General features: G+C 63.4%; 53 protein-coding genes and 2 pseudogenes (1 of these 55 only partly in view). 15 read left to right on the plus strand and 40 right to left on the minus strand.

What is annotated here, in order from left to right:
- Positions 1-48: 48 nt before the first annotated feature.
- From HMPREF2559_RS06460 to HMPREF2559_RS06495, 8 genes and pseudogenes are all read right to left on the minus strand, one after another.
- On the minus strand, positions 49-387 hold the full coding sequence (locus tag HMPREF2559_RS06460; protein ID WP_066486982.1) for a P-II family nitrogen regulator: 339 nt from the start codon (positions 385-387) through the stop codon (positions 49-51).
- A gap of 3 nt (positions 388-390) precedes the next feature.
- The gene (locus HMPREF2559_RS06465) at positions 391-1,797 is read right to left on the minus strand and encodes an ammonium transporter (protein ID WP_070539951.1); all 1,407 of its coding nucleotides are present in this window, start codon (positions 1,795-1,797) and stop codon (positions 391-393) included.
- 579 nt (positions 1,798-2,376) lie between these two features.
- Positions 2,377-2,679: pseudogene (locus tag HMPREF2559_RS06470) on the minus strand (Na+/H+ antiporter subunit G); the annotation flags it as partial.
- A gap of 5 nt (positions 2,680-2,684) precedes the next feature.
- Positions 2,685-2,975, minus strand: coding sequence for a cation:proton antiporter (locus tag HMPREF2559_RS06475; RefSeq protein ID WP_066486988.1), 291 nt, complete (start codon positions 2,973-2,975; stop codon positions 2,685-2,687).
- The gene (locus HMPREF2559_RS06480; protein ID WP_181734554.1) at positions 2,975-3,517 is read right to left on the minus strand and encodes a monovalent cation/H+ antiporter subunit E; all 543 of its coding nucleotides are present in this window, start codon (positions 3,515-3,517) and stop codon (positions 2,975-2,977) included. The genes HMPREF2559_RS06475 and HMPREF2559_RS06480 overlap by 1 nt, the downstream gene beginning before the upstream one ends.
- Positions 3,518-5,056: a monovalent cation/H+ antiporter subunit D family protein gene (locus HMPREF2559_RS06485; protein WP_066486992.1), complete on the minus strand. Its 1,539-nt coding sequence runs from the start codon at positions 5,054-5,056 to the stop codon at positions 3,518-3,520.
- A complete protein-coding gene (locus HMPREF2559_RS06490; RefSeq protein WP_066486995.1) occupies positions 5,056-5,526 on the minus strand; it encodes a sodium:proton antiporter in 471 nt (156 codons plus the stop codon). Before HMPREF2559_RS06490 ends, HMPREF2559_RS06485 begins: the two co-directional genes overlap by 1 nt.
- Complete coding sequence (locus HMPREF2559_RS06495; RefSeq protein ID WP_070539954.1) at positions 5,527-8,502, minus strand: DUF4040 family protein; 2,976 nt, start codon at positions 8,500-8,502, stop codon at positions 5,527-5,529. It abuts the gene before it with no gap.
- Between the two features lie 224 nt (positions 8,503-8,726).
- On the opposite strand from HMPREF2559_RS06495, the gene HMPREF2559_RS06500 reads away from it, so the two are divergent.
- The gene (locus tag HMPREF2559_RS06500; protein ID WP_070539958.1) at positions 8,727-9,956 is read left to right on the plus strand and encodes a hypothetical protein; all 1,230 of its coding nucleotides are present in this window, start codon (positions 8,727-8,729) and stop codon (positions 9,954-9,956) included.
- Between the two features lie 65 nt (positions 9,957-10,021).
- On the opposite strand, the gene ftsY is transcribed toward HMPREF2559_RS06500, so the two are convergent.
- Together ftsY and smc are read right to left on the minus strand one after the other, a co-directional pair.
- A complete protein-coding gene (ftsY, locus tag HMPREF2559_RS06505; RefSeq protein WP_070539962.1) occupies positions 10,022-11,827 on the minus strand; it encodes a signal recognition particle-docking protein FtsY in 1,806 nt (601 codons plus the stop codon).
- A 50-nt stretch (positions 11,828-11,877) separates the two neighbouring features.
- Positions 11,878-15,390, minus strand: a complete 3,513-nt coding sequence (gene smc, locus HMPREF2559_RS06510) for a chromosome segregation protein SMC (RefSeq protein WP_070539965.1) — start codon at positions 15,388-15,390, stop codon at positions 11,878-11,880.
- A gap of 76 nt (positions 15,391-15,466) precedes the next feature.
- Here smc and HMPREF2559_RS12430 point away from each other — a divergent pair, with 76 nt between their 5' ends.
- The gene (locus HMPREF2559_RS12430) at positions 15,467-15,685 is read left to right on the plus strand and encodes a TetR family transcriptional regulator (protein ID WP_083297796.1); all 219 of its coding nucleotides are present in this window, start codon (positions 15,467-15,469) and stop codon (positions 15,683-15,685) included.
- Between the two features lie 139 nt (positions 15,686-15,824).
- Here HMPREF2559_RS12430 and HMPREF2559_RS06515 read toward each other — a convergent pair whose 3' ends face one another.
- The 5 genes from HMPREF2559_RS06515 to HMPREF2559_RS06535 all read right to left on the minus strand — a co-directional run bounded on the left by HMPREF2559_RS06515 (position 15,825) and on the right by HMPREF2559_RS06535 (position 19,880).
- A complete protein-coding gene (locus HMPREF2559_RS06515; RefSeq protein WP_066487024.1) occupies positions 15,825-16,103 on the minus strand; it encodes an acylphosphatase in 279 nt (92 codons plus the stop codon).
- A gap of 47 nt (positions 16,104-16,150) precedes the next feature.
- Positions 16,151-17,671, minus strand: coding sequence for an alanine/glycine:cation symporter family protein (locus HMPREF2559_RS06520; RefSeq protein WP_066487028.1), 1,521 nt, complete (start codon positions 17,669-17,671; stop codon positions 16,151-16,153).
- Positions 17,672-17,739: 68 nt separating this feature from the next.
- Positions 17,740-18,558, minus strand: a complete 819-nt coding sequence (gene mutM / locus HMPREF2559_RS06525; RefSeq protein WP_066487030.1) for a bifunctional DNA-formamidopyrimidine glycosylase/DNA-(apurinic or apyrimidinic site) lyase — start codon at positions 18,556-18,558, stop codon at positions 17,740-17,742.
- Between the two features lie 6 nt (positions 18,559-18,564).
- Positions 18,565-19,341 carry a ribonuclease III gene (rnc, locus tag HMPREF2559_RS06530; RefSeq protein ID WP_070539968.1) on the minus strand — a complete coding sequence of 259 codons (777 nt, stop codon included), beginning with the start codon at positions 19,339-19,341 and terminating at the stop codon, positions 18,565-18,567.
- Positions 19,338-19,880, minus strand: coding sequence for a YceD family protein (locus tag HMPREF2559_RS06535; protein ID WP_066487033.1), 543 nt, complete (start codon positions 19,878-19,880; stop codon positions 19,338-19,340). Before HMPREF2559_RS06535 ends, rnc begins: the two co-directional genes overlap by 4 nt.
- 166 nt (positions 19,881-20,046) lie before the next feature.
- Between HMPREF2559_RS06535 and HMPREF2559_RS06540 the strand changes: the two genes are divergently transcribed.
- Positions 20,047-20,625 (plus strand): hypothetical protein, encoded by a 579-nt coding sequence (locus tag HMPREF2559_RS06540; protein WP_066487036.1) that lies wholly within the window; start codon positions 20,047-20,049, stop codon positions 20,623-20,625.
- Between the two features lie 21 nt (positions 20,626-20,646).
- Here HMPREF2559_RS06540 and HMPREF2559_RS06545 read toward each other — a convergent pair whose 3' ends face one another.
- The 3 genes from HMPREF2559_RS06545 to gdhA form a co-directional block, all read right to left on the minus strand.
- Entirely contained in the window at positions 20,647-21,345 is a 699-nt protein-coding gene (locus HMPREF2559_RS06545; RefSeq protein ID WP_066487040.1) for a DivIVA domain-containing protein, read from the minus strand.
- Between the two features lie 87 nt (positions 21,346-21,432).
- Entirely contained in the window at positions 21,433-22,338 is a 906-nt protein-coding gene (locus HMPREF2559_RS06550; RefSeq protein WP_070539971.1) for a hypothetical protein, read from the minus strand.
- 184 nt (positions 22,339-22,522) lie between these two features.
- Entirely contained in the window at positions 22,523-23,875 is a 1,353-nt protein-coding gene (gene gdhA, locus HMPREF2559_RS06555) for an NADP-specific glutamate dehydrogenase (protein WP_066512792.1), read from the minus strand.
- A gap of 214 nt (positions 23,876-24,089) precedes the next feature.
- Here gdhA and HMPREF2559_RS06560 point away from each other — a divergent pair, with 214 nt between their 5' ends.
- Complete coding sequence (locus HMPREF2559_RS06560; RefSeq protein WP_066487056.1) at positions 24,090-25,205, plus strand: glycerate kinase; 1,116 nt, start codon at positions 24,090-24,092, stop codon at positions 25,203-25,205.
- Positions 25,206-25,476: 271 nt separating this feature from the next.
- Here HMPREF2559_RS06560 and HMPREF2559_RS06565 read toward each other — a convergent pair whose 3' ends face one another.
- Positions 25,477-25,875, minus strand: a complete 399-nt coding sequence (locus HMPREF2559_RS06565; protein WP_070540014.1) for a hypothetical protein — start codon at positions 25,873-25,875, stop codon at positions 25,477-25,479.
- A 36-nt stretch (positions 25,876-25,911) separates the two neighbouring features.
- On the opposite strand from HMPREF2559_RS06565, the gene HMPREF2559_RS06570 reads away from it, so the two are divergent.
- On the plus strand, positions 25,912-27,129 hold the full coding sequence (locus HMPREF2559_RS06570; protein WP_070539974.1) for an amidohydrolase: 1,218 nt from the start codon (positions 25,912-25,914) through the stop codon (positions 27,127-27,129).
- Between the two features lie 94 nt (positions 27,130-27,223).
- Positions 27,224-29,611, plus strand: coding sequence for a glycogen/starch/alpha-glucan phosphorylase (locus HMPREF2559_RS06575; protein WP_070539977.1), 2,388 nt, complete (start codon positions 27,224-27,226; stop codon positions 29,609-29,611).
- Between the two features lie 229 nt (positions 29,612-29,840).
- Here HMPREF2559_RS06575 and HMPREF2559_RS06580 read toward each other — a convergent pair whose 3' ends face one another.
- Positions 29,841-30,077 (minus strand): hypothetical protein, encoded by a 237-nt coding sequence (locus HMPREF2559_RS06580; protein WP_148138787.1) that lies wholly within the window; start codon positions 30,075-30,077, stop codon positions 29,841-29,843.
- Positions 30,078-30,234: 157 nt separating this feature from the next.
- On the opposite strand from HMPREF2559_RS06580, the gene HMPREF2559_RS06585 reads away from it, so the two are divergent.
- On the plus strand, positions 30,235-31,347 hold the full coding sequence (locus HMPREF2559_RS06585; RefSeq protein WP_066487064.1) for a PrpF domain-containing protein: 1,113 nt from the start codon (positions 30,235-30,237) through the stop codon (positions 31,345-31,347).
- A gap of 68 nt (positions 31,348-31,415) precedes the next feature.
- Here HMPREF2559_RS06585 and pyk read toward each other — a convergent pair whose 3' ends face one another.
- The 14 genes from pyk to hisD form a co-directional block, all read right to left on the minus strand.
- The gene (gene pyk, locus HMPREF2559_RS06590; RefSeq protein ID WP_070540018.1) at positions 31,416-32,837 is read right to left on the minus strand and encodes a pyruvate kinase; all 1,422 of its coding nucleotides are present in this window, start codon (positions 32,835-32,837) and stop codon (positions 31,416-31,418) included.
- Between the two features lie 160 nt (positions 32,838-32,997).
- Positions 32,998-33,945 carry a prolipoprotein diacylglyceryl transferase gene (gene lgt / locus HMPREF2559_RS06595; RefSeq protein ID WP_066510240.1) on the minus strand — a complete coding sequence of 316 codons (948 nt, stop codon included), beginning with the start codon at positions 33,943-33,945 and terminating at the stop codon, positions 32,998-33,000.
- Positions 33,946-33,982: 37 nt separating this feature from the next.
- Positions 33,983-34,828, minus strand: a complete 846-nt coding sequence (locus HMPREF2559_RS06600) for an indole-3-glycerol phosphate synthase TrpC (RefSeq protein WP_231725015.1) — start codon at positions 34,826-34,828, stop codon at positions 33,983-33,985.
- Positions 34,829-35,043: 215 nt separating this feature from the next.
- Entirely contained in the window at positions 35,044-35,679 is a 636-nt protein-coding gene (locus HMPREF2559_RS06605; protein ID WP_196131196.1) for a TIGR02234 family membrane protein, read from the minus strand.
- Between the two features lie 42 nt (positions 35,680-35,721).
- Positions 35,722-36,108 carry a phosphoribosyl-AMP cyclohydrolase gene (gene hisI, locus HMPREF2559_RS06610; RefSeq protein WP_066487079.1) on the minus strand — a complete coding sequence of 129 codons (387 nt, stop codon included), beginning with the start codon at positions 36,106-36,108 and terminating at the stop codon, positions 35,722-35,724.
- Entirely contained in the window at positions 36,105-36,893 is a 789-nt protein-coding gene (gene hisF, locus HMPREF2559_RS06615; protein WP_070539983.1) for an imidazole glycerol phosphate synthase subunit HisF, read from the minus strand. The genes hisI and hisF overlap by 4 nt, the downstream gene beginning before the upstream one ends.
- 5 nt (positions 36,894-36,898) lie before the next feature.
- The gene (locus HMPREF2559_RS06620; protein ID WP_068801899.1) at positions 36,899-37,801 is read right to left on the minus strand and encodes an inositol monophosphatase family protein; all 903 of its coding nucleotides are present in this window, start codon (positions 37,799-37,801) and stop codon (positions 36,899-36,901) included.
- 30 nt (positions 37,802-37,831) lie between these two features.
- Positions 37,832-38,596, minus strand: a complete 765-nt coding sequence (gene priA, locus HMPREF2559_RS06625) for a bifunctional 1-(5-phosphoribosyl)-5-((5-phosphoribosylamino)methylideneamino)imidazole-4-carboxamide isomerase/phosphoribosylanthranilate isomerase PriA (protein WP_066487087.1) — start codon at positions 38,594-38,596, stop codon at positions 37,832-37,834.
- A gap of 93 nt (positions 38,597-38,689) precedes the next feature.
- Entirely contained in the window at positions 38,690-39,328 is a 639-nt protein-coding gene (gene hisH, locus HMPREF2559_RS06630) for an imidazole glycerol phosphate synthase subunit HisH (RefSeq protein WP_066487089.1), read from the minus strand.
- Positions 39,329-39,331: 3 nt separating this feature from the next.
- Positions 39,332-40,540, minus strand: a complete 1,209-nt coding sequence (locus HMPREF2559_RS06635) for an MFS transporter (protein ID WP_066510249.1) — start codon at positions 40,538-40,540, stop codon at positions 39,332-39,334.
- Between the two features lie 318 nt (positions 40,541-40,858).
- Positions 40,859-41,017, minus strand: a complete 159-nt coding sequence (locus tag HMPREF2559_RS12980) for a hypothetical protein (RefSeq protein ID WP_168162236.1) — start codon at positions 41,015-41,017, stop codon at positions 40,859-40,861.
- A 13-nt stretch (positions 41,018-41,030) separates the two neighbouring features.
- Complete coding sequence (hisB, locus tag HMPREF2559_RS06640; protein ID WP_070540021.1) at positions 41,031-41,642, minus strand: imidazoleglycerol-phosphate dehydratase HisB; 612 nt, start codon at positions 41,640-41,642, stop codon at positions 41,031-41,033.
- A 144-nt stretch (positions 41,643-41,786) separates the two neighbouring features.
- Positions 41,787-42,926, minus strand: a complete 1,140-nt coding sequence (locus HMPREF2559_RS06645; RefSeq protein ID WP_070539986.1) for a histidinol-phosphate transaminase — start codon at positions 42,924-42,926, stop codon at positions 41,787-41,789.
- A gap of 105 nt (positions 42,927-43,031) precedes the next feature.
- Positions 43,032-44,351, minus strand: coding sequence for a histidinol dehydrogenase (hisD, locus tag HMPREF2559_RS06650; protein WP_066487093.1), 1,320 nt, complete (start codon positions 44,349-44,351; stop codon positions 43,032-43,034).
- Between the two features lie 249 nt (positions 44,352-44,600).
- Here hisD and HMPREF2559_RS06655 point away from each other — a divergent pair, with 249 nt between their 5' ends.
- The 3 genes and pseudogenes from HMPREF2559_RS06655 to HMPREF2559_RS13495 form a co-directional block, all read left to right on the plus strand.
- The gene (locus HMPREF2559_RS06655; RefSeq protein ID WP_066487102.1) at positions 44,601-45,545 is read left to right on the plus strand and encodes a YbjN domain-containing protein; all 945 of its coding nucleotides are present in this window, start codon (positions 44,601-44,603) and stop codon (positions 45,543-45,545) included.
- Positions 45,546-45,724: 179 nt separating this feature from the next.
- Positions 45,725-46,933: a YbjN domain-containing protein gene (locus HMPREF2559_RS06660; RefSeq protein WP_070539989.1), complete on the plus strand. Its 1,209-nt coding sequence runs from the start codon at positions 45,725-45,727 to the stop codon at positions 46,931-46,933.
- Positions 46,934-47,217: 284 nt separating this feature from the next.
- Positions 47,218-47,391, plus strand: a pseudogene (locus HMPREF2559_RS13495) (winged helix-turn-helix transcriptional regulator); the annotation flags it as partial.
- On the opposite strand, the gene HMPREF2559_RS06665 reads toward HMPREF2559_RS13495, so the two are convergent.
- Both HMPREF2559_RS06665 and HMPREF2559_RS06670 read right to left on the minus strand, forming a co-directional pair.
- Positions 47,315-47,788, minus strand: a complete 474-nt coding sequence (locus HMPREF2559_RS06665) for a hypothetical protein (RefSeq protein WP_068802199.1) — start codon at positions 47,786-47,788, stop codon at positions 47,315-47,317. The pseudogene HMPREF2559_RS13495 and the gene HMPREF2559_RS06665 sit on opposite strands and share 77 nt — an antisense overlap.
- Before the next feature lie 137 nt (positions 47,789-47,925).
- The gene (locus tag HMPREF2559_RS06670; protein WP_070539991.1) at positions 47,926-48,651 is read right to left on the minus strand and encodes a hypothetical protein; all 726 of its coding nucleotides are present in this window, start codon (positions 48,649-48,651) and stop codon (positions 47,926-47,928) included.
- A gap of 354 nt (positions 48,652-49,005) precedes the next feature.
- On the opposite strand from HMPREF2559_RS06670, the gene HMPREF2559_RS06675 reads away from it, so the two are divergent.
- The 5 genes from HMPREF2559_RS06675 to HMPREF2559_RS06695 all read left to right on the plus strand — a co-directional run bounded on the left by HMPREF2559_RS06675 (position 49,006) and on the right by HMPREF2559_RS06695 (position 55,140).
- Complete coding sequence (locus HMPREF2559_RS06675) at positions 49,006-49,587, plus strand: TetR family transcriptional regulator (RefSeq protein ID WP_066487118.1); 582 nt, start codon at positions 49,006-49,008, stop codon at positions 49,585-49,587.
- A gap of 19 nt (positions 49,588-49,606) precedes the next feature.
- Positions 49,607-51,769, plus strand: coding sequence for a glycogen debranching protein GlgX (glgX, locus tag HMPREF2559_RS06680; RefSeq protein ID WP_066510177.1), 2,163 nt, complete (start codon positions 49,607-49,609; stop codon positions 51,767-51,769).
- Positions 51,770-51,790: 21 nt separating this feature from the next.
- Complete coding sequence (locus HMPREF2559_RS06685) at positions 51,791-53,260, plus strand: exonuclease domain-containing protein (protein ID WP_233423580.1); 1,470 nt, start codon at positions 51,791-51,793, stop codon at positions 53,258-53,260.
- A gap of 135 nt (positions 53,261-53,395) precedes the next feature.
- Positions 53,396-54,121: a hypothetical protein gene (locus HMPREF2559_RS06690; RefSeq protein ID WP_066487124.1), complete on the plus strand. Its 726-nt coding sequence runs from the start codon at positions 53,396-53,398 to the stop codon at positions 54,119-54,121.
- 38 nt (positions 54,122-54,159) lie between these two features.
- Positions 54,160-55,140 carry a GTP pyrophosphokinase gene (locus HMPREF2559_RS06695; RefSeq protein WP_066487126.1) on the plus strand — a complete coding sequence of 327 codons (981 nt, stop codon included), beginning with the start codon at positions 54,160-54,162 and terminating at the stop codon, positions 55,138-55,140.
- An 8-nt stretch (positions 55,141-55,148) separates the two neighbouring features.
- Here HMPREF2559_RS06695 and HMPREF2559_RS06700 read toward each other — a convergent pair whose 3' ends face one another.
- From HMPREF2559_RS06700 to ilvA, 4 genes are all read right to left on the minus strand, one after another.
- The gene (locus HMPREF2559_RS06700; protein ID WP_066487127.1) at positions 55,149-55,532 is read right to left on the minus strand and encodes an RNA-binding S4 domain-containing protein; all 384 of its coding nucleotides are present in this window, start codon (positions 55,530-55,532) and stop codon (positions 55,149-55,151) included.
- Between the two features lie 14 nt (positions 55,533-55,546).
- Positions 55,547-55,783: a hypothetical protein gene (locus HMPREF2559_RS06705; protein ID WP_066487265.1), complete on the minus strand. Its 237-nt coding sequence runs from the start codon at positions 55,781-55,783 to the stop codon at positions 55,547-55,549.
- A 61-nt stretch (positions 55,784-55,844) separates the two neighbouring features.
- Positions 55,845-56,489 (minus strand): YigZ family protein, encoded by a 645-nt coding sequence (locus HMPREF2559_RS06710; protein WP_066510172.1) that lies wholly within the window; start codon positions 56,487-56,489, stop codon positions 55,845-55,847.
- Between the two features lie 25 nt (positions 56,490-56,514).
- Positions 56,515-57,671, minus strand: partial view of a threonine ammonia-lyase IlvA gene (gene ilvA / locus HMPREF2559_RS06715; RefSeq protein WP_066487129.1) — the 3' portion only. 130 nt of this gene lie beyond the right edge of the window; the window shows 1,157 of its 1,287 coding nt (coding positions 131-1,287); its start codon lies off the right edge, out of view; its stop codon occupies positions 56,515-56,517.

The raw sequence follows: 57,671 nt of genomic DNA on the forward strand, positions 1-57,671 counted from the left end.
AGCGCCGAGGCATAAGCCTCGGCGCGAATGTCGGATGGTGTCACGGGACTAAATGGCGGCTTCGCCGCGCTCGCCGGTGCGGACGCGGATGAGGTCCTCGACCGGGGTGACCCAGACCTTGCCGTCACCAATCTTGCCGGTGTACGCGGACTCGACGATGGCGTTGAGTACCTCGTCCACCTGCTCATCGGCGAGGACGATCTCCAGCTTGACCTTCGGCACGAAGTCCGTGGCGTACTCGGCGCCGCGGTAGACCTCGCTGTGGCCGCGTTGCTGACCGAAGCCCTGGGTTTCCGTCACGGTCAGGCCGTGGACATCGAGCTGCTCCAGCGCTGCACGCACGTCCGGAAGGGTAAAGGGCTTGACTACTGCGGTGATGAGCTTCATGGGTTACTCCTTGACGTCGGTGCGCGGCGGGATGGTAGGCGCCGTGGAATTATTCGTACTGCCAATCATAGTAGCGGGTGCTCGCATGCCAGATTGTGCGGCCAGATCGTAACCCGACTCACGGTGCTCGGAAACATCGACACCGGCCGCCTCGTCTTCGTCCTCAATCCTCCAGCCGAGGGTGTACTTGAGCGCCAGCGCAATGACTAGCGTGACGATTCCAGCGAAGACCATAGCGACCACCGCGATGACGGTCTGAATAATGAGGAGCTTAACGCCGTAGCCTGCATCGTCCGTAAGCAGGCCGCCCTCGCTGGCAAAAAGTGCCAAGCCGATGGTGCCCCACAGACCGGCGACGAGGTGCACGCCGACCGCGTCGAGCGAGTCATCGAAGCCTAATGTGTACTTCAGCCCCACGCCCAGGCACGCCACCGCGCCGCCGATGCCACCCAGAATCAACGAGGTCACCGGAGTCAGCGCGCCAGCGGCGGGAGTAATGGCGACAAGTCCAGCAACAAAACCGGAGGCCGCGCCGAGAGACGTGGCCGCCTTATCTCGAATGGCCTCCACAGCCATCCAGCCGAGCATGGCCGCTGCGGTCGCCGCCGCCGTGTTGAGCCACGCCAGGCCCGCCAGACCATCCGCGGCGAAGGCGGAGCCGCCGTTGAAGCCGAACCAGCCGAAGAAGAGCAGCGCCGCGCCTGTCATGACCATGGGCAGGTTATGCGGACGAGAGACCTTGGTGGGCCAGCCGGCACGCTTACCCACGACGATGGCGAGAACGAGTGCCGCGGTACCAGCAGAGATATGCACAACGGTGCCGCCTGCAAAGTCCACCGGCGAGACTGCCGCGGTGGTCTCACCGGCCTCAGTAACGGTGCCGAAGAGCCAGGAAGAAAGGGAACGCTCCGCGTGGGAGAGCAATCCCCCACCCCAGACCATGTGCGCCAGCGGGAAGTAAACAAAAGTCACCCACAGACCACTAAAAGCCAGCCACGTACCGAACTTCACGCGGCCCAGCAGCGCACCGGAAATAATTGCGGTAGAGATCACCGCAAAGGTGAGCTGGAATCCGATATCGATGACGTTCGCATACCCGGACGCCCCCGCGATGTAGTTGCCGTCCGCGTCCGTAATAGAGTCGCGCAGTCCGAAGAACTCGAACGGGTTCGCGACCACGCCGCCCCACGACTGCGTGCCGTAGGACATCGACCAGCCCCACAGGACGTAGGCGACGCAGACCATGCCGAGCGCGCCGAAGGACATCATCATCATGTTGAGGACACTTCGCTTATCCGAAAGTCCACCATAAAACAACGCCAGGGCCGGCGTCATGAGAAGCACTAATGCAGCAGAGATAAGCATCCACGCGGAGTTGCCGGACACCGCAGCCAGTTGATCGGGAGTCATCCGTCTCGCCCTTTTCTATATATTGATAGGTACGCGAAGGACATTACCTGTCACACTATAGAAACACAGCTTGGGTTCACCTTTCGCATGTCACCCCCAATCCGGTCAGCGCTATCACCTGCACCGTTACCCCCGATCGCCCGAACGCCCGGCCTGAATTTAAAGGCCCGACCCCACCTCGCCTCGCCCGCCCGCACAGCTTCCCACGTTAAGCATTCGAAAGTGTTGACCAACGCCAACGGGGATGGATATGCCGGGTTGCCGTAGCTCTCGAACATATAATCTAACGCCTTGATGGAGGGGTACCCTCTCATGACCACCGTTCCACCAGACAGCCCGAACCACCCGCCCGACGCTTACTTCGCACCACTGAACCTGAGAGCTCAGCTTCGACGACTAGAAAAACACAAAGACGCCAGCGAGCAGAAGCTCACCGGCGCCTCGTTCCTACTGTGCTGCCGCATCCCCCGGGGACTGCGGGGCGTTAGGATCCGGCACAATGCCGGCCGGCAGTGGATTGTCTGCCACCACCTTGTGGTCCTTAGACTCACGCGCGGCCTTGCGGCGTGCAAACTTCACGTCGGTGACCGTCACACCGTAGATGGAACGGCCCATGTAGAACGAGCCCACTGACCCGATAATCCACACACCAAACAGCGTGAGCAGCACCTTGACCAGGTTCCAAAAATCGAAGCCGGTCGTCGACCAATCGATGATGAGCTTGGCGCAAAGGAGCAAGGGCACGGCCACGCCTACGGTGGGACCGAGCAGGTTGACACGCGTGAGGGCATCGGGAGCGCGCCACAGCGCCACGGTCGTTGCAACGACCATGACGGTGGCAGCGATGACGAGCACCGCCGCGATAATCTCTGCAATCGTCATGGGGTTTACCTCCTGCCCTTCGAAATAATGCGGGACATCGACAGGGTGGGCAGCACGCCGGCGACAATGGCTGCCAGCAACACGATGTCGTACGCAATGGACATGTCGTTGAGCAGCGTCCACGAAATAAACATGGCGATCATGCCGTAGAACACGAGGTCCGAAATCACCGTGCGGGTGAGCTCATCACGCGAGCGCAAGGCAAGCAGGAGTCCCGCGCACACGGCACCTCCCATGATGAAGATGCAGATGACAACAATCCACCCGAAGAGGGAAAGATTCGCGAAGTCAATCATTACTTCTGCTCCTTTCGGTTGGCGCGGAGGAGATCAGCCGGTGTCGTCTTCGGCGTGTCATCTGCAGCCAGCGGTGTGTCATCCGCATGAGCCATATCCGGCGCGCGCATGTGCCGGCCAACGGTCTCCAAAGTATATTCGTAGAACGCTGGGTCGAGCTCTGTCGCGTCTCCTTGTCCGGGCACGCCATAGTCGATGCCCTTAACGTGGGGTGCCACGCGCTCTTCCATGTCTGCGAGGCTTGCCATCACGTCAGCAGGATCGTCGCCCTGCACCGCTTGAACGAGGACGATGCGCGGTAAACCTTCACGCGGAGGTTCACGCAAACCCAGCGACAGCGTTCCCGGCGTCGCCGTAATCGACGACGTGAACCAGAAGATATCCCAGGCATCGGTCACGCGCAGCGGATAACGCAACACGACCGGATGATAGCCATTATTCGGCTTCAAAGAATCGAGTGCGAGCGAGAAACCTGCGACAAAGATTTCTTTGACGAGCCACGGTGTATAGACGCAACCATGCAGAATCCGCTTAATATCCATTTATCGGCCCTCCTGAATTCCATCGAGCTGCGGCATGCCCACCGGGTCATCGCCCAAAATAGCGGCGGAGTAGGCATCCACATTAAGGAGATCGCCCGACGCCGTGAGCGTCACGTCGACAACGAAGCCGGCGAAGATGAACATACACAGCGAGCCCAGGATGAGCGCCAAAGACGGCGCCATGAGGTACTTGCGAATGACGAGTTCATCGGGCACCTTCTCCACCGGCAGCGGCTTGCCCCAGAAGACCTCACGCCACACGCGCAGCATGGACAAGAAGGCCGCGAAGGACGCGATGACAATAGCGGTGATGACGACCCAGGCCCACGCGGTACCGGTGCGCGCCACCTCGAAGACGATCATGACCTTGCCCCACATACCGGAGAAAGGCGGGAAGCCCACGATGGAGAAGGCACCGGCTGCGAAGATCCACGCGATGAGCGGGTCGCGGCGGGCCAAGCCAGACAGCTTGGACAAGTTTCCGGTGCCATACGTTTCCTCGATGGCGCCGGAGGCCAGGATGAGCGAACCCACCGTAATCATGTGGTGAATCGTGTAGAGAATGCCGGCGGCCAGCGCGCGCTGCGGGTCCTCGCCCGTAAAGGCGAGCATGACCAAGATGAACGGCATGCCATTGAGCATCTGATAACCCAGCACGCGGCGGATGGAGTTTTCCGCCAAGCCGCCAAAGGCGCCAATCGCCATGGAAATGATCATGATGACGATGATGAGTACGTTCCACCGCGCGTCCATGTCGAAGAGCACGACCCACAGGCGGAAGAGCATGTAGACGGCGACCTTGGTGTGGAGCGAGGAAAACAGGCCCATGACCGCTGCCGAGGTGCCCGGGTAGGTACGCGGCAGCCAGGACTGCACGGGGAAGACACCCGCCTTCGCTGCGATGGCGATGACGATGAGTCCGGCCGCGACGGTGACCTGGCCGTTGCCAGCGGCAGCGCCCTTAAGCGCCGCGAGGTTGACCGCCCCAGCGACCGAGTAGATGTAGCCCACGCCCACCATAAGCAACGTCGACGCAAAGAGGTTGACGAGGACGAAGGCACGGCCAGCCGCGAGACGCGACCACGTACCGGACATAGTGATGAGGCCGTAGGACGGCAGCAGCATGACCTCAATGAACACGAAGAAGTTAAAGAGATCCGCGGTGATGAGCGCGCCGTTAACGCCGGTGATGAGAATGAGCGTCAACGCAGGATAGTAGCGAGACTTGGTCTCGCCACCCACGATGGCGAACCAGTTCGCGCCGAACGAGACGATCATCGTCGTGATAATGAGCAATGCTGAGAAAGAGTCGGCCGCAAAGGCGATACCGGCATTGCCCACGTACAGACCCACGGTATGCGCGACGACGCCGTTCTGCGACGTAAACGCCAGCAGACCAAGGCCGGCGAAGATGCCGATACCCGGGATGATGAGCATGATGGCGTCACGCACGCGGCGCCACGGCGCCAGCAGAGCCAACGCAGCAGAAACGAGCGGGACCGCGGGGAACAGCGGGAGGAGCTGACTTGCAAGTTGCATTACTTCTCGCCCCCTTCAGCATTCGCGGCGTTGGGAGAAAGCGCGCCCTCATCCGGGTTCTTAATGCGCTGCACCGCATTTGCGGAGCGTTCCAGAATGTCGCGGTTTTTTGCGTCGCGACCCAAGGTGCTAAACGCGTGGTCGACAGTGTTGTCATCCACCGGCTCGACGACATCCGTGTCGTCGTTGGCGCCCATGGCCGCCATGGTAAGCAAAATCGTCGTTGTCGCCATGGAGATAACAACCGCCGTAAGCACGAAAGCCTGCGGCAGCGGGTCTGCCATCTCGGCGGCATCGACGCGGGAAGGGAAGGATTCGCCGCGGTAGGAGTAGACGCCCGTGGCCAGCAACGTGAGGTTCGCAGCGTGACTAAAGGCCATCATGCCCAACACGATGTGGACAAGGCCACGCTGTTGGATGAGATAGACCGCAGCGGCCATCAAAATACCAATGGTAAGTGCGAGATACATTTACTTCTCCCCCTTCATCCGTGCTGCGCGAACAGACGGCTTCTTGGTGCGAGCCTCGCGTTCATTGAGCAAGGCCAACGGGTCGGTCGAGGGGTTAATCGGGGCCGGGTACGGATCGTCCGCGTTATCCATGGTGATGCGCGGCGTCGTGGGCAGCGAGGAGTCGTCCCCGTGGACCCACGGCAGGTAGTCACGCTCTGTACCGGGGCGCAAGTAACCACCCAGGGCGTTGATGGCCATGGTGAGCATGCCCAACACCGCAAGGTAAATACCCAAGTCGAAGATCATGGACGTTGTCCAGTGCTGGCCGAAGGCCTCGGCGTGAATAGCAGCAAGGAAGCCGCCGTTGCCCCAGCCGTGATGGAAGTAGCCCACAAAACCGGCGGACAGCGCAACAAGGATGCCGATACCGGTGAGGTGGATAGGCGTCATGCGGCCGAAGACGATCTCATCCGAGCCACGGGACAGGTACGCCAAGCCGATCGCGGCACCCATGATGAGCGCGGCCGGGAAGCCGCCGCCCGAGACCTGGTGTCCGCGGTAGAAGACGATGAGCGACAAGATAACCAGCATCGGCGCCACAAGGATGAGGGCCTTGCGCAGCGGCACGGAGTTGAGCTGCGACTGGCCGAAGGGCGCCGGGCGCGTGCCCGAGGTAAACGGGAAACGCGGCAGCGTCGAGGTAATCGCAGCGATAACGACGGCAGCCATGCCCAGCACGGACAGCTCGCCCAAGGTATCGAGTCCACGGAACTCGACGATGATGGTCGCCACGACATTGTCGCCGCCAGTAATTCCGGGTGCCTCGTTGAGGTACCACTCCGCGAGGCTCGAGCGCTCGTGGCGGCCCATGAGAGCCCACACACCAAGGAAGGCGGCGATACCAGCAAGGATGGCGATGACAATCGAGCCCGTGCGACGCGAGGTGTTCTGCACGTTGTGGAAACGCTCCGGCAGGTAACGCAGGACCATCATCATGACGATGACCGACAACGCCTCAACGAGGAATTGCGTAAGCGCCACGTCCGGCGCGCCCATGATGAGCATCTGCAGCGTCACGCCCGCACCAGCGATACCAATCATGACAGCACCGGTGAGTCGGTTGTGCGTGCGCACCAGGCCAATCATGGACAGCGCCACGATGAGCAGCGGAATGATATCCCACGGGTTGTCCAAGCCAGGAACGCGCGGTGCCAACGCGACGCCGTCGACGCCCTCGCCAATGAGAGCGGCACCTGCAAGAACGATAATGAGCAGCACAATAGGCAGCATGAGACGCGAGGGATTATGCGTATCGGACATGCGGCCGAGCTGGCGACCAATCCACGTCGCGCCCTTTTGCATGGAGTGCAGGAGCTCGTTGCCGCTGCGCGGCAGGAATGGGCGGGACTCGAACGCGGCCCAGAAGCGCTTGCGGAACACAACGCCCACAACACCGAGCACGAGCACCGTCACTGAAATGAGAAGCGGGATGGTAAGACCATGCCACAGTGCCAAGTGGGTGTGGGACTCTAAGCCGACCGCATCCACGACGGCATCGACAGGCTCGTCCGCACGCCCCATGATGAACACGAGCGGGAAGGACATGAATCCGGGCAACGCGGCCGGGAGCCACAGGCGCACCGGCGCCTCGTGGACGCCACTCACATCACGCGGGCCGTCGAAGAAGGCGCCGAAGACGATCTTCGCGGAATACGTAAAGGTAAAGAACGCGCCGATGCCCGCGGCAAGCAACAGGATCACCTGGCCGGCTGAGCCAATCGGGGCATCCTCAAACGCGGTGAGCATGCCTTCCTTGGACACAAAACCCAGCAGCGGCGGGACCGCCGCCATGGAGGCTGCGCCGATGACCACGGAACCAAACGTCCACGGCATCTTGTTCCACAGCACGCCCAAGCGACGAATGTCGCGGGAACCCGCCTCGTGGTCGATGACGCCGATGAGCATGAACAGCGAAGACTTGAACAGCGCGTGCGCCGCCGTGTGCACGATGGCGGCCGCGATGGCGAAGGGGGTGCCGACGCCGATGGTCGCCACAATCCAGCCCAGGTGCGAGACGGTCGAGTATGCCGTGAGCTTCTTCAGATCGGTCTTCTGCACCGCGAAGACGGCGGACATGATCGCCGTGCCCATGCCCACCACGATGAGTAGCCAGTTCCATACGGCCACGTCGTGGAAGATGGTGGAGAAACGCACGAGCAGGTAGATGCCCGCCTTGACGACGGCCGCGGCGTGCAGGAAGGCCGAGACCGGGGTCGCCGCCGCCATGGCTTCTGGGAGCCAGAAGTGGAATGGGAACTGCGCGGACTTCGTAAACGCGGAAATCGCCACGAGCACCGCGACGCCCGCGGTCAGGCCCGGGCGCTGTGCCCACACGTCAGAGGCCAGAATGAGTTCAATGTGCGTCGTCCCTGCTGCCGTCGCCGCAATCGCCAGCGCGGTGAGCAAGGTGAGTCCACCAATGAAGGTGAGGATCAACGTGCGCTGGGAGCCTGCCTCGCCGCCGGAGCCGGAACGCGCGATGAGCATGAACGACGCGAGGGAGACAAGCTCCCACGCGACGAAGAGCAACACCACGTCATTAGCCAACACCAGCAGGAGGATGGACAGCATGAATGCCGTCATCAGGACGTAGAAACTGGTATTCCCCTGTTTCTTCGGCAGATACGCCGCGGAATAGGTAAACACCACAGCGCCGATGATAAGAGCAAGCAAGGCAAAGAAAGCACTCAGCGCGTCCGCGCGCAGGGACACGCTCACGTCCATGCCTGGTTCCACGAAATCGCGAACCCAGGTATACGTGACGGTGAGAGGCGTGCCGTCCAGCACGTCCCCCAGACGAGAGATGATGAGCCCCGCGGCCACAACAAAAAGGACCGCAAGCGGGTAACCCGCCTGCCGGTCCATGAGCTTGACGAGCCCGGGTGCAAGGATCAATGCCAAGGCTGCGAGGAGGACAACAAAGCTAAGAGTCACGAAAGAACTCGCCTCACAAACATTGGTTGAAATAGGACAGATGCGCATTAAATACAGCGTTTTCAACCCTACCATCGGGGCTCGTCCCAGGTCACATTACCTTTCGTTCGTTCGACAAGGCACAGAGCTTTCCGATGCCCCCATACCCCGCCCGCATGTGTGATGCAGGTAACGAGATGGTTAGGTAAGGTGAAATAACGTCACTATCCCCTAAGGGCACCGCTATGCACCCTCGCTTTCTCACACTGCCTGCCGTTGCCCTCCTCGCACTCAGCGGGTGTTCGGCGCTGCCCGAGCTCAAGTCAAAAGAAGATCTGCCCAACCAACAGTCGGAGACAGAATTCCCCCTCGCAGACGGCGATGTGGAACGTCTCTTTGTGGACGGCCGCCTCGCCGACTGCGAGCTCCCCATGCCTTTCCTCGTGCAGGCGGGCTTCGACGAGTCAGCGGGACTCGACGCCGGAGCCGATTCGACCGCAAGCGACGTCCTCCTCGACGGAAAATCCTGCGCCGGCATGACTGCCGTCGACAGCGAGGATAAGCCGGGACTCTTCATCTCCATGATCAATTTTGTCGACGCCACGGAATTCCGCGAGGGCATGAAAACCGAAGAAGTCGCAGAACCCACGTCATTTAAGGATCCAGCGCTCGCGGACTGGACGGTCTACCGCCTCGAAGACACCGAGATGCAGTCCACTCCCCTCTTCTCCGTCTTCGGCCCAAAGGGAACTCCGCTCGAGCAGTTCCAGATGACCGCCTCAGACAATGTGGAACGAGTCGCGCCCCTGGCCAACGACCTCATGGCGCTCACCAACCGCGCGGTCGAGCTCGGCGTGCTCACGAACTTTGACGGTTTCGACAACGTCCAGGCTCCCGGCGAAGGCTTCAAGGATGCCCGCACCGGCGCCATCCCCCTCGATCAGGAACGCTTCGCACGCACCACGGAGGGCCTCGACACGGTCGAGTCACCCGATACCGCCATCGAATTCGCAGGCGAGAGCACGAATATTCGGACGTGGCTCAGCGACGTTAACCAGCTCACCATGGACGACGTCGTGGGATCGAGCTGGGGGCGCCTGTGCTTTAATCTCAATCTCGAATTCGACGGTGGCATCAAAGCACTCCCCACGCTCGTGGACGTTGCGAGCAGCGCAGATGAACGTGTCGGGCTGCGCTTCGGCAACGGCGGCTACTCCACCGCCGTGACGGTCCAGGAACCCACCCTCAATCCGGAACACACCGCAGTTCCCATGTGCTCACAAACGACGTCTATCGCGCGTGGCGATATCGTCGTGACGATGAACGACGACTTCAGCACGATCGCCCCCGCCGATCTTCCTGACGCACTCCCCGCCTGGACGTTCAGCGTCGACATGCGCGACGGCGACTTCATCATCGACGCGGACGGCGCCGAGGATCCGGACTTCGTCGCGACGAAGACCGTCGGCGATTAAGCAGATATAAAAACAGATATAAAAAGAGCTCCGCAGTTCACTGCGGAGCTCATCACGTGTTCGATTTACTTCTTGTCGCCAAGTAGGGCGTCAACGAAGCCCTCAATCTCGAACGGCGCGAGGTCATCCGCGCCCTCGCCCAGGCCCACGAGCTTGACCGGCACGCCGAGCTCCTCCTGAACTTGGAAGACGATGCCGCCCTTGGCGGTGCCATCGAGCTTCGTGAGCACGACGCCCGTGATATCCACGATCTCGCGGAACACGCGCGCCTGTACGAGGCCGTTCTGGCCCACGGTTGAGTCGATGACCATGAGGACCTCGTCGACCTCGGCTTTCTTCTGGACCACGCGCTTGACCTTGCCCAGCTGGTCCATCAAGTCAGTCGACGTGTGCAGACGGCCGGCCGTGTCAATGAGCACCACGTCGACCCCCTGCTCCACCCCCTTCGCGACGGCATCGAATGCGACGGACGCAGGATCCGCGCCCTCCTTGCCGCGCACAGTATCGGCGCCGACGCGGCGACCCCAGGTCTCGAGCTGGTCAGCGGCCGCGGCACGGAACGTATCCGCCGCACCGAGCAGGACGCGGTGGCCCATGGCGACGAGCACGCGGGCGAGCTTGCCCGTGGTCGTCGTCTTGCCGGTGCCGTTGACGCCCACGACCATGATGACCGCCGGCTTGCCTTGGTTCGGCATGGCCTTGATGGAGCGATCCATCTCCGGGTGGCCGACCTCGATGAGCGACTCGCGGAGCATCTCACGGGCCTCCGCCTCGGAGTTCACGCCGCGCTCGGCGATCTTCTCGCGCAGAGACTCGGTGACCTTCATCGTGGCCTTGGTACCTAGGTCCGCCATGATGAGGGTATCTTCGATTTCCTCCCACGCGTCATCGTCCAGGTCGCCCGCGGACAGAATGCCCATGAGGCCCTGTCCGATGGCGTTCTGCGAACGCGACAGGCGTCCACGCAGCTTGCCCAGACGACCAGCCGCTGGCGCAATGTCCTCCGTCGGCTGTGCCGGCGTCTCCACCAGCTCGGTGTCCTCGGACGCGGTCTCGGACGTCGGCTCCTCCGGAACCTCGGTGACCTCGCGGGCTTCAGCGGCCGATGCCGTCTGTGCCTCGGCCGCAGCCGCAGCCTCCTGGGTGCGCTCGAGATCCGCGTCGTCTTCGATGTCGTCCACCGCATCTGCGATGTCGGCGTCATCCGGATCCTCGGCGACCTCGTCAAAGACCGGCGAGTCTTCCGTCGCGGATTCTTCCTCGACCTCGTCGCGTGTGGTCTCCGCTGCGGCATCTGCCTGTGCAGCGGCCTCCTCGGCCTCCACGTTCTCGGCCTCCACGTTCTCGGTCGCCGCCGCACCAACAGCTGCTGCAGCAGCAGCGCCTGCGGCACCGGCAGCTGCAGCACCCGCAGCAGGCTTCTCCGCTTCCGGCTCCTGAACCGGGGCGGTCGGCTCAGACTTCACCGGCTCCGGCTTAGTTTCCTCGACGACCTTCGAGTCCTGGACCGGCGCAGCGGGTTCGGACTTCACGGGCTCCGGCGTCTTAGACTCAGTCTTCGGAGTCTCGCCGCGCAGCTGCTCGTTGGCCATCGCCGTTGCGCTCGGCTCAGCGGAACCCGGCTGTGCGCTCGGGTTCGACGGCGGAGTCACCGGCTCCTTTGCTGGGCCAGCCTGCGTGAAGTTAAAGCCGCCCTGGGCCTGGTAGTTGCCGGACTTCTGCTCCTGCGTGAGCTGCTTTTCCTCAATCTCAGCCGGTTTCTCGAAAGAGACCTTCTTCGCTTCGCCGCGCTTCTTGCCTCCAATAATCACTCCAAGAATGATGAGAAGCAGGAGAGCAACGACGATAACGACGGTAAGAGTTGTGTTCATGCTCTCTATAGTGCCAAAGACACACGAGTCGGGCACAGCAAAGCCGCGACTCACCCCCGGCTAGCGGGGGCGTCCACGCCGAGGCGCGCGGCATCGGCAGCCGCGGCCTCCGAGCCCGGGGCGTCGCCGGCGCGCGTCATGCGCTGCGAGATGACGCGCGTAACGCCGTCGCCGCGCATGGTCACGCCGTAGAGCACGTTCGCGATGTCCATCGTCGGCTTCTGGTGCGTGATGACGATGAGCTGCGAGTCCTTGCGCAGCTCCTCGAAGAGCGCAATGAGTCGGCGCAGGTTGACGTCGTCGAGGGCGGCCTCGACCTCGTCCATGACGTAGAACGGGCTGGGGCGCGCGCGGAAGATGGCCACGAGCATGGCCAGCGCGGTGAGCGACTTCTCGCCACCGGAAAGCAAGGACAGACGCTTGACCTTCTTTCCCGGCGGGCGAGCCTCAACCTCAATACCCGTGGTGAGCATGTCGTCTGGGTCGGTGAGGACGAGTCGGCCCTCGCCGCCTGGGAAGAGGGTCTGAAAGACCTTGGGGAACTCGGCCTCGACATCGTTCCACGCGTCCGTGAAGAGCTGGAGAATCTGTTCGTCGACGTCTTCGATGACGCCGGTGAGGTCCTTGCGCGCCTGGATGACGTCATCGAGCTGCGTGGAAAGGAAGGTGTAGCGCTCCTCCAGCGCTTTGTATTCTTCGAGGGCCAGCGGGTTGACCTTGCCCAGGGAGTTCAAGTCTTTTTCGGCTTGCTTGAGGCGCTTCGTCTCCGCGGCGCGGTCGAAGTCCTCGCCCGGCGTGTAATCGCGGAGCAGATCCGTCATCGACAGGCCGAGCTGCTCGACAAGCTTAGCTTCGGCCTCGTCGCGGCGGACCTGGGCCTGGGAGCGTGCGATATCCGAGTTATGCGCGTTCGAGGTGAGTCGGTCGAGCTGCGAGCGCGCGGCGGAGACCTGGGCCGCGGCCTGCTGGACGTGGGATTGGAGGCGGGTGCGCTCGGCCAGCGCGGCGTCGCGTTCTTCGGTGGCGCGATCCAGGGCGAGGCTCGCGCGCGCGGCGAGGTCACGGGCGTGGCGGGCGACGGTGCTGGCGAGTTCGGCCTGCGCGCGGCGGCGGGCCATGGATTGTTCGTGGCGGGCCTTCGCTTGGCGTTCGTGCTCAGCCTGGCGGCGCAGGGCATCGCCGCGGCCGGCCACTTGGGCGACCTTGTCCTGGGCGGAGCGCGCGGCGAGCTGGGCCTCGACCTCCATGGCCTTGACCTGTTCGAGGGCGGCGTTCGCCTCGTCGCGGACCTGGGAACTGGGCTCGTCTGGGGTGTCGTCCGCGTCGACGCGGGCGAGGCGGTCGCGGGCCTCGGCGAGTTGCTCGCGCAGCTGCGTGAGCTGGACCTCGATGTCCGTGGCGCGAGCGGCGGCCTTCTCGTGCTCCGCCTTATTCGCCGCATGTTGGGACAGGAGACGCTGGTGGTCGCGCTTCCACGCCTCAATCTGCGTGTCGTGCTCGCGCAGCGCGGCCTTCGCGGAGGCGGCGGTGACGCGGGCGTCTTCCGCGGCGAGCTTGGCGCCCTCGAACGTGCCGGAAAGTTCCTCGAGCTCCGCTTGGGCGGTTACGAGTTCGGCTTCGGCGGCGGCGATGCGGGCGGCGACCTCGACGGTGGTCTGCGCGCCAGTGCCGACTTGAACCCAGCCCTCACCGACGAGAAGGCCGTCAGGCGTCACGGCGCGCAGGCGCGGATCCTCCGCGACGAGGGCGCGGGCTGCAGACGCGTCGGGGGCAAGCACGACGTCGGCGAGGAGCCGCGTGACGGCGGCGCGGACTTCCGGAACTGCGGTGACGTGGTCGAGTAGCCACGAGCAGCCACCTGGGAGCGTCGCGTCGAGGCGCCAGTCCCCCGGGTCGTGGTACGTGGAGGTGTCGAAGAGCGTGGCGCGGGCGGCATCGGAAAGCTGCGTGAGCAGCTCAGGGGTGAGGCTGCCGGCCTGGGCGTCGGCGAAGGCGCCCAGCGCCGCGGCGACGGCCGTTTCCTGCGAGGTCGTGAGGAAGTCCGCGAGCGGATGGAAGTCGGGACCGAGATCAGCGGTCTCCGGCGCGGTGGTTGCCAGCGTCTCGATGCGCGAGCGCAGCGTATAGACGGCGCGTTCGCGTTCGCGCTGGCCGTCACGCAGCTGCTCGAGGCGCTTATCGGCGGCATCGGATTCCGTAGCGGCGCGCACGTGGGCTTCTTCGAGGGGCTGGCGTTCCGCATCGAGGGCCGCCAGCTTATCCGCGACGCTGTCGGCCTCGCGCTGGGCGGCCTGCGTGCGCTCACGGGTGGAACCGAGGGTCTCCTCGTGGCGGGAGAGCTCGGATTCGACGGACTCGACCTGAGCAGTAAGCGACTCCTCCGCGGCAATAAGACGGACAACGCCCTCCCGGCGGTCCGCAATGGCGCGCAGTTGGGCCATGTGTTCGCGGTCGGCGGCCTCGAAGGCCTCCCGTTTCTCCAGCAAGGTTTCGCGCAGGGACTCCAGGCGCATGGCGGCTTCCTCTGCCGCTTCGAGGAGCATCTCGTGTTCCTCGTCGGCACGCGCAGCGCGGGCCTCAAGATCCTCGGGATCCTGGCCGGAGTAGGCGACCTGGGCGCCGACGTTCTGGGCGCGCTCGGTGGCGATGCGCTGGGTCGCAGAGACGCGCTCGGCGAGCGAGGACAGATCGAACCACAGCTTTTGGGCGGCATCGGCAGCCGGTGCCGCGACGGCGAGCTGGGCCTCGACGTCGGCGTGGGCTTCTTCTGCAGCTTCGAGCTGAGCTTGGAGCGTGGCGACCTGTTCAGCGAGGAGCTCGGCTTGTTTCTCCGCGTTGTCGTATTCGGCGCGCAGGCGCACGACCTGATCGCCGGCGAGACGCAGGCGGGCGTCGCGCAGATCCGCTTGGACCGTGGCAGCGCGCTTCGCGGCTTCCGCCTGTCGCGCGAGGGGCTTGAGCTGCTTACCCAGCTCATCCGTGAGGTCCTGGAGGCGATCCAGGTTCGCCTGCATGCCGGTGAGCTTGCGCTGCGCCTTTTCTTTGCGGCGGCGGTGCTTGAGGACGCCGGCCGCCTCTTCTATATAGGAACGGCGGTCCTCCGGACGCGACTCAAGGATCTCCGCGAGCTTGCCCTGCCCGACGATAACGTGCATCTCGCGGCCGATACCGGAGTCGCTGAGCAGCTCCTGAATATCCATGAGGCGGGCTTTGGCACCATTAATTTCATATTCACTCGCGCCGTCGCGGTACATGCGGCGGGTGACGGAGACCTCGGAGTACTCGATGGGCAGCGCACCATCCGCGTTGTCGATGGTGAGCGTCACCTCGGCGCGACCCAAGGCCTTGCGGTCACCCGCACCCGCAAAGATGACGTCCTGCATCTTGCCGCCACGCAACGTTTTGGCGGAGCCCTCCCCCATGACCCACGCGAGGGCATCGACGACATTGGATTTGCCGGAGCCGTTGGGACCAACCACGGCGCAAATGCCGCGCTCAAATTTCATAGACGTCGCCGACGCGAAGGACTTGAATCCTTTGAGCGTGAGCGATTTGAGGTGCATTCGTGCAATTCTAGCAAGCCCTGCGCCAGACCCAGATATAAGTACTTTTTAATTTTAAATTAAAACAAACTTACCCATGATTTTCCATTCCGATTCACAACTGCGCGCCGTGCGCGAAGCCAATGACGCCTCCGCACACAGCGCTTTCGATCGTGTCGTTGGCGCACTCAATCATCTCGCTGGTGAGCAGGAAGGGGAGACAATCACCGTCACGGATATCGTGCGGGAATCAGGTATTGCGCGCTCGGCCTTATACCGGCACTTCCGTACGGGTGGCCGTGCTCGCCGCGGATAACGACGCGGGCGCCGAGGGCTGGCAGCACGTCTTTGAGCTTGCCGATGCCCTCCGTCCCTACGCTGTGCTCCTCCGCGCCGCCAGCGCGCGAAGTTGCGGTGCTCACCACGCGATGGATGAGCCACCTTCCCCGTAATGTCTAGCGTTCGATAAAACCCGATTCGCCCTTGGGCTCTGCCCACTGCGGAACGACCGTGTCGACCGTGCCAGGGCGGCGCGTCGTGGACGGCTGCTCACGGGTGAGCTCAAGGAGGCGCTCACAGACCTCGCGCGGCCCTTCCGCGACGATTTGGACGCGGCCGTCGCTCAAGTTTGTGGCGTGCCCGACCAAGCCAAGTTCTAGGGCGCGGGAGCGCACCCACCAACGAAACCCCACTCCTTGGACGTAGCCGTGAACAAATGCGGTCATGCGAACCATGGGGTGAGGTCTCCTTAAATTTCGGTATCTGGGTTTCTCGTGGCGAGTTAGAACTCGCGGAAGTTGGTGTGGTCTCCCAGACTATCGTTCAAGTGCTGGCGGTCTTCCACGCTACGACGCGTCACAGGATCGGAACCGTCCCAGACCTCGATGTTGGACACGCCCGGCAGCATATCGCGGTGGAAGACGGGGTCGACGCCCTGACGACGCTGTTCGTTGTAGTTCTTGAGCAGCTTGATGGCCACACCCGACAGCGGCACGATGGCTGCGACGTTGAGCAGCACCATGATGGCAGCACCGGTATCGGCCAGGTCGAAGACAGTGCCCAGCGGGGCCACGGCGCCGTAGAAGACGAAAGCCACAGAGATAACGCGGAAGCCCCACAGCGCCCACTTCTGCTTGAAGAGGTAGGTGATATTGGATTCCGCAAGGTAGTAGTTTCCTAGCACCGAAGAGAAGGCCAGGAAGAACAAAATGAAGGTGATGAAGTGCGTACCCCATGCACCCACGACGTTGCTCAGCGAGGACTGCGTGAGGGCCACGCCAGCGATCTCGTCGCTGCCGAAGGACTCGAAGTCCGTGCCCAGCAGGATGATGAACGCGGTGATGGAACAGACGACGAGGGTATCGAAGTAGACGCCGAGCGTCTGCACGAGTCCCTGCTTGACCGGGTGCGAGACCGTCGCGGTGGCCGCAGCGTTCGGGGCAGATCCCTCACCGGCCTCATTGGAGAACAGGCCGCGCTGAATACCCTTCATCAGTGCCATGCCGAGTGTCGCGCCCGCGACCTCGCTGAAGCCGAAGGCCGACTCCACAATGTGGAGGAACATTGCAGGCACTTCACCGATGTTGATGACGATGACCACGAGACCAACGGCGAGGTATGCCAGCGCCATGAAGGGCACGACGACCTGCGTGATGTTGGCAATGCGCTTCACGCCACCGATGATGATGAGACCCGAGACAAATGCAACGGCCAGACCGATGATGGCCTTAAATGTCGTGGAGTCCTGGTTGAAGGAGGTCGCGAAGGACTCAGAAATAGCGTTGGTCTGGAATGCTTCGTAGAGCCAGCCGAAGGTAATGGCGATGGCCACGGAGAAGACCGCCGCCAGCTTCTTCCAGCCCAGGCCGCGGCTCATGTAGTACGCCGGGCCACCGCGGTAGGTATCCCCGTCGCGGATCTTCCACAGCTGAGCGAGCGTCGACTCGATGAAGGCCGTCGCGCCACCGAGGATGGCAATCACCCACATCCAGAACACCGCGCCCGGTCCACCGACGGAAATCGCGACGGCCACGCCGGCGACGTTGCCGGTGCCCACGCGCGACGCCGCGGAAATGGTGAACGCCTTAAACGCGGAGATGCCGCCGTATTCCTCGTCCTCGTCGGCGCCCACGCCCTTGGGGCGCTCGACGATGGCCTTGAACATATCGGGAACCATACGGATCTGCACGACGGCAGTCCGGAAACCAAAGAAGAGACCCGCGGCGATGAGCAGCCACGGAAGGACCCATGTCCACAGAGTGTTGTTAATCGCACCGAGCACGGTGCTGAAAATTTCCTGCATGCAGAAAACAATAGGGTATGTGAGCCGGATCTACCTATCTCATGCGGCAGGAGACATCTCACTCTCCCCTATTTTTGACAATTCGGACAGTAGTGCGTGCCGCGCCCGCCCACCACGATCTTGGTCAGCGGCGTGCCGCACCGATCGCAGGGTTCGCCGTCTCGCCCATACGCGTGCAAGGAGCGGTCAAAGTATCCGGATTCGCCATTGACGTTGACGTACAAGGCGTCGAAGCTCGTGCCGCCCACCGCGAGCGCGCGCCCCATGACGTCCGACGCCGCTCCGAGGAGCGCCACCGCCTCACGTTGCAACAGGCTCGAGGCGCGCCGCGTCGGTCGGATCCCCGCCGCCCAGAACGCCTCGTCCGCGTAGATATTGCCAATTCCGCTCACCACGGTCTGGTCCATGAGCGCGACTTTCACGGCGCTCTTCTTTCGCCGCAGCCGTCGCGCGGTCGCCACGACATCGAAGGCTGGTTCCAAGGGATCAGGCGCGATATGTGCAATCTTCGACCAGGGACCATAGAGCCAATAGCCGAACGTGCGCTGGTCGATAAAGGACAGTTCGAGTCCCTCCGATAACTTCGCGCGCACCCGCACGTGTTTCGACGAAACCTCGCCCACCCGCATTTGTCCCGACATGCCCAGGTGCACATGGAGAACGTCGCGGTGCGAATCACTGCGGTCCTCCCCCTCGAATTCGAGCCACATGAACTTGCCCCGGCGCGCGACATCCGCGACGGTGCGCCCCACGAGCAGGCCCGCCAGCGGCGCCAGTTGTCCCCTGTTCGACCGCGGGTGAAGGACCTCCACGCGTTCAAACGTGCGGCCCGGCAGATAGCCCACCAACCCCCGGCGGACAGACTCGACCTCAGGAAGTTCCGGCATGCAGACCTAGCTCTGGGTCCACGTATCAACGGTGCCAGCAACGAGCTCCGGGTGCTCCGTCAGCGCGCCGTGGGCCTTTTCTGCTGCCTGTTGTTCGGCCAGCTTCTTGTTCTGGCCGGTACCCACTCCTAGCTCTTTACCCGCGACATGCGCGTATGCGGTGAAAGTCTGCGCATGCTCGGGGCCGGTGGACGTCGCCGAATACACCGGCATGGGCGCGCGCAGCTCCGCGCACAACTCCTGCAGGTTCGTCTTCCAGTCCAAATGACGGCCCGAGGCAGTGGCGTTGTCGATCTTCTTCTTAAACAGAGTGAGAATCACGGCTCGCGCTGGCTCAAAACCATGCGTGCGGTAGATGGCGCCCAAAAGGGCCTCCATCGTGTCTGCCAGGATGGAGTCTTTATCTGCGCCGCCCGTGGTCGTCTCGCCCTTGCCCAGCAGGATGTACTGACCCAGGCCAATTTCGCGTGCGATGTCAGACAAGCCGTAGCGCGAGACGATGGACGCGCGCATCTTCGAGATATCAGACTCAGGACGCGACGGGTACTGCGTATAGAGCTGCGAGGCCACGGACAGGCCCAACACCGCGTCACCAAGAAACTCCAGTCGTTCGTTGTTCGGCAAGTGGCCGTGCTCGTTCGCGAAGGAACGGTGCGACAGCGCAAGACGGAGCAAGTCATGCGGAATGTCGATGCCGAGCGACGCCAGCAGCGGCGCATGGTCGACCGAGTTGAACGCAGCCTCCAGCGCTTCTTCACCCGTCATCTTGGTTTTCTTGCTCACAGGAACTTCTCCAGTCCGGCCCAACGCAGGTCAGTCGTATTATCCTCTTCGCCTGAGGTGCCCAGCGTCACGCCCTCGACCTCCGGCACGTCGCAGCCGCCCTCACACGTGGGGTTAAACGGCAGCGTCAAGCCAGCCTCATCGATGACGGCCTGAAGAATATCGATCTCGTCACCCTCGATGATCGGAGTCTCGTCACCCGAGCCCTCATCCGCCTCATCCGCCGCATCACCAGAAATGAAATCCGGGTCCGTGGCATAGACCTGCGTGATGTGAAGGTCCACCGGCGGAGTGAGCGGGCGCAAGCACCGCGCGCACTCGCCTTCCAACTGTCCATGGATATCGGCGTCGACCATAATCGCGCCGCCCAGCGGGGTGAGCGTCGCGTCGACGCCCAGCTCGCTACCTTTGGGGATAGCAATCATTTCGACACCAATGCGCTCCGGCGCCGGCCCCGTCTGCGTGCGCTGCTGCGGCATGCCATCAGCATCCGGTCCGCGCAGCAAGTCCGCAACATTAAACTTAAGTGGAGAAGTCATAGCAATGACATATCCTACCCCGAACGCCCCTATACATGGCGGTTCGCCTACCGGGCACACAGATTTGCTCCGCTCTCTGGCAATCACCTGTCGAGGTGCGCACAAAGGCCTTTAAGTACACCCAAAGTGCTTTCTTCCGCGTAGCGCACGTCCTTATTCTTTTCTTATGACCAACGAATCCCTCGCGAGCGCGTCGAGCGCCGTAGCCACCCTGGCGCCACAAGCCCTTCATGCTTTTGTGTTCGCTGCCGTGGTGCCCTGCGCTCTCCTCGTGGGAATCGGCTTCCTTGCGCGCCACTTCACACGTCCCCGCACCGCTGGTACCACGCGGTGCTTGGGCTTCCGTCAGCTTCTCGTCCGCGGGTTCGCCTGCGGACTCAGCTTCGGAATCTTTACGCTGCTGCCAATCCCCTTCACGGTAACGGTCATTATCGCCTCGGGTTTATGCATCTTCGCCGCCTCGGTCTTAGCGTGGCGCGGCACGTTCCCCGTCGCCTCCGTCTTCGTTGCCGTGGCTGGCATGATGCTCGGCACGGTCACCGTGGAGATCCTCACGAATATCGTCTACGAACTCGAGTTTGGCACCAACGCCACGGCCAATTGGTCCACGTCGCTCACCATAATGTGGATCCTCTACGCCATTCCCAGCAGCATCATCGCGCTGCTCTTCGCGGGTCTGGCAGCACAGACCCGGCGCCCCCAGCCTGCCGATGCCCCCACGCGCGTCCACGCGCACACCCGCTAGGGCCGCCGGGCTATTCCCCGCTTAGCGCTGCGCGCGGTACGCGTTGTAGTCTTCTTCGCCGCGCCCGGAGGCACCGGCGCCGCGGCGCAGAGCCTGACGGTCGGAGCCCACGGTACGCAGGATGCCCGTGAGCGATTCCTCGAACTGAGACAGCTTCTCGTCGACGAAATCATCACACTCGCGGCGCAGGCGCGAGGATTCCGCATGGGCGGTCTCCACGATGCGGTGTGCCTCGTCATCCGCGCGGCGCACGACCTCAGACTCGGAGACCAAACGCTCCTGCTCCGCCTGACCTTCCGCCACCGCACGGTCATAGGACTGATTGCCCTGTGCGACAAGACGCTCGGCCTCAGCACGCGCATCCTCGACGGTACGGGCGGCACGATCTTCCGCCTGTGCCACCATCGAAGTGGAACGCTGCTGGGCCTCAGCGAGCATGCCATCCGAATCTTCTTGTGCACGCGCGACCATGTCCTGGGCATCGCGATCCGCGTCCGCGATGGTCTGGTCAGCACGCTCCTGCGCACCGGCCAGGATGGCGTCCTGGCGGTCCAGCACGTCTTGTGCATCATCGAGCTCGACGGGCAGCGCATTGCGCAACTCATCGAGAAGTGCCAGCATATCGTTGCGCGGGACGACGCAGTTCGACGTCATGGGCACGCCATAGGCCTGCTCCAGGATTTGTACAAGCTCGTCAAGGGACTCGAATACGCGATACATGCCCACCAGAATACGTGGGACTCCGCCCCACAACGGGGATCCCACGCACGAGTGTCCGCAAGATTATCGCTCAATGCGGCTTTCCCGTTAGCGCGACGAGAGCGCGGCAAAGATATCGCTCGACAGCTTCACCATCTGCGCACGCTCCGCACGCGATCGTCCCTGCTCATCACGCACGGGCTCAACGCGCACCGTTACCTGCGACATGGTGACCTCTCCGGTGGCGACATCCTGGATAGAAATCGGGATAACGAACGTCGCGTTCGGCTGTTCCTTGGGCGGATTCGCAGTGAACTTACCCGTGCCTTTATCGACGGACACCCAGGCAGGCACGGTCCAACCCTTCGCAGGATCCGGACTCACGATGTCGTAGCGGTAACCACTGCGGCCATCTTTGAGCTGCGAGGTCGTCTCGCGCGACCAGATCTCCGGTGGCTGGGTCGTACTAAAGCCCTGCTCCGCCATGACGGCACGGTAGTGGACAACGTCCATCTTCTCGTTAGTCGCATCCGCGAGCGTGGGCGGTACCACGTGAATGCGCAGGATGGTGTACTCACTGGGGCCAATCTTCGGATTATGGATGGCCACAGCAACTTCATTGATGCCGGGATATTCAGCATCGCTCGCCGTGATAGTCAGGGTGCCATCGGGCGCGGCCTGGACGATGTCGTCACGAAATGGCAGTTCGTAGTTGTCATCGACAAAATTCGTGGAGAACGTGTACCCCTCCGCGGCCGGATCCGCCACCACGGAGCCGTCCGGGCGTGTCATCGAGGTCGGCCGGATGGTCATCGTTTGACCCTGGACAACCGTGGGAAGGTGCGGGTAGTGAATAGTGGCGTAGTCGCTCTCCGCCTCCGGGTTACCAATGGGACCCTGACCAATCTGGCCGTAGCCACCGGAGCCGTCCCGCACGATGGCCGCGTGGGCAGGGGCCACAGACAAAGAAACAGCGAGGACGGTACTCGCAAAGACAGAAGTGATACGTGACATGAGAAATTCCTTTCAGATGGCGTCTTACTTTTACTTCTGAAATACCTTAAAGTTCCCTTTGTGACCCAGGTTACCCAACCGAGCGGCCTACGTGAAGAGTTTCCGCTAAAGACAACTGCGGCCCCACCAAACCCTGAGGAAAGTGGAGCCGCGGAATGCTTAGGCAGCCGGAAGAATCGGAGCCCTAGATGACACCCTGCGCCAACATAGCGTCGGCAACCTTCTTGAAGCCCGCGATATTCGCGCCGGCAACGTAATCGCCCTCGCGGTCGTAGTCCTTCGCGGTCTTGTCGATGTCCTTGAAGATGTTGGACATAATCTCGTGGAGGCGCTGGTCGGTGTATTCGAAGGACCAGGAGTCGCGGGAGGCGTTCTGCTGCATCTCAAGCGCAGACGTTGCAACGCCACCGGCATTGGCAGCCTTGCCCGGCGCGTAGTGGATGTCGTTCTGCAGGAAGAAGTGAACAGCCTCCGGGGTGGACGGCATGTTGGCGCCCTCCGCCACGTAACGGGTGCCGTTGGCAGCGAGCAGCTTGGCGGACTCGCCGTCGAGCTCGTTCTGGGTGGCACACGGCAGAGCCACGTCGGCCTTGACCTCCCAGATGTTGCCGCCCTTGTGATACTCAGCGCCGTTGCCGGCCTCGGCAGCGTACGCGGAGATACGAGCGCGGCGAACTTCCTTGATGTCCTTGAGCAGCTCGAGGTCCACGCCGTTCGGGGTGGAGACGTAACCGGAGGAGTCAGACATAGCGACAACGGTGCCGCCCAGTTGCTGAACCTTCTCAGCGGCGTAGATGGCAACGTTACCGGAACCGGAGACGATAACCTTGGCGCCCTCGAAGGATTCATTGTGGGCCTTCATCATCTCGCTAGTGAGATAGACCAGACCGTAGCCAGTGGCCTCGGTGCGAACGAGGGAGCCACCCCAGGTGAGGCCCTTGCCGGTGAGGACGCCGGACTCGTGCTGGTTGGACAGGCGGCGGTACTGACCGAAGAGATAGCCGATCTCACGGCCGCCAACTCCGATGTCACCCGCTGGGACGTCGCGGTACTCGCCAATGTGGCGGTAGAGCTCCGTCATGAAGGACTGGCAGAAGCGCATGATTTCACGGTCCGACTTCCCCTTGGGGTCGAAGTCCGAGCCGCCCTTGCCGCCGCCGATGGGCAGGCCGGTGAGCGAGTTCTTAAAGATCTGCTCGAAGCCCAGAAACTTGATGATGCCCAGGTTGACGGACGGGTGGAAACGCAGACCACCCTTGTAGGGGCCGAGCGCGGAGTTGAACTGCACGCGGAAGCCACGGTTGACCTGAATGTCGCCATTGTCATCGGTCCACGGCACACGGAAGATGAGCTGGCGCTCCGGCTCGCAGAGACGCTCAATGAGGCCATAGTCGGCGTAGTGCGGGTCCTTGCCCAGCACGATCTTCAGAGAATCGAGAACCTCGGACACAGCCTGGTGAAACTCCGGTTCGCCAGCGTTGCGCTTGAGAAGCTTGTCGTAATACTCGGAAATTTGAGTGTCAACCGATGCAGTCATGTGCGACCCCTTTATATGTAGCATCCCATGTGACGGGACTTAATTCCTAACGATTGATAGTTTCCACCGCCACACCCAAAAATGCAACTCGCGCGCCCGTTAGCTTCCCCACATCAATGCCACTACCAGCAATAATGGTTCCAAAAAATTTCTATAGCTATTTCTATACAACTACAGAATTGGAGAGATTTCGCCACCCTTTATACTCGTCTCTATGAATTCGCCCCTCATCATCGTCGCCCCTGATTCTTTCAAAGGCTCGGCTACCGCCGCCGAGGCCGCCGCAGGCATCGCCTCTGGCATCCGCGCCGAGCTTGCCGATGCCACCGTGGTCACCCTCCCTATGGCCGACGGCGGCGAGGGCACCGCCCAGGTCCTCGCCGAGGCAGCAGCCGCCCGCGGCGAACACATGGTCACCGTTCAGCTCCCAGCGACCGACGCCGTGGGCCGGCTCACCGAGGCAACCTACTTCCTCAACCAGTCCACGCAGACGGCCTACATTGACGTCGCCGCGGCCACGGGTCTGCCCGCCGTGAAGGACGCGCTTGAGCCGCGCACCGCAGATTCATATGGCACCGGCGTGTTGATCGCGGATGCCGAGTCGCGCGGCGCAAAGCACATCGTGCTGGGACTCGGCGGCTCCGCCACGATTGACGGCGGCACGGGCATTCTCACCGCGCTCGGTGCCGCCGCACATGACGCACGCGGCTATGCGCTATCCAAGGGCGGCGCCGCACTCGTGCAACTCGACACCATCGATACCGCGCAGCTCAATATGAAGGCGGCGATGCTTGACTACACGTTGCTCGCGGACACGCGCACGGTGCCGGCCCACGCCCCCGCCGTCTTTGGCCCACAAAAGGGCGCGACCCGCGAGGACGTCGCGCTCCTTACTGGCGCCATGCTGCGTCTGTGCGAGGTCACCGGCATCGACGCCGATCGCGAGAGCTTCGGCGCGGCTGGCTGCATTCCGGTCGGGCTCACGTGGGTCTCTGCCCTTCTGTGGGGCTCCGAGGACCACACCACGCTCGAGCCCGGCGGACGCTTCGTCGCCGAGGCCCTAGGAATTCCGGAACGTCTCCGCGAGGCCGCCCTCCTCGTGACCGGCGAAGGCCGCTTTGACGAGCAGTCCACGACCGGCAAGGTCGTAGGCACGCTCCTCGACCTCGCGGAAGACTCCGCCACCCCCGCCGCCGTTGTCGCGGGCGAACTTGCCTCCAACGTCCCCGAAGGCGTGCTGTCTGCCGAGCTCAGCCAAAAAGGCGAGCTCCAGGAGCAACTGCGCGAGGCCGGCCGTGCTATAGCCCGCAGCTTCAGCTCACGAGGCTAGGTCACAACGACTGCCGGGAATTCCTCCGCCTCCGCGGTAGATTCCTGCCTCGCAAAACGCGATTACGCAGCCCCAGGATGATAGCGCCGATCACTGCAGCAATCACCGAGCCGGTGAGAATCGCAATCTTGGATACGTCGTTAGAGGCCGATCCCACACCACAGGACAGCTCGGCGATGAGCGGCGATACATATCACCTCGCTCCACGCGATGGACGGACCGAGGTAGAAAATACCGCCAATACACATGCAATATCCGTCGCCTGAGATGTCTAGCGGAGGATCTCCAGCGTCCACGGGAAGATCGCGGGCAGCTCATAATCCTTCTCGTTCTCGAGTAGCACGTAATCCTGCGGCAACTCCGCATGCGGGGTCAGCAGGCGTGAGAGCACCATCGCGAGCTGGTTGATAGAACCGTTGAGGCCCTCGACGGCAATCGGGTAACGGTAGACGGAGGCGAACTCCAAGTCCTGGCCGTCGTGCTCGTCGCGGTAGACCTGGCGCAGCTGGTCGGCAAGCCCCTCCGGCAGCTTCGGGTTCGTCACAAGCTCCACGTTGGCCGAGATCATACGGCCGGCCTGCACGAGCTTATCGACGGCAGTCTGGAAAACCCCGCGGACCTTCTCGCTCTGCTCATCCGGGGCGAGGACATCAAATTGAATAATAGGCATGAGGGCAACCTTACCCATGGGAGTAAGGTGAAATCCATGTCTTCTGCAACAACATCCCATGCCTCTACTATCGCCCAGCTTCTCCACGACACCACCGCTGACCTGTCGTGGCAGCGCGAGTTCTACGAAGACCTCCACCGCAACCCCGAGCTCTCCCACGAAGAGGAGCGCACGGCGAGCCGGATTCGGGAGCGCCTGGAGGCGTTGGACTGCGAGATTATTGGGGGCATCGGCGGGCATGGCATGGTGGCCGTCTTCCGCAACGGTGAAGGTCCCACCGTCCTGGTGCGCGCGGACTTCGACGCGCTGCCGATCGCGGAGGCTTCCGGCGCGGCGTATGCCTCGACGAATGGAAACATGCATGCGTGCGGCCACGACATGCACGCCACCGGTTTGTTGGGCGCCTGCTCCATCCTCGACGCGGAACGCGACGCGTGGTCTGGCACCTTCCTCGCACTCTTCCAACCTGCGGAGGAAACCTCGGATGGCGCGAAGCTCATGATTGCCGATGACCTAGTGGGGCGCGTGCCGAAGCCCGATATCTGCTTGGGCCAACACATCATGCCGGGGCCGGCAGGACAGGTGCAGTCCGCCGCGGGTCCGGTGCTCGCCGGCTGCGACTCCATCCGCATCACCATCAACGGCCGTTCCGCGCACGCGTCCATGCCGCATAAATCAATCGACGCGACCTATATCGCGGCGATGATCGTCGTGCGTCTCCAGGGAATCGTCGGCCGTGAGGTCGCACCGAGCGACTTCTTTGTCATTTCCGTGGGCGAACTGCACTCGGGCGATAAGAACAACATCATCCCCGATTCCGCGACGCTCGTGCTCAATACTCGGTACTACGATCCCGCGATTGCTGAGCGCGTCTATGCATCGCTCAAGCGCGTCGTTGAGGCCGAATGCACCGCCTCGGGGTCACCGCTTCCGCCGACTTTCGAGTTTTATGCGCACGGTGAGGTCACTGATAACGACCTTGCCGCGCACGAGGCTGTCCGCGAGGTATTCGACGCCACCTTTGGCGAGGACTCTGTCACCGGGGAACCCAATACCGCTTCCGAGGACTTTAGCTACCTGCCGCAGGCCTGGGGCGTGCCCTACTACTACTGGTTTGTGGGCTCTACCTCGGCGGATCAGCTGGATAATCCGCCAGTCAACCACCAAGCGGACTTCCTGCCGGAGTATGAGCCGACCGCCCACGCGGCAACCCGCGCCGCGGCCGCTGCGGCGCTCACGTATCTCGCGCATTAAGCTTGCGCGACGCGTCATTAGCCGCGCTGCACGCGTCACCTCGCGCGGCTAAAATAGAGTGCATTCGTTTCCGTCCGCAACAGTAGAGGAAGAAATGTCGCACTCCGCATTTGAAAGGGCCATCCCGGGCCACGTCCGCGCCGCCGCTGGCGTCACCCCGCTCACGGCCACTGACCGCAAATTCTGGTCCGGACTGTCGTCCGCCGTCATGGAACAGATTGCGGACAATTGGGAGGCCACGCGCCGCGCATACCGCAAGACCCGCCGTCAGCATTACTTCTCCGCGGAATTCCTCCAGGGCCGCGCGCTGCTCAACAACTTAACCAACCTGGACCTCGTCGATGACGCTGTTGCCGCCTCCCGCGCCGCAGGCCGCGAGCTCACCGATGTCCTCGAAGCTGAGCACGACGCCGCGCTGGGCAACGGTGGCCTGGGCCGCCTTGCTGCTTGCTTCCTCGATTCCGCCGTCACGCAGGATTACCCAGTGACCGGCTACGGTCTGCTCTATCGCTACGGCCTGTTCCGCCAATCTTTCGACCATGGCCACCAGAAGGAACAGCCGGACTCCTGGATGGAAAACGGCTACGACTTCGTCGTGCGCCGCGCCACGAGCCAGCGCCGCGTCCACTTCGACGACATGGATGTCCGCGCCATCCCCTACGACATGCCGATTACCGGTTACGGCACGGACAACGTGGGTACGCTGCGTCTGTGGAAGTCCGAGCCCATCGACGAATTCGATTACGACGCCTTCAACTCCCAGCGCTTTACTGACGCCATCGTCGAGCGCGAACGCGTCATGGACATCTGTCGCGTGCTCTACCCCAACGACACGACGTACGAGGGCAAGGTCCTGCGCGTGCGCCAGCAGTACTTCTTCGTCTCTGCCTCGCTGCAGCAGATGATCGACGACTACCTCGAGGACCACGGCGACGACCTCACAGGCTTCGCGGACTACAACTCCATTCAGCTCAACGACACCCACCCGGTGCTCGCTATCCCGGAGCTCATGCGCCTGCTGATGGATGAGCACGAGCTGGGCTGGGATGACGCTTGGGCCGTCGTCCAGAAGACCTTCGCCTACACCAACCCCACCGTCCTGGCTGAGGCCCTGGAGAGCTGGGAAGTCTCCATCTTCCAGAAGCTGTTCTGGCGCATCTGGGAAATCGTCGAGGAAATCGACCGCCGCTTCCGTTCCGAGATGGCCGAGCGTGGCCTCGGCCAAGGCCGCATCGATTACATGGCTCCAGTCTCCAACGGCCAGGTCCACATGGCGTGGATTGCCTGCTACGCGGCCTTCTCTATCAACGGCGTGGCCGCCCTGCACACCGAGATCATCAAGGCGGACACTCTGTCTGAGTGGTACGACCTCTGGCCGGAGAAGTTCAACAATAAGACGAATGGCGTCACCCCGCGCCGCTGGCTGAAGATGTGTAACCCGCGTCTGGCCAAGCTGCTCACCAAGCAGTCCGGCTCGGACGAGTGGGTCACCAACCTCACCGCGCTCAAGGAACTCGCGCCCCTGGCCGATAACCCCAAAGTGCTCGCCAAGCTCCAGGACATCAAGCGCAAGAACAAGGCCGACTTTGCTGCCTGGGTCAAGGACCACCAAGGCGCTGAGGTCGACCCGGATTCCATCTTCGACGTCCAAATCAAGCGTCTGCACGAGTACAAGCGTCAGCTCATGAACGCGCTCTACATCTTGGACCTCTACTTCCGCATCAAGGACGACGGCGAGACCGTCCCGAAGCGCACGTTCATCTTCGGCGCCAAGGCAGCCCCGGGCTACATGCGTGCGAAGGCCATTATCAAGCTCATCAATACCATCGCCGAGCTGGTCAACAACGACCCGGCGACCAAGGACATCATCCATGTCGTCTTCGTGGAGAACTACAACGTCTCCCCTGCCGAGAAGATCATCCCGGCCGCCGATGTGTCCGAGCAGATCTCCGTCGCCGGTAAGGAAGCCTCCGGTACCTCCAACATGAAGTTCATGATGAACGGAGCACTCACTCTGGGAACGATGGACGGCGCGAACGTTGAGATCGTCGACGCTGTCGGCGAGGAGAACGCCTACATCTTCGGTGCCCGCAACGAGGAACTACCGGAGCTGCGCAAGTCCTACAACCCGGGTGAGCTCTACAACACGGTTCCGGGTCTCAAGCGCGTTCTCGACGCATTGACCAACGGATTGCTCGGTCACGAGAACTCCGGTCTCTTCGGCGACCTGCGTTCCTCCCTCCTCGATGGCCAGGGCGAGCACGCTCAAGACACCTACTACGTCCTCGGCGACTTCGCTGACTATCGCGAAACCCGCGACCGCATGGCTCAGGACTACGTCGATGACCCGGATAAGTGGGCGAAGAAGGCATGGCTCAACATCTGCTACTCCGGCCGCTTCTCCTCCGACCGCACCATCGCGGATTACGCAAACGAGGTCTGGAAGATTAAGCCAACGCCGATTGCTGGTACCGAAGCCTAAATAACTAAGGCCTCCTCCGTGCCGCCGCCGAGCACTGTGCTCCGCGGCGGCACACGCGTCTCAAGCGTTCGCGGAAAAGAACACCGAGGAAATCGAATGCAGCCGGCACCACATGGCGTGTGGTGCCGGTTGCAGTGGGATTTCGTGGAGTCCTACTTCCAAGACAGTCTCGGGGGCTTGTGAGAGGCCTATGCAGTTGTGTTGTTCCGCCAAGGAGGGCGGCAATTCTTTAGAGGTTGACCGAGTCGATGCCGAGTACGGGCATGATGCGGTCGAGCGGCATAGCAGCGATGTTCTGGGGGCCGGAGTCGCCGTGGGTGCTGGTTGCTTCAAAGACAATGCGACCGGAGGCGGCCTGGTATTGGTAGGCGCCGCAGGAAAGGCCGGAGACGGCGCCGAGGATAGATACGAGGAATGACGAGGGCTGCGGCGACGAGGATGACGATGGCGATGACAGCGCCAACAATAGTTTTAGGTTTCATTTCTATCCCTTTTACCTAGCTCCAACTTCAAGGTTGAATCCTATAGGGAGAGTTCGGCTGCCGAAGGCTCACGACCACCATCCGGGGAAATTTCGAACAAACTTCCAGTTGACTGCCAGCAAGTGAGGTACATTCGACAGCATGACTACCGGTGAGAATTCGAACGACATCCAGTGGCTCAAAGCCTGCTTCATCCGAGGGGGCACGTCGAAGGGCGTCTTCTTTAATGCTGCGGATTTGCCGGCTGACCGAGCAGAACGTGACGCCCTCTTCTGCGCGATGATGGGCTCGCCGGATCCGAACGGGCGGCAGCTCGATGGCATGGGCGGCGGTATTTCGTCTCTGTCCAAGGTCATGATTGTGGACACGGCGAGCGACGATGAGCATGACCTCACGTATACTTTCGCCCAGGTCGCCGTCGATACTACGTCGGTGGATTATTCGGCAAACTGCGGTAATCTCTCCTCCGCTATTGCGCCGTTCGCGCTCGAGGCAGGCCTCCTGACGTTGCCCGATGGCGAGCATGCCGTTCGATTGTTCAATACGAATACCTCGAAGACGGTCATCGCCCGGCTCACGGTTGTTGGTGGCCGCGCCCAGGTACATGGAGACTTCGCGCTGCCGGGCGTTGCGGGCACTGGCTCTCCCATTACCTTGGAATACCCCGATCCGGCGGGCAGCCGCACCAGCGGCTTGCTACCTACGGGAAATGCCACGGATATTGTGCACGATGAGGGCGGCGACATTGAGGTCTCGCTCGTTGACGCATGCCTGCCCATGGTCTTCGTGCGTGCTTCGGACGTAAACGCAGACCCAACGCAGTTGTCCTTCGATGGCACCGAGGTTATGGCTCGACTCGAACGGATCCGTGCCGCCGGCGCGAAGCTCATGGGGATGGAGCCCGCGCAGGCCGCGCCGAAGATTGCTGTCGTGGCGCCTCCGACTGCGGCACCGCTGCTGGATGGGACGCAGCTCGAGGCAGAGGGCCACGACGTCCTCGTGCGCACTCTGAGCATGCAGAAGACGCACAAGGCAGTGCCTGGCACGGGTGCGATGTGCATCGCCGCAGCCGCCTCCATCAAGGGCGGCATCATCGCCGAAGCGATTGGCTCGTCCGAGCTGCGTTCAGTACGCATCGGCACGCCGTCTGGTGCGGTGACCGCTGGCGCGCGCTATGACGGCAACGCGCTCGCGGCGACCCAGCTGGTGCGCAGCGCCCGGATCCTCATGCGCGGCGAAGTTGCAGCGCCCTAGAGACTTACCGCACGCGAAAGCCCTCCGTGTTCAAGCCGTGAACGCGGAGGGCTTCGTTGGTGAAAGGACTACTTCATCTTCGTAGTTTCACCCAGGGTGTGAACCTGAACCATGTTGGTGTTGCCAGCGATTCCCGGAGGCGTACCAGCGATGACGACAACCATGTCGCCCTCGTTGTAGCGATCCATCGCGAGGAGGGCCTCGTCAATGGCAGCCATCATGTCATCAGTGGACTCGACGGACGGTGTGAGGAAGGTCTCCGCGCCCCAGGTCAGAGCCAGCTGTGAGCGCACCTCAGGGTAGGGCGTGAACGCGAGGAGCGGCAGGGGCGAGTGTAGGCGAGCCACACGCTTGGCGGTATCACCCGACGTGGTGAAGGCGACGATGGCCTTGGCGTTGAGACGCTCTGCGATATCGCGTGCCGAGTAAGACACAATGCCGCGCTTGGTGCGCGGGACGTGAGACAGCGGCGGCACGGTGCCGTCGGTCTCCGCGGAGGAGACGATGCGGCCCATGGTGCGCACGACGTTCTGCGGGTCGATACCCACGGAGGTCTCGCCAGAGAGCATGACAGCATCAGCGCCGTCGAGGACGGCGTTGGCGACGTCAGAGGCCTCAGCACGCGTCGGGCGCAGGTTGTTGATCATGGAGTCGAGCATCTGCGTTGCAACGATGACCGGCTTAGCGTTCTCACGCGCGATCTGGATGGCGCGCTTCTGGAACAGCGGCACCTGCTCGAGCGGAACCTCGACTCCGAGGTCGCCGCGGGCAATCATGATGGCGTCGAAGGCAAGGACGATGGACTCGAGGGCGTCCACGGCCTCCGGCTTCTCGAGCTTGGCGATGACCGGCACGCGGCGGCCTTCCTCGTCCATGATCTGGTGGACGAGGTCGACGTCAGCCGGGGAACGCACGAAGGACAGGGCGACGAGGTCGACGCCGAGGTTCAGTGCGAAGCGCAGGTCGCGAATGTCCTTCTCGGACAGGGCCGGCACGGAGATGTCCATGCCCGGCAGGGAGACGCCCTTGTTGTTGGAGACCGGGCCGCCCTCGACGACCTCACAGACAACGTCGTTGCCATCGACTTCCTTGCAGACCACGGCCACCTTGCCGTCGTCGATGAGGAGGCGATCGCCCGGCTTGGCGTCCTGGGCGAGATTCTTGTAAGTGGTGGACACGCGGTCGTGCGTGCCTTCGACGTCGTCGACGGTGATGCGAACGATCTCACCGTTGTTCCACATTTCCTCGGTGTTCTTAAAGCGACCAAGGCGAATCTTTGGTCCCTGAAGGTCGGCGAGAATACCGACGGCGCGGCCGGTCTCATCCGTAGCTTCGCGGACCCATTTGTAGTTCTTCTCGTGGTCCTCAGGATCACCGTGCGACATGTTGAGACGAGCAACGTCCATGCCGTCTTGGACTAGGCGGAGGATACCGTCCTTACTCGCGACGGCAGGGCCGAGCGTACAGACAATCTTGGTTCTTCTGTCCAGCATTCTTTTCTAAACCTTCTCGGTTGGGAACTGTAACGAGTCCCAACGTACCCGCGTCTGACGTTTCCGGCCACTGAAAAATGCCACAGGAACTGTCTAATCGGACACAAAACCACGAAAGCCCAGTTCCAAACGGGCGGAACCGGGCTTAAATAAAGAACTACCTTTCGGGCTTCGAGGGGCTCGATGCAGGCGACGCGGAAGGCTCCTGGGACGCGCCCGAGGGGGCATCGGCAAGCTCTGCTTGATAGTGCGGATCGACCTCCGCCGAGGTCTCTTGACCCCGGCGCAGGCGGAAGAAGATGACCAGCGCCACGACAAAGCACACGACGGAGACAATGACGTTGATGCGCAGACCAAAGACGTGCGTGGCCTCGTCCGAGCGCATGTTCTCGACGACGAAGCGCCCCAGCGTATAGCCGGCGACGTAGAGGGCAAAGACGCGACCGTGGCCAAGTTTCCACTTCTTTTGCGCCCAGATGAGGAAGAGACACACGGCGACATTCCATAACGCCTCGTAGAGGAAAGTGGGATGGACGCTGGCAATGACCTCACCTGTGGAATGACCCGTGACCGGGGCGTACCTGCCGGCCTCGTCGACGCGGTAGTAAATGTCGAGCGCCCACGGCACGGTGGTTTCGCGTCCGTAGAGCTCTTGGTTAAACCAGTTGCCGAAGCGGCCAATAGCTTGGGCGAGGATGAGTCCGGGGGCCACGGCGTCGGCGAAGGGCGCGAAGGGCACCTTCTTCACCTTGAACATGACCCAGAGCGCGACCGCGCCCAAGGCTACCGCGCCCCAAATGCCCAGGCCACCGTTGGTCACCTTGAACACGTCCATGGGGTTGCGGCCCTCGCCAAAGTACTTATCGTGGTCCGTAATGACGTGGTACAGGCGCCCGCCAATGATGCCGGCGGGGATGATGACGATGGCCGCGTCCCACACGGTGTCCGGGTTGCCGCCGCGCGCGGTGTAGCGACGCAGCGTAAGCCACAGCGCGACGAGGATGCCGAGGATAATGCACAGCGCGTAGGCACGGACAGGAATGGGACCGAGGTGCCATACGCCCTGCGACGGGGACGGGATATTAGCCAGGATCATTTCTTGCACACCGATAGTGTGCCAAATCGTCGCCTACTGCGTGCGCTTACCCCTTGCGGGAGGGGCAGGCCGGGTGCTGGCCGGTGGCGACGAGGCGGCGCGCGAGTCCCAACGGATCGGTGGCCGCCATAATGGACTCCCCCACGAGCACCGCGTCCGCGCCATGCGACGCGTAGTCAAAAAGGTTGCGGGAGTTCTCCACGCCGCCCACGGCGACGCGGACGACGGACTCGGGAAGCCCCGGAACGATGGTGGCAAACGCCTCGCGGTAAAGCTCATCCGAGGCGAGCGTCCACGCGTTGATGCCGATGAGTGAGGCACCGGCCTCGAGCGCTCTGTCAGCTTCTTCAGGACTGCGGACCTCGGCGAGGGCACACATGCCTAGCGACTCGATGCGGTCGAGCAAGGATTCCAGGTGGGGCTGCTCGAGAAGCTCGACTTGGAGAGGCACGACGTCCGCGCCATAGCAGCGCGCCTCATGAATCTGATACGGGTCGATAATGATGTCGCGGCAGATCATGGGCACCGTCGTGGCATCGCGCACGTGGCACATATCGGCGAGCGATCCGTGGAAACGGTGGCGCTCCGTCTGCACGGCGAGGAGGCGCACCCCCACTGACTCCAGATTGTGCGCGAGATGCGCCATGGCTTCTGGGGTCTCGAGGTGCATGATTTCGCCGCGATAGGGCACGGCGCGCTTGAGCTCCGTGATGATGGAACAGCCGGGGGCGAGGAAGGCGGCCTTCGCGTCGCGCGGGGTATCCATGGCGCGGGAACGGGCCTTGATGTCGCGGAAGCTCACCTGTGCCTCGCGGGCGTCAACGTCCTTGCGCACGGCAGCGACGAGCTGATCTACGACCAGGGACCGGGGCGCGTGAAGTGGGGCACTCACCGTTACCTCCCGTCACCTGTCTAAGCAGGACATCGCTACCACCTGCCGCGGGGTCCACGGTCAGGCCTGGAACTGCAAGGAATGAGTTTCAGCGTAGCGGGCAGGAGCGCGCACAGAGAAATCACGACCCAGCGCACTGCCCCCGTTTCGGAAACTCCGGGTAAACTAGCATGCCTGTTCAGGGACTCCCCAGCGAGAGTGCAACGACAATGAATTTAACGGTGGCCCGTCGGGTCCGTGGGATCGATATCCTCGTCAAGGGCGTCCCACATGACGCGCCCGGAGTCGGGCGCGGTCTCGAGTTCTTCTTCGAGCTTCTCCGCGCGGGCTGCCTTCGTCTCATACTTGGTCGAGCGCACGCCGTCAGCACCGGGACGCATGGCGAGCAGGATGCCGCCCACGAGTCCGAACGCCGCGGCGATGAGCGCCAGCACCGGGCCGAGCGGGGTCACGGTCGCGTCGCGGACGACGGCCCAACTGGAGATAGCGACGGACTCCACCGCGTTGTCATTAGACTGCTGCGCCTGAAGCAGCGTCTGAAGGCGGGCGAGATCCACCTGTGAGGTAAGTGCCACCATGGGACGCCAGGACACGCCGATGGCCGCGAGCGCCACGACGGCACCCACGATGCGGCGGGCGGTGCGACGCAGCGCGAGTCCCGCGACCACGCCGGCGAGGAAGAGCAACGCGATGGCGGTAAGTTCCAGTGACCACGTGCTGCCCTGCACGGCGAGCTCCCCCGTGCCCGCTTTATCGTCCTCCACCGTCGCCGTAATCCACGTCGTCTGCGAAGAAAACCACAGCAAGGTCGCGGCCACAGCCATCAACAGCGGTCCGAATTTTCTGCCCACAGGGCACGCCTCCTCGGTACGACGCGTAACGCGTCTTTGGTGTTAGTCGTGCTCGCCGAGCAGCAGATCCGCGTCAAAGCACGTGCGGTCGCCTGTATGGCAGGCGCCGCCGGTCTGCTCGACCACGAGCAAAATAGTGTCGCCGTCGCAGTCTAGTCGCACGGACTTCACCGCCTGCACGTGGCCGGAGGTAAGGCCCTTTACCCAGTACTCCTGGCGCGAGCGCGAGTAGTACGTACCGCGCCGCGTGGCCAGCGTATACGCCAACGCGTGGTCATCCATCCACGCCATCATGAGGACCTCGCCCGAGTCCGCCTGCACGACGGCGGGCACAAGGCCCACGTCATTGCGCTTGAGGCGCGCGGCGACCGCGGGGTCAAGCTCGAACTCGGCTGGGTCGTTAGAAACCTGTGCAGCATCAGTATTCATCGACGCACCTCGAATCCGGCATCCGCGAGAGCGTCCTTGACCTCAGAGAGGGCAACATCGTCGAAGTGGAAAATGGAGGCGGCGAGCACCGCGTCCGCACCGGCGGCAACGGCGGGCGGGAAGTGTTCCGCCTTGCCCGCGCCACCAGAAGCAATCACCGGAATGTGAACGGCCGCGCGCACGAGCTCGAGAAGCTCGATGTCAAAGCCCACGCGTGTGCCGTCACCGTCCATGGAGTTGAGCAGGATCTCCCCTACCCCGAGCTCCTCGCCGCGGCGCGCCCACGCGATGGCGTCGAGACCCGCCGAGCGGGTGCCGCCATGCGTCGTGACCTCAAACCCCGACGGGAAGTCGCCGGACGCCAGCGCCTCCGGGTCCTTGACGCGGCGGGCATCGACAGACAAAACGATGCACTGGGAGCCAAAAACGTCCGCGAGCTCGCGCAGCAGCTCCGGGCGCGCGATGGCCGAGGAGTTGACCGACACTTTATCCGCGCCGGCGCGCAGGAGCTCACGCACGTCCTGTTCGGAACGCACGCCGCCACCCACGGTAAGCGGAATAAAAACCTGGTCCGCCGTGCGGCGCACGACGTCGAGCATGGTGCCGCGGCCATCCTTCGAGGCGGAAACGTCCAAGAAGGTCAACTCGTCCGCACCGAGTTCGTCATAGCGGGCGGCGAGTTCGACCGGATCGCCTGCGTCGCGCAGGTTTTCAAAGTTCACGCCCTTGACCACGCGTCCGTGATCGACGTCGAGACAAGGGATAACGCGCACTGCGAGTGCCATGAAACCTAGATCCTATTCTTATCGATTGCGTCCATGAGGGTGGCGTGAACCTGCGGGGTGCCCACCACGAGGCCGCGCGAGAGCGCCGTCCATTCGTTGCCCTCGGGGTCCGTGGCGATGCCGCCAGCGGCCTTGACGAGCAAGGCGCCCGCCGCGTTGTCCCACGGATGGATGGAGAAGTTAAGCGCGCCGTCAAAGACGCCCTGGGCCACGAAGGCGGTGTCGAGGCCCACCGAGCCGGTCATGCGCGGGCGCAGCCCGGTATGGCGCAGATGCCGGTAAATGCCGGTGCTCAGGTGCGAGGAGCAGCCAATATGGCCACGGGAGTCCTCAAAGCCGAGGGCATCCGGTCCCCCACCAAAGCCACCACGCGGGCCACCCACAGAACGCAACGGCGCGCCTTCCGCAGCCGCGACGCGGCGTCCCAGCAGCGGGAAGTCAGCGACGGCGGCGACGGGCTTGCCTTCCATGAGCAGCGCGACGAGCACACCACACAGCGGGTTGCCCGCCGCGTAATTCGCCGTTCCGTCGATGGGGTCAACAACCCAGACGGGGCCGGAGGTGAGCGCCTTGATTCGCGCCGCGTCCGCGCCTTCCTGTTGCTCCAGGAAGTGCGGGGAGCGCGCTGCGCTTTCCGATGCCGCCGCGTACTCCGCCGCGCCCCGGTCATAGGTCGCCCCTGGTGCCGCGGCACCAGTTTCCTCGCCAAAGACGGGAATGCCGGTGAGCTGCGTGAGCGACTGGCGTAGCTCCGATTCGATGGCAAGGTCCACCTCGGTCGCGAAGTCGCCTTCGCCCTTGAAGCGAGCCGGGCGCGCGCCCAAGCCGTCGATGAAGGCGGGGCTCACGGAATCAACCGTCGCCTCCGCAATGGCCAACATGTCTACCGGTGACAGCGCGTTATCCATCGATGGATCCTTCCCAGCCGTAAGTGCGGCTTAGATTCCCGCTTCTTCGGGGTACGGCTTGACCTCGGCCACGGCGGCGAGCGCCTCGGTGAGCGTGAACTTCTTTTCGTAGAGCGCCTTGCCGATGATCGCCGAGTCGATTCCCTCATTCTCGTACAGGGCCAGCTCGCGCAGGTCGTCGAGGCTCGAGATGCCTCCCGATGCCGTCACCTTGGCGTCCGTTGCCGCCGCGACCTCGCGCAGCAACTCAACGTTGGGTCCGGTGAGCGTGCCGTCCTTGGTCACGTCCGTGACGACGAAGCGCTGGCAGCCTGCGGCGTCGAGGCGCTCGAGGACCTCCCACAGATCGCCGCCGTCGGAGACCCAGCCATTACCGCGCGTGCGCCACTCGCCATCAATCTCGCGCACGGCGAGGTCCACTGCGATCTGGTCGCCGTGGCTGGCGAGCACCTGAGCAATCCACTCAGGGTTCTCGAGCGCGGCCGTACCGATATTGACGCGGCGCGCGCCCGTGGCGAGCGCGCGCTCAAGCGAGGCGTCGTCACGGATGCCACCGGTGAGCTCGACCTCGATGTCGAGCTTCGCCGTAATCTCCGCCATGAGCTCGTGGTTCGAGCCGCGGTTGAACGCGGCGTCGAGGTCCACGAAGTGCAGCCACTGGGCACCCTGCGCCTGCCACTCAAGGGCCGCCTCGAGCGGCGCACCGTAGGACTTCTCGGTACCGGCCTCGCCCTGGTCGAGACGAACAGCCTGGCCATCGACAACGTCGACCGCGGGCAACAACGTAAAGCTCATGGGTGATTTTTCCTTCTAGGACGATACGAAAGTGGCAATGACTTTGGATTTTACAACGCGTCCGACTGGCGCACGGCGGAAAGCGACGCAGCGCTAAAGCGTCTCGAGCCAGTTCTTCAGCAGCTGGCTTCCGGCGTCCCCGGACTTCTCCGGGTGGAACTGGGTGGCCCACAGCGCGCCGTTTTCGACGGCAGCGACGAAGCGGTCTCCGCCGTACTCAGACCACGCCACCTTGGGCGGTTCCGTAATTTCGGTCTCGAGCGTCCATTCGCACACGCCGTAGGAGTGCACGAAGTAGAAACGCTCGTCCGCGTCAAGCTCCGCAAACATCTGGGAGCCCTGCGGAACCTCGACGGTATTCCAGCCCATGTGTGGCAGCACATCCGCATGAAGACGCTCCACGAGCCCCGGCCACTCCCCGCAGCCTTCCGCATGGATGCCATGCTCATTGCCGGCGTCGAAGAGAATCTGCATGCCAACACAGATGCCCATGACGGGGCGTCCGCCGGCCAGACGCTGTCCAATAACACGAGGGCCCTGGACGGCGCGCAGTCCGTCCATGCATGCCGCAAACGCACCCACGCCGGGCACGAGCAGGCCGTCGGCTTCGACCGCAATCTTGGGGTCTGCCGTGACGGTTACATCGGCTCCCACGCGTTCGAGGGCGCGCTGTGCCGAGCGCAGATTACCCGCGCCGTAGTCGAGAAGGACTACCTTCTTGGTTCCAGTCATGGATTACACCTTACGCAGTCGCTTAAGTCGTGTCTTGATGTTGCCGTACTCGGTCACGCGGTGCGCACCGAGGTAGAGGTCGAGACCCGTGATGGCCACGCCGCCGATGATGATGAACGCGCCCGCACCGTAAGCACCGGCGTAGCCCCACAGTGGAACGAGCGCAGCAAGAACCACGGAGCCCAGCCCGGTGCCCGAATCATAGAAGATATTCCACACCGCGGAGGCCTCCGAGACGTTCTCACGCGGCAGGCGGTTGAACATAGACAGCAGCGCCTCGTTTTGGATGACGCCAAACGCACCACCAAAAGCGACGGCGGCGAGGACGAGCCACCACACCGACCAGCCGAAGGCGACGGTCGCGGCCATGAGCCCCATGCCCGCGAAGCCGAGGATCTGCGCCGGGATGGTGAGCACGCCTGGGCGTCCCGTCCGGTCCGCGAACTCACCCGCCGCATAGCGGAAGACCATGGCGGCGCCACCCACGAGGGAAAGCATGATGCCGCCGAGCACCGCGCCCGTGACGGGATCGATCTCGCGCACGGAGGCTGGCAGGAAAGACGAGACGAGGCCGTAGCTCATAGACAACGTGGTCACGGAGAGCGCCGGCACAAGCACGAGCTTCCACATCGCCACGCGCGGCGGGCCATCGGTGTGCTCGCGCGCCGCGGCACGGTCCGCCTTGGATTCCGGTCGCACGCGTGGCAAGCGGATGCACATGATGGCGGCGAAAAGTCCCATTGCGGCCGCCAGGATGTAGGCGGTCGAGAATCCCCATGCTGACTCGATGGCAAGGCCCGCAGGCAGGAATAACATCTGGGACAGGCCGATGAAGACGCCCATCATGCCGGTCGCCTTGCCCAAGTAGCGCAGCGGAACGAGTTCCGCGATGAGCGCTGACTCGGCCACGGTGAGCGCACCGAAGCCCACGCCGCGCAGTGCGCAGAAGAGGAGCACGAGCCAGGGCTCCATGCCGAGGAGATGCCCCAAGGCCGGGACGCCGAGCATAAACGCGGCGCCCGCCATGACGGGACGGTAGCCGAAGGAACGCAGCAGCCGCGGGGTGACGATCTGGGTGAGCACGGTCGCCGCCATGAAGATACCCGTAGTCGCGCCGGCCAACCCGGCCGAGCCACCGTTGTCGAGCACCGCAAGCGGTAGCAGCGGCAACAGCAGTGACCACGCGCCGAAGGCCGCCGCGATGGCCGCCATCGTTTCCAGATAGCCAGGAACCCGCCACAAGCTAAAAGCCGTGCCCGTAGCGCCCCCCTGTTGTTCGACCTGCGGCGTCTCCTGCGACACCACCTCACCCGCCTTTCTCCGTCTGTCTGTTGTGGCAGCTGCACGCACGCATGCCGCGCCGCGCCCAGCGCAAGCGTCTCAGGCGGAAGTTTTCTCCCGCTGCGGCATGAACAGATACGTGCCGGAGCCTTAATCTGTAGGAACCTTTAGGTATAGACGTTCACCAGCGTAGACGGCAAATGCAGGCCGGGCTACCGAGCCGGCCGCTGAACTTACCGTGCAGTGAAACTATCCGTGCATCTGTGGGATCATCCACGCCACTGACGCGGCAAAGGCGATCGCCGCGAGGAAGCCTGCGATGATGGTCCAGAATTTCGAGTCATTTTGATACGCTGCCCACGCACCGCCGGCGAGCAAGCCAGCGATGAGGAACAGGATCCACACCATAAAGAACACGAGTCTAGAGTGCACCCTTTGTCGAAGGAATGCCACTCACGCGCGGATCCGGCTCGACGGCCTGGCGTAATGCACGGGCTACTGCCTTGTACTCAGCCTCCGTAATGTGGTGCGGGTCGCGGCCGTAGCGGACGTTGACGTGAAGCGTCACATCAGAATGCATGGCGAAGGTCTCGAAGAAGTGGCGGTTGATGACGGTGGCGTAGTGACCACCGATGATCTGCCATTCCATGTTCTCTGGCTCGCCATTCATCACGAAGTAGGGGCGGCCCGAAATGTCGACCACGCCCTCGACGAGGGTCTCATCCATGGGCAGCAGCTGGGAGCCGAAGCGACTAATGCCCTTCTTATCCCCCAGTGCCTCGAGGAACGCGCGCCCCAGAACAATGGCGGTGTCTTCGACCGTATGATGCGCGTCGACGTTGAGGTCGCCCTGCGCGTGGACCTTGAGGTCAAAGGAGCCGTGCGTCGCGAACGCGGTGAGCATGTGCGCAAAGAACGGCAGGCCGCAGTCAATATCGGACTTTCCGGTGCCGTCGAGGTTGATCTCCACGGTGATCTGCGACTCGGAAGTGATGCGCTGGGCGGTACCAATGCGCTGCGGACGCGCCTCCATGGTGCCACCGTGGGCGGCGACGCCAGGAGCCTTCTCAATCCGGGAGTCCGTCACGGTGTCTTCCGCGCGCTGCGGTTCGAGGGTGTTGTCGTTCATGGTTGCAAGGATAGCTTTCGTCGAAGTGGAGTGGAGCCGAACAGCGGGCTAGCTGCGCGGCGTGATGTAGCCGGTGAGCTGCTGCGCGGCGGAGAGAAACGCGTCGTTTTCTTCCGGGAGGCCGATGGTTGTTCGCAGGAAGCCGTCCACCCCCACGTCGCGGATGAGCACGTCGCGATTCAAGAACTCCTCCCACACCTCGTGCTGGTCCGCGAAGCGACCGAAGAAGACGAAATTAGACTCGCTGGGCACGACCTCATAGCCGAGCTCCTCAAGACGGGAAACAACGCGGTCACGCTGCACGGCAAGCTTGGCCACCGTGCCCAGCGTGTCCTTGCTGTGGCGCAGCGCCACGCGCGCGGCCGCCTGGGACAGGACGGAGAGGTGGTACGGCAGACGCACCAACATGACGGCCTCGACGAACGCAGGATGCGCAACGAAATAGCCCAGGCGTCCGCCAGCGAAGTCGAAGGCCTTCGACATCGTGCGGGAAACCACGAGCTTCGTCGGGTACTTCGCCAGCAGCGTCGTGGACGACGGCGAGTCCGAGAATTCCATGTAGGCCTCGTCGACGATGACGATGCCCGGCGCAGCATCAATGAGCTTCTCGATGTCCTCGAGCGGAGTGACGTCACCCGTCGGGTTATTCGGCGTCGTAATGAAGACGATATTAGGCTGCTGCTTCGCGATGGCGGCGAGTGCCGCATCCAGATCAATTCGGAAGTTCTCGTCACGCGGGCAGTTGAGGAACTGCGTCTGCGTGCCCGCCGCGAGGATGGGATGCATGGAGTAAGACGGCTGGAAGCCGAGCACCGTGCGGCCCGGGCCACCGAAAGCCTGGAGGAGCTGCTGGAGCACCTCGTTCGAGCCGTTAGCGGCCCACACCTGCTCGTAGCTCACCTCGACACCGGTCTGCTCGGAGACGTACGCGGCCAGGTCACGACGCAGCTCGACGGCGTCGCGCTCCGGGTAGCGGTTGAGCGTCGTGGCCAAGCGAGCAACCTCGGCGACGAGATCGTCGACGAGTGCCTGGGACGGCGGGTAGGGGTTCTCGTTCGTGTTGAGCTGGTTGGCGACGGTAAGCTGCGGGGCGCCGTAGGCGAACTTGCCGCGCAGCTCGTCACGCAGGGGCAGGTCCTCGAGCGTGATACCTGAAGCGGAGGTTTCGTTCGTTGCGTTCGCGGTCATGGTGATGGGGTCCTTCTCTGGGAGTCGGGGTGTGCGACTAAGGCGTAACGCGGGGTGCTCGTTGCCGAGTACCCCGCGTCGGTAGATGGTGCGATGCGGGGCGGGTTAATGCGCGAAGCGGGCGCGGATGGCCTCGCCGTGGGCCGGCAGGGCCTCGGCGTTGGCGAAGTGGACGATCTTGTCTGCGATCTCGCCCAGCGCATCCTTGTCGTATTCGATGAGGTTGACCGGGCGCAGGAAAGTGTGCGTGGACAGGCCTGCGCTAAAGCGTGCGGAACCAGAGGTGGGCAGCACGTGGTTAGAGCCTGCCATGTAGTCGCCCAGCGGCACCGGCGAGTAGGAACCCACGAAGATGGCGCCTGCGTGCTTGATGCGCTCGGCGACCGCACGCGAGTCGGCAGTGTGGATTTCAAGGTGCTCCGCGGCATACGCGTCAGCGACCTTGATGCCGGCCTCGAGGTCGTCGACGAGGACGATGCCGGACTGCTGGCCGCGCAGGGCTTCTGCGGCGCGCTCGGAGTTCGCGGTGACCTGATAGCGGGAAGACACCTCGGCCTCGACGGCATCGGCAAGCTCCTGCGAGTCCGTGATGAGGACGCTCGCCGCCATGGGATCATGCTCGGCCTGCGAGATGAGGTCGTAGGCCACGAAGACCGGGTCAGCCGTCTTATCGGCAAGGATAGCGATCTCGGTCGGGCCAGCTTCCGCGTCGGTGCCGACGACGCCGCGCACGAGACGCTTGGCAGCAGTGACAAAGATATTGCCGGGACCCGTAATAATGTCGACGGGCTCAAGGGGTTCCTCCTCCGCCGGGTTATCGTCGCCGTAGGCAAGAAGGGCGACGGCCTGGCCGCCACCGACGGCCCAGACCTCATCGACGCCGAGGATGTAGCAGGTGGCCAGCACCGTGGGGTGCGGCAGACCACCAAAGTCCTTCTGCGGCGGGGAGGCCACGACGAGCGTCGAGGCGCCAGCTTCCTGGGCCGGAACCGTATTCATGATGACGGAAGACGGGTAGACCGCCTTGCCGCCCGGGACATAGAGACCCACGCGCTCGATGGGCGCGAAGACCTCCGTGACGGTGGCGCCCGGCGCGAGCTCCGTGGTGTGGTTTTCCGGCTTCTGCTCCGCGTGGACCTTGCGCACGCGGGCAATGGATTCCTCAATGGCGGCGCGGACCTCAGGATCCAGCTCTGTGGCAGCCTTGGCGAGTTCTTCCGCGGGCACGCGCACCGTAGCGGGGCGTACGCCGTCGAATTTCTCGCCAAAGTCGAGCGCCGCGGCAGCGCCGCCGTCGCGCACTGCGTCGACCAAAGGCTGGACCTTGTCGAGGACGGCGGCAACATCCGTGCCGCCGCGGGGCAGGGCGCGGCGCACAGCCGCTGTGGTCATGGTGGTTCCGCGCATGTCGGTGACCTGAAGCACGAGACGTCCTCTCATATCCTTCGGCCGCGGGAAGCTCCCGCGACCAGCGAATGTGAATTTATGTAATGTACCTATTTTTATACCCCTACAGATAATCGTCCATTCCACCGGGTAGCCCCATATCGAATGACCGAAACTGCGGACAGCACCCTAGCCTACGGGTTAGACTCGTGGGCAGCTGGGGATTTGCCCGATTTCTCCTTTCGGCTCCCCTGATTTTGAGCCCCATCACCTCGGGAGGTGACCGCAGTGAATAACTCGAAGGCCGCACGCCCTGTGACCCTCGCACGACTTGCTCGCGCGGCACGGCTCGCCGGACATAGCGCCATTACCCAGAAGCCCACGCTCCTTGTCTTCGACCATGGCTCGATTGCAACCACCACCATTGAGCCGGATGAGGGCGATCCGGAATCCCCGGAATACATCGTGACGACCACGCACCACACTCCGCTGAGCTTCGACGCGTTGCGCGACGCCGCGGAGCTCGTCAACGACTGGAACCACGACTGTCTCACGCCCACGCTCGTGCTCAACTTCGACAGCACGGACGAGGTCGGAATAACGGGAACCACGGTCATCGATGGGCGCCAGGGCATGACGGACGAACAGCTCGTCGCCGCCGCGGATCAGGCCATCGATAACGCCTCGGCCTTTGTGCACAAGCTCGTGGAGCGCTTCCCTACCGTCACGCTCACCCCGCCGGTAACGCTGCGCGATGAGGGACTCGCGTCTGAACCGGACGATGCCTTCGATAACCAGGCCTACGCCGTGGACACTGACCGTATCGCCGCGTCGCTCGCGTCCATCGGCATTGACAAACTCCAACGAACCGACGCTACCGAAGGCAAGGCCATTTACGCCTGGATTAACGAGGTCCTCTTCGCCTTCGTCCTCGACAATGGTCCGTCCCTCGTGGTTAAGGGGCACTGGGACCCGGATCTCCCCGGCTCGGAGTTCCTCCGCGCCTTCCTCGTGTGCAATGACTTCAACCGCATGTCTGACTCACCAGTGGCCTATTGCCACAGCAACGTGGACGGCCTGCAGATTCGTCTCGACCTCGCCGTGACCGTCGCCGCCGGCATGACAGACCGCCAGCTGCGTTCCACGCTGGGCACCGCGCTCAAGACCATGCTCCACGGCGTAGACCACATCTCCAAAGAAGTCTCCGGGCAATCGCCCGTCTCCTGGCCCTAACGCGCATTAGCCCGGCCTGTGCGAGAGTGTTCGACGGTGTTCGAGAACGTTCGACAGTGTTCGAATACTTTCGATATAACCGGGGCTCGTGTCGAGGGGGTCGCTTAGTGTAGCTGCCGTGGGAGAAACCCCTAATTCTCCCCTCCACTACCCCTACGACATTCAAGGAGGCGGTCTCAATGACCCCCGATTCTTCTTCAGTAGCTTTCCCCGCGACCACGGATACGGCTCGCCCGTTAACCTTCGACCGCGTCGTAGACGTCGTCGACGCGCTCATTGACCACTTCAAGAGCGACGCGGACAAGGCGGAGATTACCTTCCGCCTGTCTAAGTTCAACGTCCTCATCGCCCTGGCCGGAAAGTGGGGCGAGGTACTCCTCGTCAAAGGCACCCTCAACGCGAGCGTTGATCCGCGTCTGGCTGGATACTTGGCACAAACCATCAACGACATGAACACGCGCCGCATGGTGCCCGTGGCCTACACATCCGTCACGGAGCGCGGCTATCTCCTGACCCATCTGCGTGCGTCGCTCGACGCGGAAGCGTGGGTCACGGACGCGCAGCTGCGCGACTTCCTCGACACCGCCATCAGCACGATGGTGGATGCGGTGCGCGAACTGAGCGAAGCCGTCCCCGAGGTCGTCGGTCCGCCTGACGGCTACGCGGAGGCCATGGGCGAGGCCCCCACCACAACTCCCCTACCCGTCACGGCGGACCGCATTCGCGCGGCGCTCAGCGCGGAAGGCATCGTGCACACGCAGGTCTCCGAGGACGAGATGACCGTACGCTGCCGGATCGAAGGTAGGTGGACTTTCTTCCGCATCATCAACGATGGCCGCTGGCTCACCATCCGCACGTTCTCCCAGGACAAAGGGGAGCTCTCCCAGCTCTTCGCCATCTCGGCGGTGCTCGATGACTATAACGCGGGTGATGCCTGGCTGCTTGCCAGCGCCACCGTCCACGAGGACGAGGTGCAGGTCTCGCTCGCCCGCAACTGGCTCATTGGCAACGGCATGACTGCAGCCCAGCTGCGCTATGCCGTGCACACCGCGGTCCACGGTGCCTACATCTCTTTCGAGTCCCTGGAGCCGCAGCTCGCGCCGTTGCTCGCGCCGCAGCTGCCGGAAATCACCCGCACGGAGGAGGCGGAAGACGCCATCCAGCTCTTCGCTGCGGACTCGGACACTGCAGACGACCCCGCCGAGGATGAGGACTGGGTCGACGAGGACTGGGAGGAGTGGGAAGACGAGGACTACGTCGAGCGTCCCGTCGATCCCAATCAGATGGGTCTCGACTTGGGTCTCACGGATGATGAAGCGGAAAAGGCCGAGGACGCGGCAGAGGAAGACGAACGCGGCGAGGACGGCACAACCCCGCAGGCCGAATAAGCCTCGCAGAGTGGCCTCACTGGGAGCGCGTGCTGTGTAGCGTAAGTCACATGCGAAGCCTCACAGTGCGCGCGATGGAAGGCTGCCCGTTCAAAACGGCGATGATGCTCATCTGCGGCTGTTGGAAGGTCACGCTCATTCAGGCTCTGCTCGACGCGAACAAGCCACTACGCTACAGCGAGCTGCGGGACGCCGCGGGGGCGAGGTCTCGGACCGTACACACACCCGGCAGCTGCGCGAGCTCACGGACGATGGGCTCGTGATCTGCGAGGTCTACCCCGAGTTCCCCGCCGCGCGTGGAGTACGCGCTTACGCCCACCGCGCGGCGGCTCGAGCCGATTATCGCCGAGCATCAGGCCTGGGGCGGCTTCGGCTCTGAGTTCAGGGCTCGGACGGCTCGGCGCTCACTTCCCCTGGGGTGTCTGGGGCGTCGTCTTCCCAGTCGACGTCCGCGCTGATAAACGCCGCAGACCAGTAGGCAAACATCGCCATAAACGGCGCCGCGGCCCACCCGATGTCGGGCTGCATGGGCGGGGTCCACTGGACCGTCTCCCCGGGCTCGGAGGGCAGGTGCGTTGCTGTGAGGGAGCCGGCGTAATAGAACGCCACCGCGCTCGCGAGGGCAGCGACGCCGACCCACAGCAACATGCCTAACCCGCGCTGGCGTGCGCCGCGCAGATAGGCCCCGAGGGCAAGGAGCACTCCCCCAAGTCCAGTGAGGAGAACGAACCAGACGAAGGAACCGAACTCGATATCGGCGAGGGTCTCGACCGCGTAGCCGCCACCATCCACCTCATGTCCGGTGAGCACCGGCCGGAAGTGCCCCCACACGGCGCCAGCAGCCGAGAATGCCACGAGTGCACATGCAAGCAACCCCGCACCGAAACCGACGGTGCGGGGTATGGACGGGCGTCGAACCCGAGTACCGCGAGTAATCATAGGCCTTGTAGCCTACTCTGCCCGCGCGAAGATAGCGTAAGCCACGTGTGCGATTAGGACGCCGGGTTGCAGAATTTCCAGGCGCCGCCCTCGTTTTCAAAGATCATGGTGTTGGTCTCGGAACCCGCCGGGCTGTTGACGGTCACGTTGGCCGAGGCCGTGTTGCCGTTGACGCGCACGTCCTGGATGTCCGTGGTCGTCTTGGAGAAGTTGTCGCGAATCTGCTGGTTGTACGGCTCCAGGATGGCCTTCTGGTCTGCCGGCAGGTTATCAAACTGAGACAGGTCCAGGTTGGCGAGCGAAAGCTGCTCGCCGTTGGGGCCCACCTGCTGATTCTCGTTGATCACGCGGGCACATGTGTTATCGCGGGTGTACTGCGCCAGCGAGCGCACATCCTGCTGCTTGTAGGTGCCGTTGATGAGGTTGGTGATGGTTTCCTTCGTCGCGTCATCACCAGCATCGCCTTCGACCGGAGCGAAGGTGGTGGCCTCAGCAGCGGCGCCGTTCTCGAACGGGTTGACCAGGGTGGACGGTGCAGCCTCAGCGTTATCTCCCTCCGCCGGCTTGTTGTCCTCCTCCGGCGCAGCGGACTCTTCCTTCGGCTTCTCCGCGGAGGGAGCCTCAGACGACGGGGCGGCGCTCTCAGACGGAGCTTCCTTCGAAGTCGCGGTCGTCTTAGCCGTCGTCGAGCCGGTAGCGGCGTTGTCCGCCTCCTCGTCGTTACCGCACGCTGCCAATGTCAGGGGCAGAACAAGGGCGAGGGCAGCAATGGACTTCATGGCGGGGGTTCGAAGGGACAAAATGACTCCAGACGTGTAAAAGAATTGTATTCACTCACAGCGCACTGACACGGGCGCAGGGCCGTAGGGTATCAGTTTCCCTTCCCTAGCTGGGAAGGAGAAACCTGGCTCCACACGCTCGTGAGGGTGACAGTGTTACTGCATGAGAGCGCGCCGCACTCGCGGCGTGACGTGAGTAGTCTATCAATCGGTTCATTGGTTAATAGTGGAGACAACCTCAAAGTTCCCTGTGAAACCTGAGGGAAGAGCTTATGGATCGCTGGCTCACCGCACGCACCTGTCCACACTCGGGTTCTCCCCTCGCCGTCGAGCTGCTGTCTAGAATGGGCAAGCGTGCACTTAAACCGCGAAACGATCATCGACACCGCTCTCCAGCTTTTGGATGATTATGGTCTGGCCGACATGACCATGCGCCGTGTCGCCACGACGCTTGGCGTCGCCCCCGGCGCGTTGTATTGGCACATCGCGAACAAGCAGGCGCTCATCGCCGCCATCGCCGAGGCCATCGTCGCACCGATCGACGGAGAGACCCCCACGGCCCTCGCGCTCGACCTACGCCGGTGTCTGCTTGCCCACCGCGATGGCGCCGAGGTCACCTCCGCCGGCTTGTCCCAGCCTGGCAATGCCACGTGGGAACGGCTCGTAGACCGGTTCGTCGCCGCGGTCCGCGCGACGTCGTCCGCACCGGAGGAAGAGTTGCTTACTGGCGCCCACGCCATTATTTACCTGGTGCTCGGCTCAGCCACCATGGAACAGGCACGCACGCAGCTCGCGGAAGCCACGGGGGCATCGGAAGCCGCAGACACTGAGCCCGCGGATGGTATGACTGAGTCGCAGGACGCACGCGTTCCTGAAGGTGCAAACGATCTCTTGCGGGGCGTGGGAATCGTTATCAGTGGGCTAGGCGCGCGCTAGTCCATTATTCTGGTGCATTATGACTGAGACTTTTACTGTGAGACCGGGCCAGCCCTATCCGCTGGGCTCCACGTTTGATGGCACGGGCACCAACTTCGCAATCTTCTCCGAAGCCGCAACGAAAGTCGAGTTGTGCCTCATTGATCCACGCGGCAAAGAAACCCGCGTCGAGCTCAAGGAAGTCCACGCCCACGTGTGGCACGCCTACCTCCCCGAGGTTGGCCCCGGCCAGGCTTATGGTTACCGCGTCCATGGAGAATACGCACCGGAACGCGGCCTGCGCTGCGATCCCTCCAAGCTCCTCGTCGACCCCTACGCCCGCGCGTTCCAGGGCGAGTTCGACGGCGACGCCTCGCTGTATTCTTACGACATCCACGCCGAGCCTGCCGGGACCGGGCGCAATGAGGATGACTCGCTCGGCCACACCATGCTCTCCGTTGTCATCAACCCCTTCTTCGACTGGCAGGGCGACCACCGCCCCAATGTTCCGGATGAGGAAGCGGTCATTTATGAAACGCACGTCAAGGGCATGACTATGACTCATCCGGACATCCCGGAGGCCATGCGCGGCACCTACGCGGGTATGGGCCACCCCGCGATGATCGACTACCTCAAGGACCTAGGCATCACCACGGTCGAGCTCATGCCGGTCCACCAGTTCCTCCAAGATGATCGTCTGCGCGCTATCGGCCTGCGTAACTACTGGGGCTACAACACCTTTGGCTTCTTCGCCCCCCAGGCGGACTACGCCATGGCGAATAAGCCGGGCGAAATCGTCGCCGAGTTTAAGTCCATGGTGCGCAGCCTTCACGCCGCGGGCCTCGAGGTCATCCTCGATGTGGTCTACAACCACACGGCCGAGGGCAACCACCTGGGCCCCACCATCGCTTTCCGCGGTATCGACAACAAGGCGTATTACCGCGTCGTCGAGGGCGACGAGGCGCACTACATGGACTACACCGGCACCGGTAACTCCCTCAACGTCCGTCACCCGCACTCGCTGCAGCTCATCATGGATTCGCTGCGCTATTGGGTCACGGAGATGCACGTCGACGGCTTCCGCTTCGACCTCGCCTCCACGCTCGCGCGCGAATTGGATGACGTTTCCAAGCTCGCGACCTTCTTCGACTTGGTCCAGCAGGACCCGGTGGTCAGCCAGGTCAAGCTCATCGCCGAGCCCTGGGATATCGGCCACAACGGCTACCAGGTGGGCAACTTCCCGCCCATCTGGTGTGAGTGGAACGGCAAGTACCGCGACACGGTCCGCGACTTCTGGCGCGGCGAGCCCGCCACCCTGGGCGAATTCGCCTCGCGTCTTACCGGTTCGTCCGATCTCTACGCCAACAACGGCCGCCGCCCCACGGCGTCCATCAACTTCATCACGGCGCATGACGGCTTCACGCTCAAGGATTTAGTGAGCTACAACGAGAAGCACAACATGGCCAACGGCGAGGACAACCGTGACGGCGAGTCCCATAACCGTTCTTGGAATTGCGGCGTGGAAGGCCCCACGGAGGACCACGATATTCGCAAGCTGCGCCGCCGCCAGCAGCGTAACTTCATTACGACGCTGCTGCTTAGCCAGGGCACGCCGATGATCTGCCATGGCGACGAGTTCGGCCGCACCCAAAACGGCAATAACAACGCGTACTGCCAGGACAATGAGCTCGCATGGATGGACTGGTCCATGCTCAATCTGGATAAGAACTCAGAGTTCTTCGGCTTCGTCAAGCGCGTGCTGGGGATCCGCAGCAAGCACCCAGTCTTCCGCCGCCAGCGCTTCCTCACCGGCGGCCCCCTGGGCTCCGACGTCCGCGACCGCGATATCGCGTGGATGGTGCCGTCCGGCAAGCTCATGACGCAGGACGACTGGGACCATGACTTCGGCCGCGCCATCATGGTCTACTTCAATGGCTCCGCCATTTCGGAGACGGATGAGTTCGGCCAGCCCATCAAGGATGATTCTTTCATTCTCATCTTCAACGCGCACGACGGCGACATCGAGTTCACCCTGCCGGGCCGCGAGTTGGGCGGCAAGTGGAAGCTCATGGTCGATACGGCCGATTCTGGTGGCTACCCCGCTGAGGACACCTTCATTGAGGCGGGCGGTACGCTGACGTGTCAGGACCGCACCACGATGGTGCTCAAACAGGTCGAGCCCCCGCAGTTCGACGAGGATTAGAAAGGCCAAGACCGAAGTTCCGTGACGTCGCCTAGCACTCCCACCATTTATGCCCACGGCGCAACCGTAGAGCTCACGCCCACCTCCGCGGTCATCCTGCGCTCCCAGCTGGCCGCCTCCCTTGGTGCGCCCGCGCGCGAGGTTGTCGCCTTCGAGGACCTCCAGTCCGTGGAGTCCACCGAGCCTGGCCCCGCCGCCTTCGGCGCCCTGCGCCTTGTCACCCCGCAGGAAACCTTCACCGTGCGCTTTGCCCCGCGCACCGGCACCACGACCCCGGCTGCCGATGCCGCCTCGCTCATCGATGCAGTCCGCCACGGCGAGGTGCCTACCGCCGGCGTCGCCGTCGAGGGCCTGGACTTCACCGTCATCGACGTGGAAACCGCCAACGACAACTGGGGTTCCGTGTGCGCCATCGGTGCTGTCCGCTTCCGCGATGGCCTCGAGGTCGAATCCCGCTCGTGGCTGTGCACGCCCCCGCCCGGCATGGAGGACTTTTCCGAGTTCAACATTGGCATCCACGGCATCACGCCGGAGGATGTCAAGGACGCCCCGTCCTTCGCCACGGCGCTGGGTGAGATGCTCGAGTTCCTCGGCGACGACGTCTTCGTGGCGCACAACGTGCAATTCGACTCGACTGCACTGCGCGTCGGCGCGGCCGCTGCGGGCGTAGAGCTGCCCGCCATCACGCTTGCCTGCTCGCTGGCGCTCTCGCGCGACGCTTCGAAGGCGGGTCGCATCGACGTGCCCAACCACAAGCTCCCCACCATGGCCGCCGCCGTGGGCGCACCGCGCTTTCGCCACCACGACGCGACCGAGGACGCCCGCGCCGCTGGCCTCATCATCACCGGTCTGGCCCAAGCCTTCGGCTACGCTGGCGATATCCAGGGCCTCTTCCGCACACGCGAATTCGCCCTGGGCACGCTCACCAACGACGCCGTCATGCCGGTGCTGCGTGCCCGCACCGCGCCCACCTCCCCGGCCGATCTCGGCGCCGGTACCGACTTCCGTGACCAGACGCGCCACCGTGGCGCAACCACGCCCTCCGCTGCCAACGAGGCTGCGCTCTTCGATCTCGATGGCGCGCTCTCCTCTGCTGCTTCCGCTGACTCCCACGCCGCGCGTGAGAAGGCGGAGAAGCGCTCCCGCAACCGCCCGGCTCCGTGGGATGCCGTCGCGACGCCGAATACCGTGCCCGAGCCCAACGAGGACGCGGACCCGAACGGTCCGCTCTTTGGCCAGCATGTCACGCTCACCGGCGACTTTGATCCCTTCGACAAGGGAACACTATGGAATGGCATCGCCGAGCGCGGCGGCCAGGCTGCAAAGTCCGTGACGAAGAAGACGACCATCCTCGTTCTCGGCACGTGGGCCACGAAGACCTCCAAGGAGAAGAAGGCTGAGGAGCTCATCGCCAAGGGCCAGGACATCCAGCTCTGGCCTAAGGACAAGCTGCTCGCCGAGTTGGGGCTCGACGAAGAGCCGCCCTTCTAAGCCGAGGCAGCAGCCTCCGGTAGGCGCAGGATATTTACTGGACTCAGGGAACCTTTCTGGGATGCGGACAGTCCAATATGAGTGACTCTCGTATCTCTCGCAGTCTCTTTCGGCTGCGCACTGAAAGGCTCTCTCATGTCCGTCTCTTTGCTCGAAAGGCACACCTCCGCCCCGCTCCTCGCTCCGGAACTCCTCTTTCCTGCGCTGCGCCCGCACAACGTCTCGACGCGGCCGCGGCTGAGCGAAGACGGTTTCTTCGATTCCGTTGCCACCGTCGGCCTCTGCGCTGGCCATGACATGCAGCTGCGCTGCGGCACGGGGCTCACCGAACTCGGCGAATCCCCCTCCGTGGGAGTGAGCCTGCGCGCCCTCTCCGAATGGGACATGACGGTCAACCACGCCTGGACAACCGCGGCGCACAACGTGCTGCGCGCGGCGCACACCTCGCGAGGCTACCGCTTCCAATCCCGCCCGGCGCGCGACGTCCTCGATACCCGGGCGCACGGAGTCCAAGTACGTTCGCCGGGCGTGCCCATCACGGCGTGGCTCACGCATCCACTCACCTTCAATATCCTGCACGAGCACTTCGCTGCGGAATTGGGTGTCGCTCCCTCTGCCCGGCGCGCCCAGCCGAAACTGGGCTCGGGCTACGCCGGCCGCCACATCCACGGCGGACTGGTCTATCTCGCGCCGGCACCCGACGTACTCTTTATCTTCCGCGGGCTCGCCGCCCACCACGCGGACGGTCTCCATGGTCGCGCCACGGCATTCGCTGGACTCCGGTTGCCGTCCACGGCGCTGGCCCCACTACTATGGTGTCACGGATTCCCTCGCGTGCTTCCCGGCACCTCGCTGGGGTAAAACGGCACGCCAACCAGACCCCGAGAAAGGACAGTACTGTGCCTGAGCATGCTATCTCCCAACTCGGAAACCGCTATCACGAGTGGGTGCGCACCCACCCGAATGCTGCGACGGAATTTTCCGAAGCCATCGAGGACGTCCTCGATGACGCCGGCGTGGTCTACGACCGCGTCGCCACGCGTGTCAAGGGCTGGCCGTCGCTGAAGAAGAAGGCAAAGAAGCGCGACGCGGACGGCGCCCTGGCTTATCCCGATCCGTGGAATGACATTCATGACCTCGTCGGTGCGCGCGTCACCGTGTTCAACTCCACCGTTATCCCGCAAGCCATCGACATCCTGGGGCGTTCTTTCACGGTGCTGCGCAGTGTGGACAAGGCAGCAGAAACCCGCATTTCCGGCGGCTTCGGCTACGGCTCGCACCACCTCGTCCTGCAGGTCAACGACTCCCTGGAAGAGCTCGCCGAGTACGAAGGCTTTACCTTCGAGGTGCAAATCCGCACCGTCCTGCAGCACGCCTGGGCCGAGTTCGAGCATGATATCCGCTACAAGCAGGGCCCCAAGCCGCCCACGGCCCAAGTCGACCGTCTCTTCACACTTGCTGCGGGCCTGATCGAGCTCGCGGATCAACAGTTCGATGACATCGCGGCACTCATGGAGGTCGGCCCCGCCCCGCAAGATTCCGTGGAGATCAACGCCGAAACGCTTCCTGGCGTGCTCGCTGTCCTCCTCGGCGACGCGTTCCCCCGCCCGCGTTCTGAGCACATCCGGTTCCTCGCCGAGCTGCTCGAGGCCAACAATATCGACACCCTCGCTAAGCTCGAGGCCCTCCTTAATGAGCGCGACATCATCCGCGTACGCGAGGCCATGCGCTACCGCTACAAGCCGGGACAGGTCCGCCTCATCGACGACCTGCTGCTTCTGCACTTTGGCAAGGAGCACATCGAGGCCACCGCGGAGCTCGGCGACCGTGGCGACCGCCGCAAGCGCCTCCACCGGCGCCTCAAGCAGCTGCGCGCTTAGCCGTCACGCTAGCGGAACCCGCCGCGGAACTTCTCCATCTGGCGCCGCTCGCGCTTGGTAGGGCGTCCGGCGCCGCGATCGCGTACGGGCAGCGCCGGCATGAACTCCTTGGGCGGGGGCGGCGGTGCATGGTCGATGTAACACGTGCGCGCCACCGGCGCACCCACGCGCTTGCGTACCGTCGCGAGGACTTCCAAGTCGTGTTCGTGGTGGTTGCGCCACACGCGCACGCGGTCGCCTGGCACGACGTGCTGCGCAGGCTTCGTCGCGTTGCCGTTGAGCTTGACGTGTCCCGCCTTCACCGCATTCGCGGCCTCCGAGCGCGTCTTAAACATGCGCACGGCCCATACCCACGCGTCGATGCGGACGGGCTTTCCATCGGGTTGAGTCATAGAGACACCCCGGCTTAGTACTGGTCCTTGTGGTTGACGATCGAGCGCACCTTGGACCAGTTGTACACGCCGCCCACAACGGCGACGATGAGGCCAATCATGAAGAAGAACGTGCCATGTGTAAAGACCCACGCCGCAAGGACGCCGCCGCCCAGGCCCGCCGCGACGGAAATCACGGCGTTGCGGGAGTATTTGCGCACGTCTTGCTTGCGCTTCTCAATCGGATTGTTGGGGCGTCGCTGCATAGTCATGCCGGCCATTCTACCTTCGATAAGCGGCTGCGCCGGGTAGTTCCAGCCATGCCGTGAGCGATCAAGCTCGGTCCAGCTCGACCCAGCGCTCCCCTGCTGCTTTCGATGCCACCGCGCCCTGCGTAAGCGCCGCAAGCTCGGCGTCGAGTGTCTCCTGGCCGCCAGGCTCCAGCGCCAGAGTGAACGTCACTTGCGCGCCATAGGAGGTGTCCACCACCGCATAGCCACGCCCGCGTAGCTCGGCCTCAAGTCGCCCGGCCACACCATGATCAACGTCGACGGAATAGAGCTCACGCAGCGCCCTAGTCACACGCGGGACCTTCTCGAGCGTCTCACTCACCGCGCCGCCGTAAGCGTGGACGAGCCCGCCCGCGCCAAGTTTCACCCCACCGAAGTAGCGCACGACGACGGCCACAATGTCGAGCATGCCCGAGCCGCGCAGCACGTCGAGCATGGGACGGCCCGCCGTGCCCGAGGGCTCCCCGTCGTCGGAGGAACGCTCCACCGGGTTGGCTGCGTCGACGTGGTAAAGGTACGCCGAGCAATGGTGGCGGGCATCAGGAAAGCGCGCGCGGGCGGCATCGATAAACTCGCGCGCCTCCGCCTCGTCCCGAGCGCGGCCAATCAACGTGATGAACCGCGAACGCTTGATCTCAATCTCGTGCTCGACGGGCGCGCCTTCGACCGGGCGCTCATAAGAATCCATAAGCCCCTACCCTAGCGGGCGCAACTTAGTGCGACGCCACCAAGTAGTCGTACTCCGAGGTGCCCGGCTTCAGGTGCTGGCACGAAATCTTGGAATTCGACATGCGCTCAAGCAAGCCATCCAAGTCAGCCGCGCGGCCCAGCTCCACGCCGACGAGCGCTGCGCCCGTCTCGCGGTTATTGCGCTTCAAGTACTCAAAGAGCGTGATGTCATCGTCCGGGCCCAGGATTTCCGTAAGGAAGTGGCGCAGCTGCCCCGGCTCTTGCGGGAAGTTCACCAGGAAGTAGTGCTTGAGCCCGCGGTGCACGAGCGAGCGTTCCATGACCTCGTTGTAGCGCAGCACGTCATTGTTGCCGCCCGAGATGACGCACACGACCACGGAATCCGGCGTGAGCTTGAGGTCGCGCAGGCCCGTGACGGACAGGGCGCCAGCGGGCTCGGCGATGATGCCCTCGTTCTGGTACAGGCCAAGCATCTCCGTACACACGGCCCCCTCGGAGACGGTGGACCAGTGCAGGCGCCCTTGGTTGGCCTCGAGGACCTGGAAGGGCAGGTCGCCAATGCGCTTGACGGCCGCGCCATCCACGAAGGGATCGACGGACTCCAAGGTCACCGGCTCGTTCGCCGCGAACGCTGCGGTGAGCGAGGCAGCGCCGGCCGGCTCGATGCCGATAATCGCCGTGCGCGGCGCCATGTCCGCAAGGTACGACGTGATGCCGGAGAGCAGCCCGCCGCCACCCACGGGGACGACGATGGCGTCGAGCGACTTGCCCAAGGAGGCCAGCTGGCTCACGACCTCCGCGGCGATGGTGCCCTGGCCGGTGATCGTGTCGCGCGCGTCGAAGGGTTCGATGAAGATGGAGCCGCGCTCGGCGGCATCGGCATGCGCGGCCGCCGCGGCCTCGTCAAAGTTCGCGCCGGTGACGACGAGCTCGACCATGTCGCCGCCGTGGACCACGATGCGGTCGCGCTTCTGCTTGGGCGTCGGCTCCGGCACGTAGATCTTGCCTTGGATGCCCATGGTCCGGCAGGCATACGCCACGCCCTGCGCGTGGTTGCCGGCCGAGGCCGTCACGATACCGTGCGCGCGCTGTTCCGGCGTGAGATTCGTGATGGAAAACAGAGCGCCGCGGATCTTATAGGAACGCACGTCCTGGAGATCCTCGCGCTTCAGGTAAACCT

The sequence above is a fragment of the Corynebacterium sp. HMSC072G08 genome (genome assembly GCF_001809185.1).
GTDB lineage: Bacteria > Actinomycetota > Actinomycetes > Mycobacteriales > Mycobacteriaceae > Corynebacterium > Corynebacterium phoceense.

Coding starts and splice junctions, on each gene's coding strand:
- HMPREF2559_RS06460 (WP_066486982.1), bottom strand. CDS start 387: ATGAAGCTCATCACCGCAGTAGTCAAGCCCTTTACCCTTCCGGACGTG.
- HMPREF2559_RS06465 (WP_070539951.1), bottom strand. CDS start 1,797: ATGACTCCCGATCAACTGGCTGCGGTGTCCGGCAACTCCGCGTGGATG.
- HMPREF2559_RS06475 (WP_066486988.1), bottom strand. CDS start 2,975: ATGATTGACTTCGCGAATCTTTCCCTCTTCGGGTGGATTGTTGTCATC.
- HMPREF2559_RS06480 (WP_181734554.1), bottom strand. CDS start 3,517: ATGGATATTAAGCGGATTCTGCATGGTTGCGTCTATACACCGTGGCTC.
- HMPREF2559_RS06485 (WP_066486992.1), bottom strand. CDS start 5,056: ATGCAACTTGCAAGTCAGCTCCTCCCGCTGTTCCCCGCGGTCCCGCTC.
- HMPREF2559_RS06490 (WP_066486995.1), bottom strand. CDS start 5,526: ATGTATCTCGCACTTACCATTGGTATTTTGATGGCCGCTGCGGTCTAT.
- HMPREF2559_RS06500 (WP_070539958.1), top strand. CDS start 8,727: ATGCACCCTCGCTTTCTCACACTGCCTGCCGTTGCCCTCCTCGCACTC.
- ftsY (WP_070539962.1), bottom strand. CDS start 11,827: ATGAACACAACTCTTACCGTCGTTATCGTCGTTGCTCTCCTGCTTCTC.
- smc (WP_070539965.1), bottom strand. CDS start 15,390: ATGCACCTCAAATCGCTCACGCTCAAAGGATTCAAGTCCTTCGCGTCG.
- HMPREF2559_RS12430 (WP_083297796.1), top strand. CDS start 15,467: ATGATTTTCCATTCCGATTCACAACTGCGCGCCGTGCGCGAAGCCAAT.
- HMPREF2559_RS06515 (WP_066487024.1), bottom strand. CDS start 16,103: ATGGTTCGCATGACCGCATTTGTTCACGGCTACGTCCAAGGAGTGGGG.
- HMPREF2559_RS06520 (WP_066487028.1), bottom strand. CDS start 17,671: ATGCAGGAAATTTTCAGCACCGTGCTCGGTGCGATTAACAACACTCTG.
- mutM (WP_066487030.1), bottom strand. CDS start 18,558: ATGCCGGAACTTCCTGAGGTCGAGTCTGTCCGCCGGGGGTTGGTGGGC.
- HMPREF2559_RS06535 (WP_066487033.1), bottom strand. CDS start 19,880: ATGACTTCTCCACTTAAGTTTAATGTTGCGGACTTGCTGCGCGGACCG.
- HMPREF2559_RS06540 (WP_066487036.1), top strand. CDS start 20,047: ATGACCAACGAATCCCTCGCGAGCGCGTCGAGCGCCGTAGCCACCCTG.
- HMPREF2559_RS06545 (WP_066487040.1), bottom strand. CDS start 21,345: ATGTATCGCGTATTCGAGTCCCTTGACGAGCTTGTACAAATCCTGGAG.
- HMPREF2559_RS06550 (WP_070539971.1), bottom strand. CDS start 22,338: ATGTCACGTATCACTTCTGTCTTTGCGAGTACCGTCCTCGCTGTTTCT.
- gdhA (WP_066512792.1), bottom strand. CDS start 23,875: ATGACTGCATCGGTTGACACTCAAATTTCCGAGTATTACGACAAGCTT.
- HMPREF2559_RS06560 (WP_066487056.1), top strand. CDS start 24,090: ATGAATTCGCCCCTCATCATCGTCGCCCCTGATTCTTTCAAAGGCTCG.
- HMPREF2559_RS06565 (WP_070540014.1), bottom strand. CDS start 25,875: ATGCCTATTATTCAATTTGATGTCCTCGCCCCGGATGAGCAGAGCGAG.
- HMPREF2559_RS06570 (WP_070539974.1), top strand. CDS start 25,912: ATGTCTTCTGCAACAACATCCCATGCCTCTACTATCGCCCAGCTTCTC.
- HMPREF2559_RS06575 (WP_070539977.1), top strand. CDS start 27,224: ATGTCGCACTCCGCATTTGAAAGGGCCATCCCGGGCCACGTCCGCGCC.
- HMPREF2559_RS06585 (WP_066487064.1), top strand. CDS start 30,235: ATGACTACCGGTGAGAATTCGAACGACATCCAGTGGCTCAAAGCCTGC.
- hisI (WP_066487079.1), bottom strand. CDS start 36,108: ATGAATACTGATGCTGCACAGGTTTCTAACGACCCAGCCGAGTTCGAG.
- hisF (WP_070539983.1), bottom strand. CDS start 36,893: ATGGCACTCGCAGTGCGCGTTATCCCTTGTCTCGACGTCGATCACGGA.
- HMPREF2559_RS06620 (WP_068801899.1), bottom strand. CDS start 37,801: ATGGATAACGCGCTGTCACCGGTAGACATGTTGGCCATTGCGGAGGCG.
- priA (WP_066487087.1), bottom strand. CDS start 38,596: ATGAGCTTTACGTTGTTGCCCGCGGTCGACGTTGTCGATGGCCAGGCT.
- hisH (WP_066487089.1), bottom strand. CDS start 39,328: ATGACTGGAACCAAGAAGGTAGTCCTTCTCGACTACGGCGCGGGTAAT.
- HMPREF2559_RS06635 (WP_066510249.1), bottom strand. CDS start 40,540: ATGGCGGCCATCGCGGCGGCCTTCGGCGCGTGGTCACTGCTGTTGCCG.
- HMPREF2559_RS12980 (WP_168162236.1), bottom strand. CDS start 41,017: ATGGTGTGGATCCTGTTCCTCATCGCTGGCTTGCTCGCCGGCGGTGCG.
- hisB (WP_070540021.1), bottom strand. CDS start 41,642: ATGGAGGCGCGTCCGCAGCGCATTGGTACCGCCCAGCGCATCACTTCC.
- HMPREF2559_RS06645 (WP_070539986.1), bottom strand. CDS start 42,926: ATGACCGCGAACGCAACGAACGAAACCTCCGCTTCAGGTATCACGCTC.
- HMPREF2559_RS06660 (WP_070539989.1), top strand. CDS start 45,725: ATGACCCCCGATTCTTCTTCAGTAGCTTTCCCCGCGACCACGGATACG.
- HMPREF2559_RS06670 (WP_070539991.1), bottom strand. CDS start 48,651: ATGAAGTCCATTGCTGCCCTCGCCCTTGTTCTGCCCCTGACATTGGCA.
- glgX (WP_066510177.1), top strand. CDS start 49,607: ATGACTGAGACTTTTACTGTGAGACCGGGCCAGCCCTATCCGCTGGGC.
- HMPREF2559_RS06690 (WP_066487124.1), top strand. CDS start 53,396: ATGTCCGTCTCTTTGCTCGAAAGGCACACCTCCGCCCCGCTCCTCGCT.
- HMPREF2559_RS06700 (WP_066487127.1), bottom strand. CDS start 55,532: ATGACTCAACCCGATGGAAAGCCCGTCCGCATCGACGCGTGGGTATGG.
- HMPREF2559_RS06705 (WP_066487265.1), bottom strand. CDS start 55,783: ATGACTATGCAGCGACGCCCCAACAATCCGATTGAGAAGCGCAAGCAA.
- HMPREF2559_RS06710 (WP_066510172.1), bottom strand. CDS start 56,489: ATGGATTCTTATGAGCGCCCGGTCGAAGGCGCGCCCGTCGAGCACGAG.